We start from the raw sequence: 57,671 nt of genomic DNA, 5'->3' as shown, positions 1-57,671 counted from the left end.
GCACAGCAAAACGCGCAAGCTGCGTTAGCTGCTGAACTAAAAGGTGATAATGCGGGTGCCAAAAAGTATTTAGCCGCTGCCCAAGCTGCAGCACATAATGCTAGTGACTGGCGAAATAAAAATGCTGATTTAGCAGAAGCTGCAAATGATAATGCGAAGAGTGCCTTAGCTGTTGTCCCAACTAAACCAGTGACGCCAAGTATTCCAGGAACCAATACTGAGAAACCAGATGGTAATGGTGATACCAATCAATCAACTGGTGAAGGGCAAAAACCAGATACTAATGGCGGTAATGGTTCAGGTCAATCGACTGGCACTGGCGGTCAGGGGACTAATGCTGGTGATACAAATTCATCTGGTGGCTCGACCGAAGTTCCAGGTGGCACGACTACAGGAAACAACGGGAGTAACACGAATAAACCAGATGGTGGGACTAATCCGGAAACACCAGGAAGTACCGGCGATGGTAGCCACTCAACTGAAACGCCAGGTGGCACGACTACGGGTAATAATGGGAGTGACACAAATAAACCAGATGGTGGTACGAGTCCAGAAACACCAGGGAATACCAGCGATGGCAATCACTCAACCGAAACGCCAGGCGGTACGACTACAGGCAATAATGGTGGTAATACGAATAAACCAGACGGTGGGACTAATCCGGAAACACCAGGGAATACCGGCGGTGGCGACCACTCAACTGAAACGCCAGGTGGCACGACTACAGGAAACAATGGGAGTGACACGAATAAACCAGACGGTGGGATCAATCCGGAAACACCAGGAAATACCGGCGATGGTAACCACTCAACCGAAACGCCAGGTGGTACGACTACGGGAAATAACAGTGGTGATACCCACAATCCAGATGGTAATTCTAACTCAGAAAAACCAAGTGGCAATGGTGATCATGCCACTGGAACACCAGGTAGTACAACTACAGGAAATAACGGTAGTGACACGAATAAACCAAATGGTGGTACTAATACAGAAAGTCCAAACAATAACGGCAACTCAACTGGAACTTCTGGTGGTACAACTACAGGTAATAATACTGGAAATACCAATAATTCAGGCAATGGTACAACACCAGGTAGTACAGGCGATGGCAACCAATCGACCAGTAATCCAGATGGTGGCGCTAATCCAGAGAATCCAAGCGGTAATGATCACTCAACTGGCACTCCAGGTGGCACGACTACTGGCAATAATGGTGGTAACACGAATAAACCAGACGGTGGTACTAGTCCAGAAACGCCAGGTGGCACGACTGCTGGCAATAATGGCAGTGATACTGATAAACCGAATGGTGGTACCAACTCGGGAACGGCAAATGGGAACGGTAATAGTGACCATGCCACCGAAAAACCAGGTGGTGCAGCTACAGGAAACAATGGTGGAGATACTAATAATCCAGATGGTGGGAGCAATCCGGAAACACCAGGAAATACCAGCGATGGCAATCACTCGACTGAAACGCCAGGTAGTACGACTACAGGTAATAATGGGAGTGACACGAATAAACCAAACGGTGGGAGCAATCCGGAAATACCAGGAAATACCAGCGATGGCAATCACTCAACTGAAACGCCAGGCGGTACGACTACAGGTAATAATGGGAGTGACACGAATAAGCCAGATGGTGGTACTAACGTAGAAACACCAAACGGCAATGGCGATAATAGCCATTCAACCGGAAATTCTGGTGGTGCAACTACAGGTAATAATGCTGGAAACGCCAATAATTCAGGCGATGGCACAAAGCCAGGCAGTACCGGCAATAATGGTGGTGATCACTCAACGGGCACTCCTGGTGGTAATACCAATAATTCAAGTGGTACCCCGGGTGGCGTAACTACAGGTAACAATGGCAGTGACACGAATAATCCAAATGGTGGCACTAACCCAGAAGCGCCAAACGGTAACAATGGTAGTTCAACCGGTACCCCGGGTGGCACAGCTACAGGAAACAATGGTGGAGATACCGATAATCCAAACAGTGGTACTGATCCAGAACATCCAAGTGGCAATGGTGATAGTGATCACTCCACTGGCACGACTACCGGTAATAATGGGAGTGGCAACAATAACTCAAATGGTGGTACCACCCCAGAAACGCCAGGCAATACCGGCAATGGTGATCACGCTACCGAAACGCCAGGTGGTACGATTACGGGTAATAATGGTGGTAATACTAATACCTCGGATGGCGGTACTAATTCTGGAAGCTCAAGTGGTGATGGTCATTCTGCCGGCAATAATGGCGGTAATACCAATAAACCAGGCAGTAGTACTAATCCAGGAAATTCAAGCGGTAACGGTGAGGGTACTAACAAACCAAATGGTGGTACGAACTCAGAAAAGCCAGGTAGCACCGGTAATAATGGTCATTCCACCAACACCTCGGGTGGCACACCTTCGGGCAATAATGGGAGTGATACCAATAATCCAGATGGTAGTGTTAAACCAGAAGTACCGGGTAGCAATGGTGACAGTAATCATTCCACGGGTATCCCAGGTGGTACAACGTCAGGCAATAATGGGAATGACAGTAATAAACCAAATGGCGGTGACAGCCAATCGTCTGGGAATACGAGTGGCACGACTACTGGCAAACCTGATACGAATACTAATCACCCAGATGGCAATACCAATTCTGGAACCTCGCAAGGGAACGGTGATACTCATACCACTGGCTCAGTAGCGCCTGGTGATGGCGATCAGCATCACAATGGTGGAGACACATCAACTGGTAACCCTGGCACAACTGGAACTGTTGAAAAACCAGGTAAGCCAAACGGGTCTGCATCTGAAAACCATGGTGCTACGACAAATCCAAGTAAGCCTGTGGCACCTGGGCAAACGGTAGATATCAACGGTGGCAATCATCATCCTGGCTCGACCACCTCTAAGCCAGATATTAATAATGGGGCTAACGCAAACTTAGCTGGTTCGGGACAAGAAAATACGAGTCAAACCAGTAACAGCCATAATGGTAGTCAAACAGGACATGGCACAACATCCGAGATCAATAGTAGTCATCATCAATTGAGTCCTGATGCGACTGCTTCTGTGATGAGTCAAGCTGAGCCTGATGTTATTGATCAAGGGAGTGCAGTCACAAACAAGCCAACTCTAACTACAACGCAATCAAATCTTGCAACAGTTACTGGTTTAATAGATGGTAAATTGCTGACTGATTCTAGTCATACTGGTATTACCGGTACACTGAGTTTGCCGGTAACCGGTAAGCCGGATGCAGCGACTCTTGTAACGGTAGCAAATGGTAGTCTTAACCGTAGTCAAAGCGATGTACGACCAGTCGATTTGACCAGTGAAGTCACCGAAGCCGATGCTGGCATGACTAAAGCGACAACTACACAATCGGACACATTAGCAAAGACAGATAAAGCGGCTCGACATACCATCAAAGGTAAGTTGACACCAGCGACAACTGTCCAAGCTTCAGCCGCTGACCATTTAAAGGCAGCAGCAACCAGCAAAGCTACTGATGCTAAAACCAACATTTGGTTCCTATTGATGAGTCTGGTAGGTGCTGGTTTCATTTATGGCTGGTTCCGGAAACGCCGACAACATGATTAGTTTTAATAATTAATAGTTGTGTGGCAAGTAAGCTGTGATTAATTCGTTCAAGAAAGCTTAACAATGTTCAAAGCACGTTGCTGTCAATTATGATATAGATAGCAACGTGCTTTTGTGATAGGACTAACTGAAATGAACTTGGAGTCAGGGGAGCAGCCTATGTATTATTTTATTAACGAATATTTATTACCAAAAAATTCTAGTGTCGAACATGCCGCGATGCAACGTGTACAATTGTTTACGCATTATCGAGTGCCAGCTAAAGTCGTGACGAAGGCCTACGATCGGTTGTTGCATCAAACAATGCCGGATTTTGGGTTAACTGATAGCCAAGTCCTAAATATGTTTGATTACTTTCAACAAGCCACACCGCAAGTAGTTCATACGGAAGATTTGAATTTGCCTTGTGAGTATGCGATTGATGTGGGGGCTAATGTTAGTCAAGTGTTTAATGGCGATGATTTGGTGGCCAAGGTGGGCTTTATTCCTGGTTCGATTGGGCAAGTCTTTTATCAAGAACACTATGACAATCAGGGTAATTTAATGGCGACTGATTTATGGGATTATCGTGGCTTCAAATCAGCGACGCAATACTTTGGGCAGAATGGTGAACTAATCATGGAACGGGACTATACCCCGCAAGGCCAAGTCGTCTTGGAACAATATTTTGTCGCAGATACCCAAAATCAACCATTATTGTCGCGAGTGATTTTAAAGACCGGTTCAAATGACCATTTTTTTGCCAATTTAGATGAATTATTTGTATTTTTCCTGACGCAGCTTAGTCACGATAAAGTGGCATCAGTCACCTTTATTAGTGACCGCCCAGGAACGGGGATTTTACCATTACTACAGTTAGATAGTCATGTCCGCAAATATGTGATGGTGCCAATCTATCATGCGTTAGATATTCATGACCCACTACATGCACCATTGGATGGCTTCTTGCAACCAGCTTTTGATAACTTACAACGGTTTGACGGGTTTATCACGACGACATCGGCACAAGCACAACAGTTGCAGCAACGTTATCCAACCGCTAAAGTAACAGCCATTTCGCCGGTTGCGGTTTCGAAGCAAAATGTGCCGCCAGTGCAGTCGCGTCCACGTCAACTTTTGTATGTCGGTCGTTTGGCAGCTGATCGTCAGCTAGAACAACTGATTCGGGTCGTGGCACTAGTTAAAGCCCAATTACCCACAGTTCAATTTGATTTGCGTGGCTTTGGTGACGTGGATTATTGTCAGACATTGACACAATTGATTCAAACACTGGGACTGACAGAAAATGTTCACTTGATAGATTACCGACCTGACTTTGCGGACCAATATGAGTCGTATCAAGTATTATTGAATGCTGATTTAGCTAATGGTGGGCCGCTAGCGATGATGGAAGCCTTGGCACACGGACTCCCAGTTGTTAGCTATCGCTTTAATTATGGTCCCCAGGATTTTATTGAAAATGGACGAAATGGGTGGTTGATTGACCCTGGCGATCAATTAGCGATGAGCCAAAAAATCATTGGTTTGTTGACGCAGTCGCATCAATTAGCTGCATTTAGTCAAGCAGCCATGGCGTCGGCACAAACTAAGTGGGGCCGACTGAAAGTTTGGCATCAATGGCAGCAATTGCTTGGCTGTTAAGGGGGACACTAATGTATTATTTTTTAAATGATAATTTGCAGTATGGAAAATCTGGCATTGAACACGCTGAACTTAGTCGGTTATGGTTGTTTAAAAAACATCATGTGCCAGCTAGAATCGTGACGCGAATCTTTTCAATGGATTTACATGCCGTAATGGCAGCTGCCGGACTGGAAGATAACGATTTAGTCAATTTGTTTGATTTCTTTGTTGGTAGTCAAAAAGTGCCAACTAAACCTTTAATGTTGGCAGACTTCGATGTGCCTAACGATGCGATTAAAACGCGACATGACCGCCAAATTCAAGTGAATCGGCAAGACCAACTACTGATGATTATCTATTTGCGGGGCACGACTGGCGATGAAATTAGTAACGTCCAATACTTTGATACGACTGGCAAAACGGTGAAAATGACGTGGTGGGATACGCGTGGATTTAAATGCTTGGAACAGTTATTTGACTGGTCAGGCAAAATCACCCAAGAGGCCTATTTCGGTCCAGATGGCCAGATTCATTTGGAGAAGGATCACTTCCTCAATCATACTGGTCAAGAACATTTGACTTGGCGGGTGTTGGACTATCAAGGGCAAGATTGGACTTTTAATGGGTTCAACGCCTTAACGCGCTTTTTTTATGATGCGTTGAATGCAAATAATCAGGCAAATGTCTTTATTTGTGATCGTACGGTCGAATGCGCTTGGGGCTTATTCAACATGATGACGCCGGCTAAGAAGGTCTTGCATCTGCATAATGATCATGTGAGTGATGAGCATGATATGTTGCATGCAACGCTGAACAATAATTATGCCAATGCGCTTAACAACTGGTCAAAGTGGGATGCAGTGATTGCGGCGACGCCGGAGCAAACCGCGGATGTGCAAGCGCGGTTTGGCAAAACCATTCCGACGTTCACGATTCCAGTTGGGTTTGTATCGCAAGCCACCCTGGATCAGTCACCGGTACCATTTCAACAGCGTGAATCGCAATTAATCGTGCAAGTTGCACGGTTAGCCCCAGAAAAACAACCAGAACAAACGATTACTGCGTTTCAACAAGTTCACCAAGCTTTTCCTAAAGCTAAACTTGAGTTTTGGGGCTATGCCAATGGCGATATCTTGACGCAATTAAAACAACAAGTGGCGACAGCAAACCTAACTCAGGTTGTGAGTTTTAAAGGTTATACGACTGATGTTAACAAAGTCTATGAGCGGGCGCAGATTGGGTTACTGCCAAGTCGTGCGGAAGGCTTTTCATTAATGTTGTTAGAAGCACAAGCGCACGGGTTACCGATGATTGCGAATGATGTGAAATATGGGCCAAGTGACATCATTCAGGATGGTCAAAGTGGGGTGTTGACCGAAAATGGCAATGTAGATCAGTTAGCCAGCACAATGTTGACCTTACTACGACAACCGGATCGGTTAGCACGTTTCAGTCAGCAAGCCTATCAAAACGTACATCGATATTCGGAAGATGCAGTCTTTAAACAATGGCAAGCGCTGTTTGATTATTTTTCCGCATAACCTAAAAAAGCCGGCAAATTGCCGGCCTTTTTTGTTTAATCAAATGGGTATTTCATGCCCCAAGCGTTGCGAACATTGTTAAGGATGTGGGTGACATCATGGGAAGTTGCTAATTGACCGTCATCATGACCTTGTTCAATATAGCGTTGCATATCGGCAACTTCGTATTGTAGGGCTTTAGTATCGTCACCAGCGCTGATTGTTTCAGAGGTTTGTGTATGGGCATCTTCGGTGTAAGTGATTTTGGCACTAGTTGCACGTGGATAATTATCGATTTCAACGTAACCTTTAGTACCGGAAACCACGCCACGCTTGGGTTGCTTGGCCCGCATGGACAGTGCCATGACCGCTAGTTGTTCGTCATCGTTTTTCAAAATGATACCAGATTGTTCGTCGACGCCGGTTTCAAAGTATTTAGCCGTCGTTAAGGTGACATCTGGTTGTGAGTTTAAAAAGGTCCGCGCAAAGGCAGTTGCATAACCCCCGATATCGAGTAAAGCACCGCCGGCAAGGGCTTTATTAAAGAAGCGGTTCTTCGGATCATAATCCTTTAAGCTTCCAAAGTTAACTTGGACTAACTTGATGGTCCCCAGCTTGCCCGCAGCAATTAAGTCTTGAACTTTTTGGAAAATTGGCATGTGATAAAGTGTGAACCCCTCAGTCAAAATCAAATGGTTAGCTTGCGCGATTTTTTGGACTTCATCGAATTGGCGTGCGTTAACCGTAATCGCCTTTTCACAAAAGACGTGTTTACCGGCTAATAATGCTTTTTTTATATAGTCGTAGTGGAACGTGTGGGGGGTGGCGATATAGACGATATCAACGTTAGGGTCCGCGATTAAGTCGTCTGGATTTTGATAGCGGGTTTTAATGTGCTTATCATCCGCAAATTTGTTCAACATCGTTTCATTCACATCGGCAACGGCATAAATCTGGCCGTTAACGGTGTTCAAGGCATCCGCCATTTCGTGTGCAATCCAGCCAGTACCAATCATACCCCAGTTATAAGTTGTCATCATAAAGATCCTTTCTGTGTGTGGTTAATGTGATTATCAGCAGTAAAACTAATTAAATCCGTGACTTCATGGTCAAAATACGATGTGCCAATCACACCGGTCGCTGGTTGCAGTTGTGTGGCAGCCGCGATTAATTGGTCAGCTTGGTCGAAGTAAGCGTCAATTAACGGATTACCTAAAGGCGTGCGACTAAAGCCAGCAACCTGAGTGGCGGTTCGTTGTTCGGCGCGGCCACCTAGGTGCTCAAGTTGGGCGATGACGGGTTGGACCGCTGGCGCCACAACCTCTAAGCACAGCGGCAAGTCGGTATTTAAGGTCGACGTCGCGCGGCTAGCTGGTGCTAGAATCACGTAGCGTTTGGCTTGATGGGCATAGAGTTTTTCGAGTGTGTGGATACCGCCGTTACTCTTTAAAGCGTGCCAGTTGGCATCCAGACTATCACAACCGTCGAACATGATATCGATGGTCGTCGGTAACGTCGCCAGTGTTGGCAGACCTAAAGCCAGACAAGTTTGGCGCGTCAATTCAGAGGGCGTCGCAAATTGTAAATCAAGTTCTGGTTTGACAGCTAAGGCTTTGACCAGATTTTGAACGTTATGACCACCACCGAGTCCAACCGTGGTATGTGGTTGAATCAGTGTTAGGGCAGTTTCGATTAATGGGTTGATAACATCACCTTCAATGATTGATTGGTTGAAAATTTCTTAAATTAAGTTGTTGTGAAATTTAATTTCAAAGAAATCATAACGTTGAAATTTTCTTTTGTCAAGCGCAATCAATAAATTAATTGACTTTTATCGAGTTAACCGGTAACTTAAACACGTAAGCTTTCATCAGATGGTTAAATCAAGAAATTTTATTTCAGGAGTGGCATATGGCACAAAATATTATTGATAAACTCTATAGTCGTTTGCCGCAAATGACGACAACGGACCAAAAGATTGCCCAGGTTGTTTTAGATGATCCAGCGGCGGCAGTTAATTGGACGATTGCCGCGTTAGCGACTAAAGCAAGTGTAAGTGAAGCATCGGTCTCGCGATTTTGTAAGTCGTTAGGATTAGATGGATTTCACCAATTAAAAATTCTATTGGCACAAGTGGCTAGTGATACGGCGAACTATGAACAAGATGTTGATTTGGATCATCTCCAGCAATCCGTCCAACATATTCGTGATAATAAGATCGCTGAAATCACCAATAGCTTAGGTAATTTGGATACGACGTTATTGACGCAAACGTTAAAGGCGCTAAAACAAGCCCGATTGATTCAAGTCGTGGCGGAAGGCAATACTTATCCGGTTGCAAGCGATGCGATTTATAAGTTCAACCAGATTGGATTACTAGCGATTGGTTCGGAATCGTGGGCGACTGCGATGGCCCAGACGTTGAATCTAACAGCGGTCGATGTGTTGTTGGTTATTTCTAATTCGGGCGAATCTCGAGAACTACTCAGTCAAATTAAAACTGCGCACCAACAGCGGGTTACCGTTATTGCCATCACCAATCGACCAGACTCGCCGATTGCCCAACAAGCTGATATCCACCTCACCACGTCAGTCCGGCAACGCGTTTTTCAAGCGGAGTATTATTTCTCGCGGATTGCGGCGGGAACGGTGATTGAAGCCTTATTCTTATTGTTGATTGCTGATGACCAAGCGCGATTAGCCGCCATCAAGCGGCATGAAGCCTTGATTGCAAATACAAAAATCTAAATGAACCGCCGTTAGTTTAATTTGTTAAGCTAACGGCGGTTTTAGTATCAAGAAGTTTATTTTGAGCTATCACTAGTTCTCAACTAGATGGTTCGGTAAACTATTGGTTAGGGTAGGAGGCAATAGGGGGAATTTGATGCATCAGACTAACGTACCACCACATCTCAGTAAACGCGTTCGATTTCGCGGCACGTTTCAACGTTATGGTTGGCAGCCGGGAAAACGGGGCGATGAACCAATGTTACTTTTAGACGCTGTGACTGCTGGCAAAAAACAAACTGAGTTAACGGCAGTCTGGTGCCAGTTAACACGGAGTCTTTGGGAGTTAGGTGAATTGAAAACTGGGGATGTTATTCAATTTACGGGGCGCTTAGTAGCAGTTGATAAATATCAGCTGGCACAACACCCTGGACTACCCACGTGTTATCAGGTCCGGTTGCCATTGCAAGCGCAACTTGTTGCGCCAATCGATCAGCTTCGACGGCGCCCATTGCCGTTGGATAAGTTGGATATCGTGGCGTTGATTATTAGTCGCGGTGACGCTCCAAGTCGGGCAGCATTTTGGTGAGTTAAACAGCATGCACTAAAAGACCGGTTGATTGACAATTTAGTCAATCAACCGGTCTTTTAAGTTTAAGTGGACTGACGCCGGTGACGAATGAGCAGCCAAATGACTAATGCTAGTAAAAGCACAATGATACTGACTAGAAACGCGATTAAACGCCAATTTGTCGGTGGCATAGTATCTGGCAAGGTGGTTTGCTTGAGTTGTTTGGCTTTGGCAGCGGTGACCGTGAACTTTTTAGTGAAGCGCCACTGATAAGCGCCATTTTCAGCGCTGGATTTTAAATGTAATTGATAGTTACCAGCAGTTAATTCGGTCGTGCCATCGCCTAAAGCAAAGTTGAAGTGACTATTGGGTGCCATTTCGAGTTGTGATTTAGTGGTTTTTAGAAGTTGTTTAGTACTGCCGACTTTAGTCACGTAACTGGTCACTTTTAAACCATGTAGTAGATTGGCGTGCGGGTTTTGCAATTTAGCATTGACGTAATTACGATGATTAACTTGGCGTGGGCCGACTGTAAGCAGTTTTAAGTCTGGTTTTACTGTAACTTTTGTTTGTTCACGAAGTTGCAGACCAATCACATAACCAAACTTATTTTGTAAGCTGAGACCGCTTTTAGGTTGATCATCTTGATTGGTAGATTGTTGATAGATATTGATACCACCGAGTGCAACGCCTTTAAAGGGCGTTACAGGTAGTTCAAGCTTTATGCCGATGCGTTTAGTTGATTTGGCAGCGACTTGAACGGTCTGTTTACCAGCAACCGCGTCAGCAATATTGAATGTGAGTGAACTGTCTGGTTTTGACCTTAAATCATTGTAGATGATGACGCCATTGTCATTAGTAGTGGCAAGATTGGTAGCGACGGTGTAGGTATGAGCGATTTTATCGTGATTTTTGATTTTGATATAAATGGTTTGGTTTTGTTTAGGACTGACCTTTAAGTCAAAGTAGGAAACTTTTTTATTAACTTGGTTACTAGGCAGTTCGGTTTGTACGGAAAAGTGATTGGTTGAGGCTTGTGTTGGTTGTGAGAAGCCTAACCAGGCTAGGATGAGGGCGGTAAGAACGAGCCAGGGGGTATTTTTTAACATAGTGGCCTCCATACTTTATTGTGCCTTACGATCATCAGAGCTTGAATAGGGTGCATTAGCTAATGTCCAGGTTAATTGGGCAGTATAATTTCCGGCCGGACTCCATTGAGGAATGCTTAGTGTAACATCTTCAGCCGCTAAATTATGAGTGGCAGTGCCAGTCGCACCCTGAGTAGACCTTAAAATCGTTGTGGTGGCATCGGAATTAGTAAGGGCAGAACTAACAGGTGTTTTTTTACCATTGGTATTTTCAAAGGTTACGGTGCCGGCAGCGGCTTTTAAGCTGACATCAGCTAAAGAATTGTCGCTATTTTCGTTATTAACGAAGCTTGAGACGTCAAGCTTCACAGTCCAATTATAGTTTGGATCAGCATTAACAACTTTTAAATTATCCGTGATTTTTTCAGCGGTGCTATTAATTGCTTGACTGTTGCTAAATGACCCAAAACTAATATCTGGTGCGGCCATTATTCGTGGTAATGACTTGGTATCTTCGGTGATACTGACAGTAGCGGTAGACGAATTCACATCTTGATTACCATCAAAGGTGGCGGCATGTGTAGCGACCGGTATCATCAATAAGGTGAGCGCACTTAGCGTCGTTAAACTGAGCTGCTTTTTCATGGTGGTTATCCTCCTTAACGTTGTCAGCGTGTGACATTGCATTGTGATTAATTAGGCTATCTTAAGTGTTGGTGAGTAAATCGCCTACAAAGTCACGGAATTTAAGGTGCTAAAATCAGATGAAATAGACGTTGGTGAATAATTAAAGACTAATTAACTTTATAACTAACTTCAAAGATAAATTTAACAAATAGGAAAATCGCACGCAACAACTATGCTCATATATTTAAACTTATTACCGCAGAACAAACATGGCTTTTTGATGGATTTAACGACTAACAACGTAATTAAATATAGTGGCTAAGTTAGATAAAAAATGGGGAGGGTAACAGTGCTAGCTACAAATTAAACTAGGAGTGTATTTAGGATGAAGTTAGGACGATTAATGTTAATTACTGCTACAGCAGTGGGCTTGGGGCAATTGGTGACGATGACTGCCCAGGCTAAAGGCGGCTATCAACGTACGAAAACCACGGCGATTAAGTCGAAGCTCTTTTATAGTACGAGCAAGACCGGGAAGACTTATCAGGCGAATCGCTCGTTGATTAATTTTAAGTTTAAGGCGAATCATCATTTGAAAGATTATCGTGAGACCGCTTGGCTCGCAACTAGCAAAACGGTGATTAACGTTCACGGTAAGAATCGCTTGTATTACTATGTTCAGAATAGCGACCTTAAAGCTCAGGGCTGGGTTTGGCGTGGCTATTTAAAACCTGGTAAAAATGGGTTTCGTGTTTCTCGCGACATGCATCCCAAGACCCAAAACTTAGTGATGGCAAAGCCGGGCAAGATTTATCAATTCGGCAAGAATCCGTTTAATGTGCGCTTTAATCATAGTGTGGCACTTAACGACAAAATGACGTACAAATTGACGCAGGTTTGGACGGTGTATAAGCAGGCTAAAGCGTATCGCTATTATTATGTGGTTAGCTCGGATAATAAGGTGAAAGGCTGGGTTTGGCATGGCTATTTAAAGACCGGTCAGGTTACTGAACAAACTAATAAACCCGTTGTTAATACTGGTAATGCGTCAAAGCCAGTTACAAATAGTTCGGTGAATACGTCGGTTGGTGGGACGAACACTGGAACTAGCACTCAAAGTCAGAAACCTGGAGCAGGTAATGTAAAGCCTAGTGAAACTGTTCCTGCTTGGGCGACTGATGATGGGAAAAGAACACGATTAGTAATCAAATTCAAAGAACTAAGATCATTTATTCGAACTGGCGGTATTTATAAGCCGGGTTTGTATACCACTAATTTTAATAATGGTCCCAAGTTTTTTGTGATAAAGCATGAGAATATTAGCTATCGGGTGGATAAAACGAATTCATATAGGCATTTGTATTACTTCTATGGATTTGAAAATGGTGTCGAAAAAAAACTGGATTACTTTTTACAAACGCAATATGGTAGTGTGCCGGTTAATGGTGATATTTTAAGAAATTCTGGTGCGTTCATGAGTATTAATGCACCAGAAGCACAAAAGAAATATGACGAAACCAATAGTAATTATGATACTAATCCACCAAGGTGGTATCAGCTTAATGTAGATAATCGTGATTATACGTTATGGCAGTACAATTTAAATACAAAAACATGGAATAAAACTAAAGATCATTTAAACAGCGCTTACAGTGTTTAAAGATAGCGTGTGTCCTAGTTTGACGAATAAAAAGCGAACCGAGTATGTGCAAGGTGGCTAAATGATTGATAATCAATATTTAATTAGTTATTTCAGATGAAACGATTAATTTTAACGCGAAATTTAGTTTCTTTACGTAACTAATTGTGGTAGCCAAATATAGTGACCACGGAGGGGCTTAAACGTAAATGGCTATACAATTTAGGTAAAGGGGAATTAAAAATGAAATTAGGACGATCAATATTGGTTATAGCAGTGGTTTTTGGGGTATCTGGCAGTAGTGAGTTATCAGCAATACAGGCTAAAACGGGGTATCATCGGACTAAAACAGCAAAGATAAAACATAAAGCTTTTTATTCGAAGAGTAGAAAAGGTGTGACGTACCATGCCAATGGTTCATTGACGAATTTTAGATTCAAAAAGAATCATGCTTTGAAGAATTTTCGTGATGCAACTTGGATTGCTACGAATAAAACATTTATCAAAGTCCATGGTAAAAATCGTCTTTACTATTACGTGCACAGTAGTAAAAATAAGGCCCAAGGTTGGGTTTGGAGTGGTTATTTAAAGGCTGGAAGACACAACCAAATGGAAAAGGTACAAATCGATAAAATACCACAGAGATTTACCATGCTTAAGCCGGGAAATGTGTATCAACTAGGTGATAATTTAAGCGCTATCCATTTTAGAGATGGTGTAGCTCTAAACGACAAATTAACGTATCGGCGTACGAAAAGCGGCATTGTTTATAAGCATGGTAAAAAGTCTCACTATTATTTTGTTATCAGTTCAGATAATAAAGTGAAAGGTTGGGTCTGGCATGGCTACTTGAAAGATGATCAGGCTTCGGAAAAAGAGACTAAACCAGTAACTAGTGTAAATAATCAAAACCAGGCTAGTACTGGTGGTACGATTGGCATGGCGACTGGGAATAGTGCCGGTCCCTTGGCCAACTCAAAGCCATCGCAACCTGTTAAACCACATGTACCAACTTGGGCAACTGATGATGGTAAGCGTGGACGAATGATGATCAACTATAAGTATTTTGATGCTTATGTTAAGAGTGGCAATCTATATAGCGTGCCAGTTAGCATTAGATTTACAAGTCGTACGGGTGCTCCAGATGATTATCAAGGGCGATATACAGTTACTGACTTAATTAGTAGTCATGTATCTGATCCGTATCATATCTATAATCAAGTTTATGGGAATATTAACGGCAAAAGAGTTGTTGTCGATAATTTAACAAGTGCGATTCCCTTAAATGGTGACGTGCTTTCTTATGATGAGGATGGATTGGTTAGTGTGGAACGACCTGAACCACATACGAAATATAAAGTTGATGTTGCAGGTGAGTATGTCAAATGGGCCCCAACATGGTATCAATACCATGTTGAAAGTAGTGATTATTCTGTTTGGCGGTATAACTTGCAGACCAATCAATGGGATGAGGTTTCGACACATCAAATAGATACTATTATGGACTAATCTCCAAATAAAATTTGACAACCAAAATTATTTTGTGTTAAATTAACAATCGTTAAAAACAAATGAGAAATTAATTAAACGCAACGATTAGGACAGTAGTACTTAACCCGTTCCCTCAGCGAGTCGTCAATTGGTGAAAGACGATGCAACGATTAAGTGTGAACATCCCCTAATCACGGTAGGTACGAACAGTTGGGAGTACCTAATGGCGGCATCCATTATCTTGCTAGCGTATCGTAGGTCGCACCTACCGTACGTGAATTTAAGGCCATTTTTTTAATGGCAACGCATAGGTGGTACCGTGGCGACGCCCTATGGAAATCAAGTGTTGATTTCTGTAGGGCGTTTTTTAATTGCTCAATTTTTGGGAGGAATTATATGTCAACAGGAACCCGGTTATTACAATTAAAGAATGGGCATCGGTTATTTAGTCGTACTGTCGGCCATGGCCCCGTGAAGTTACTATGCTTACACGGTGGCCCCGGTGGCACGCACCAAGAATTTGAAAACTTTGCAGCCGGCTTGGGTGAAGATCAAGTCCAAGTCAGCATGTATGATCAGCTGGGCTCGTTTTACTCTGATCAACCAGATTACACGCAACCGGAAAATCAACACTATTTGACTTTAGACTATTATTTGGCGGAACTGGAAGAAGTTCGGCAACAGCTTGGGTTAGATCACTTTTATTTGCTTGGTCATTCTTGGGGTGGACTACTGGCACAAGAATATGCGTTGAAATATGGCGACCATCTCAAAGGGTTAGTTGTGATGAGCATGATTGATAACATTGCGGAATATACCGTCAACATCAATGCGTTGCGGGCACAAACGTTAACGGCGGACCAAGTCCACTACATGCAAGGAGTTGAACAGGCCGAAGCCTTTGATGATCCTGAGTATCAGGCCTTAGTCGATGTTTTGAATAAAAAGTTTGTCATGCGCCATCCTGAGAATGGGCCGAAAAACTTAGTCTCAACTACGGCCACTGCCGTTTATAATCACTTTCAAGGTAATAATGAATTTGTGATGGTGGGCACCTTAAACGGTTGGGACCGACGCCAAGATCTACATAAAATTACTGTCCCGACATTATTGACTTTTGGGGCATACGACACGATGCCTCTGAAGACGGCGCGGCGTATGCAGCAAACCTTGCCCCAAGCGCGGCTCGTTTTAACCCCGGATGGGGGCCATTGTCACAGCGTGGATAACCCAGCAGCATTTTTCCAAACGCTGGGTCAATACTTACAAGATGTTGAACATAATCAATTTACGGCTTATTAGGGGGACATACATATGAATTTTAAAAAGTTAGCGGTTGTTGGCAGTTTAGTCTTAATGTCAGGTGGGTTAGTGGCTTGCGGCAAAGCCAGTGCCAAGAGCAGTAGTACACAAAAGACGCTGCACTTGATGCAGGATACCGATTTAACGTCACTAGATACCTCGAACACGGCGACCTTGACCCAATGGAACGTCTTACAACAATCGATGGAAGGCTTGTATCGCGTTAATTCAAAGAACAAAGTTGTTGGTGCGATGGCGACCAAAGTCGTTAAGCCAACAAATAATGGAAAGACTTATACCTTCCATTTGCGAAAGAATGCCAAATGGAGCAACGGGGATAAAGTAACGGCGCAAGATTTTGTCACAGCCTGGCGTCGCTCAGTAAGTTCGACTTCAACTTCTGGGTATAGTTATATCTATGAAGGCATCAAGAATGCGACTCAAATTTCGGCTGGCAAGAAGTCAACAAAGACGTTGGGTGTTAAAGCGGTCAATCAAACGACCTTAAAAGTCACGCTATCGCGCGCGATGCCGTACTTGAGTAAGATGTTGACGATGCCTGCGTTCTTCCCACAAGACCATAAAGTGGTTGCAAAATATGGGAAAGACTACGGGACCAGTAGTACGAAGATGGCCTATAACGGGCCATTTACCGTCAGTGGTTGGAATGGGACGAATGATTCGTGGAATATGCTGAAAAATACGTATTATTACGACAAATCGGCTATCAAGTTGAACAAGATGACGATGCAAGTTGTCAAAGATTCTACGACTGCCCATAACCTATTTTCACAAGGTAAGTTGGATGACGCTACGGTTTCAGGAGTCACCGCGCAAGGCTTGCAAAGTGATAAACATATGAAACACGTCAGCAAAGCCGGGACCTATTACTTACGCCTGAATATGGCGAAGAATCATGCATTACATAATAAATATTTGCGGCAAGCGTTGAACTTGGTATTGAATAAATCGAGTCTAACCAAAAAAGTCTTAAGCGATGGGTCGACCCCAGCTTATAACTATGTCACCCCAAGCTTGGTGACTGATCCAACTACCGGCAAAGATTTTGGGACCGAAACGGCTAGCACGGCACGCTACAATGTCAAAAAGGCGCAACAACTTTGGAACAAAGGCTTGAAGCAACTCGGTAAAAAGTCAGTGACCTTAAAGTTAGTTAGTGATGACACGTCGATCTCTAAGACCATCGACCAATTCGTACAAGCAGCGGTCAAGCAACATTTGAGTGGTGCCAAAGTTAATGTATCCGCGGTGCCAGACAAGACGGGGAGTTCAGCAGTTTCTGAAGGGGACTATGACATGCAATATACGCTGTGGTTAGCCGACTATGCTGATCCAGTTTCCTTCTTTGATATCTTGACTAAGAATAACCCACAAAACTATGGTCACTATCGGGATACGGTCTTCAATACCCAAGTCAGTGAAGCCCATGGGAAGAATGCAACGAATACGAAAGCTTATTGGCAAAACATGCGGACCGCAGCCAAACGGTTGAATACCACGACGGCGGTCGTGCCGCTTTATAACATGACGGAAAGTCACTTGGTCAACAGCAAACTGCAAGGTGTGGTTTACCATTCTGTTGGTGAAAATGATTATACCCGGGCTTCCTTTAAATAAGCTCAGAACTTCAAACTCGCAATTTACCCACTAGCTCGCTAAAATATACTCACAAGTTTGAGGATAAGGGGTAAGCAATATGGTCATGCGCGATTTGAATATTGGCACCAAAGTTGGTTTAGCATTATTAACTGACAAATGGAATGCCTTGACGTTAAGCAACTTAACCACCACACCAGCTGGATTTATGGTTCTGCGGGAAAACGTGCGTGGTATTTCAACGTTAAAGCTCCTTACCGTATTGGCTAAGTTAACGCAACTGGATTTAGTCGTGTCAACGGATGACTATCAATATAGTTTGACACCAGCCGGTCAGCAGTTTCAGCAGAGTTTAGCGACGCTGGAGACTTGGGGCAATCAAGTGATTACGGAGATGCAATAAAATAACTGATCAACCATTCTAAAATAGTTGATCAGTTATTTTTGTGTTTAACCTGAATGATTTTTAGTGGATTATGAGTGAAATCACGTATATAAAGTATGTTGTATTAGTAAATTCTTTAGTTCTGCCCCAATAATTCACTATATTTAATGTTAGCTAAGTACTCAGACAACGTAACTGATATAATTATTAAAGGAGGATGTTTTAGATGATGGAGATGATAAAGTGAAAAATTTAGATTTATTAAAGTGGATATTAGCAGAAATGCCTCAAACAGTATATAAGAAATTACTAAATTCAATAAAAGGGGTAAACCCGCCACATAATTTTAATAATGTAACAATGCGTGAAGTGGTGAACAGACAATTAATGCTCCCGAGATATAAAAAGATTTTAGAATTTAAGCTTAAACAAATAGGAAAAGTGGATCATACAAAAATAGAAGGTGAAAACGATAAAGTATGGTTTAAGGTTTTAATGGCATATATCGATAATGACTTTGAACAAGCAAATAAGGAAATCGATAATTATGAAAATCTACGGATTGTTTCAAAAAAAGAAAGTCCAAGTCAATCAAAAGCGGACGAACTTGACTTGGAAAAAGAAAGAGTAAAAAGATTAGAGAAAAAGCTCAAAGAGTCAGAAAGAAATCAGAGAAAAATGATTTCGAATAGTGAAAAGAAGAATGATGAATATGAGAGTAAATTAAAATCGATTTCCTTAGAAAATAGCGACTTGAAAAAGAAAAATAGACTTGAAATAGCTGAAAAAAACAAGCTTATTAACACAGTAGAGCAATTAAATATAAAAGTTGAAGAAGAAAGAAAATATAGCAGAAAATTGATTAAAAAGATTGCGGCTAATGATGAGAAATTTAAAAAGAAGAATGAAGAGATTGAAAAACTTACAAAAAGAATAGATAAACTATCGTACGAGTATTTTAGCTATAAGAAGTTGATTGAACAGGAGAAAAATAAAATCAACGTAAAGTTAGTTCAAGAAAATGAAATAGTCAAAAGTAAATTTGAGCCAATTCCGGAAAAAATAGTAAATGGTAAATCGAACGAAAAAAATTTAACCAGCCAAGATAAATATAACCTTCAAATAGGTGTTCCAGAGAATGTTCAATATTCGACCAAGTTAGCTGGTATTGAAATTGTTTCCGTAAAAAGTGTAGAGAAAAAAAACAGCGGATTAAATATTGAAGTAATGAAAAATTTAGATTTTAGTGAAGATATTCTGCAGCATCGATTAGAAATGTACGATAAAGTATATATGTATACTCCAGAGTTAAACGGATATGAAAAGTATTTGGTTAATAAAACATTTCATTTTTTAAAAAGTAGTGTAATAGAATTAGAGACTATTAAGGAGTTTAAAAAGCAATGGAATCAAATGTAGTGAATAGTAGAGTATATGTGGGTGAATGGGATTCTCGAAATCAAGATAATGTGACAACCCCTACAGGTGGCATCATTATTGATAAACGTGGAGAGTTAATGTTTAAAGTTCGTGTCTTAAGTGCGAATAGTAAGTATACCCATGAAGTAATAAATGTTTTCGCTGGTGAAGTATCAAGGTTAGATTTTGAAGATGATGAAAGTGCGGCTTTCGAAGTTAGAAGACTCAACTTTGCACATTGGGCACAAGATAGAGTTTTTTTCTTTAACATTAGTGAAGAAACTAATTATGTTCGTGTAAGTAATGGGAGAGAATACACACCAAACTATGTGGCAAGGAATGTTGTTGTTCTCAGAAAGAGTAACGACTTCAGCTCGGAGTATTTATTCGAATCACTTCCCATAATTAGCCAAAATGAACAAATTCCAAATAAAGATAGATTTGAAGAGTATCTGTTAAATGGAAAAGCAATTAGGATGAAGAATGCAAACTACTTAAGTAAAAACGATGAGGATGTTAGTAGTTTTGCAATTTTTCATGAGGCAGCTGAAATAAATGTTGTGGATGATTTAGGATATCTTTATGAAGACTTAGAATCATTGGAATTAGGACCGGAATTTATTAGGTATGCTGTTCCTAGTGATAAAAGTACAATTGAAGTCAGAAAGATTGACACGGCTCAATGGATGAAAGCTATCTACTACAATATTCCTAATTACGAAGAAATTATATTTATTCCCCAAAAGTATTTAAAATTGGACTACTTGGAAAAGTTTACTTTCTTAGAGAAATCTCTAAATAAAAAGGGCGATTCTGAATTAAATGATGAACTAAATCAACAGCAAACTAGTATTAATGTTCCGGATAATATTCTGGATAGTAAGTCAATTGACGAAACATCAATTGTTACTCATTTCAAGGAAATGGTTCGATCCCCAAAGTATAATTTAGTTTTTAACGATGAAGACTTAGCTAACTTTTATATATCTATAAAAACTAATTTGTTAACCATACTGTCTGGATTAAGTGGCACAGGAAAGTCGAAAATAGTCACGGCCTTTGCAGATTCTATGGGATTAATAAGTAGTGGCCAATTTAAAATGATTTCCGTACGACCTTCTTGGCAAGATGATGCTGACTTGTTAGGATTTGCGGATACAATGCATAATGTTTATAGACCAGCTGATTCCGGCTTAGCAGATGTATTAGTCAAAGCTAGCACAGATCCAAATCATATGTATATAGTTGTCTTAGATGAAATGAACTTAGCTAGAGTTGAACACTACTTCTCACAGTTCTTATCAGTTTTGGAAAAGAATCCTAATGATAGAATTATACATCTTTACAATGAAAACATTGGTACTTTATATAATAAGGATCCTTATGCAAGTAGGGTAAAGGTAGGTGCTAATGTACGATTTGTTGGTACAGTGAATATAGATGAGTCCACTTTTAGTTTTTCAGATAAGTTATTGGACAGGGCTAATTTGATTGAATTACAAATGGTTCCATTTAATAAAAAAGAAACTGTAATGAAAAATGAGACTTCTGTTTTCTCATTGGATAAGCAACAAGCTGAAAATGCACAAATGCTCTTAATAAATGCTACTACAGGTACAAATACATTTTCAGCAAATGAAAAGATGAAATTAACCAATGATGAACGTAATTTTTTGTGGGAGTTGGATCAATTAATAATGGCTCATTTTCCAGACGGTGGTTTTGGATGGAGAACGCTAAAAAACATAGAAAAATTTTTGGCGGCTGTTTCAGAGTCTGCGGATCTATCTAGATCGAGTGCAATTGATTATCAAGTGGCACAAAGAATTTTGCCTAAACTAAGAGGAACACAAGATGTTTTTGACGGGTTGATAAATATGGATAAAAAAGAACTGACAGGAGAGTTAATAGAATTATTTGATAATTCTATTAATTTATCTTCATTCCAGTTATCACGTCAACTTCTTTTAAAAAAAGCAAGAGAATTACAGGTGACAGGATTTGTCAGTTAAAGGGTTTTATAAAAAGTTAGGTGAGTTTAAAGAGTTTAATTTTACAGTTGATGAGGTTGACATGTCTGACTATGAGACTCTAGAAAGTTTACCGTTTGTAATATCTACTAGTGAAAATAAAAATTTTTCTTTATACTTTACTGGAAATGTAAAAGCAAAAATTTTTATTGATAATGCAAAACCTGATGATGTTGATAAAGATTTTTCTAAATCAAGCAATCACATAAATAAGGATAATAACTCATTCTTTACTCCGGATTCTATTACTACTCCATTGGAACAATGTCATCCATTTTATGTATATTATAATGATGGATCATATGTAAAAAATGGTTACGGGCCTGGCATATATCGCATTAAGGTAGATGAGCCGGATATGACTCCACTGTATGCATATTTTAGAGTTACTCCTAAATTTTTAACGGACCAAGAATTACGGATTATGCGGGATGAGTTAGAAAGTACAACTTATGGACTTGCAAGGTCTTTTGAGGCAATTAATAATGGAATATTGTCGACTAAGGTGCATAACTTAGAAACAAAAATGTTAGAAAAACTAGAAATCTTACATCGTAGTGAACGTCAGTTTAGAATAGCAACTTATAATGTAATAAATAATCCCAGAGTGAATTTGAACAAGAGATATGGATGGAAAACAGAAAGTAATGGGAACATAGATGAACACACAACAAGGGTCATGGAAACTATCCCTAATGTCGAAGGTCGAATCTTTTCGTTTGAAAGATATATTCAATATAATAACTTGGACAATCGTGTTATTAAGTATGAATTAAATGCTTTAAATCGAATTGTTTCGAGGCTTATTCAAAATTTAACGTCTGAAATTCAGACAATTGAGACATATAGTAGTCAAAGTTTAAATTCTTTAAAAAGCGAAAAGAAAATGTTATTCAGATATAAATCTACCATTTCTAAAGCTTTGACATCTACCTTTTTTAAGGATATTCAATCTATAAATGGCAGTCTTTCGTACAGTGCAATGATGAATACAGACTACAAAAGCATAGATTTGATTTTTAAAAGTGTAGAAAAAAATAGTAATAATCATGATTACTTGGTACGACAATATGTGTATGATTGGTTACGGACTCAGGACCTGTACGAAATATGGGGTTTTACACATACAGTAAAAGTATTATTAGATATGGAATTGGTGCCTGTATCTGGTTGGATATTTGACGAGGGTTTTAAGGAAGACTATCTATTGAAACACGGGACGCATGTGAATCTTATTAAGAATAATGACAAAGGTGAACCGATATTAAAAATTCAAATCAAGTACAATGTTGCTTTAAGCAGATTTCCAAAGAATGATGAATTGTTGTGGACAACGTCTAATCACAATAAACCGGATATCATATTAACAGTACAAGATATGGAGGATACTTTATTAATAGCATTAGTAATGGATACTAAGTATAGAAACTTAAGTAGAATATATGGTGGAAATAAGGAGCAATTACTGGGGTACTTGGATGGAATTAAAAGTGAAAAATACTTAAATTCGCCTTCTTATAAGAGGCTGGCTCAAGCTACTCGTATAAATAAAAAAAGTCCAGTTGGCAGTACTGCTATTTTATTTCCAAAAATCATGAAACAAGATGAATATTTGAAAAACTATAATAATATTCAGCCTATCGAACTTAGACCAGGAATGGGAGATGACAATTTAATTAAGTTTATTGATGAAGCGTTGAAATCAGGGATTACTCTTGAAGAAAGTTACCATGGTAATCTTTAAAAAGCATTAGATTTATAAAAGGCACGAACTACTGACGCAGTATGCGTTAGCGGTTCGTGCCTTTGGCATTATTTCCCGTATTTAGCCATGACTTGGCCAACCGTTGAGGTGTATTCGCGTTCACCTAATGTATTGGGATGTAAGTTGTCATCGATAAACCAGTTTCGATTATCTTGGCTGACATACAACCAGTCCACTAAATGAACGTTGGTGTACTTCTTAGCGGCGGCTGCGATTAGTTGATTGTTGGTATCTTGCCAATCTTTACCTGGAACCCGCGTATTGACCCAGAAGATTTGGTGGTCACTCCCGATTTGATCGATAATGCCATCAATAGTCTGCGTGTCAGTTGGCCCGTTAGTACCTAAGTTGATCAAGACGTTTTTAGCGATCTTTTGATTGTTTTTCAAAGTGGTGATAATCGCTGGTGCAGCTGAAACTTGGCGGCCGACTTTGGCGTTAGCATTGAAGCTACCAAAAACTTCATTTAAATCTGGGGTCGTTCGGACCATGATCGAATCACCAACACCGGTGACCTTGAGCTTACTTAGTGCGGTCAGCTCATTGGTGGACAATTGATATTTTTGGCCCAACTTAGAGCTAGCCACGCTGCGACTCGCTGATTTAGTTTGAGCGTTACCAGTTAACATGTTACTTAATGTGACGACTTGTTTTTTGATCGTTGGCGTTGGGATAATAAAGGCCCCGCCAATGAACACGACGGCAAATAGCCCCAGTGCCCAGTTAATAATTTTTTTATGTTGCATCCCCGAATTCCTCCTCAATCGCTAATAGATTAGCGTAGTCGAGCGGGACTGTCAATTAGGAATTAATTGGTTAAATGTGGTTAACGCTGGTCTGAACGGAATTAATTGAGTTCGTTCGCTGACTGGTCAATTAGCGGTATACTGAATCCACGAAAGGAAGTGCGGTTGATGACAACTCGTGATCAAATCATTCAAGCACAATTAACAGCTTATTTAGCAAAACTGGCAAAATTGGTCGGCTTTAACACCGTCAGCCAGGCTGGTCAACACGACTTACCCGCTGGTGGGACTTATTTAGTCGACTTATTGCAACATGATCTAAAGGCCGACGTGACGGTCGTGCCCACTGATGGGGCACCTGCGATTGTGGCCCAATTAACTGGGACCAGTGACCAAACGGTATTGTTTTATGGTCACTATGATACGATGGCACCCGGTGATTTAGCGCAATGGCATACTGATCCATTTCAATTGACGCCACAAGCTGGTCGGTTATTTGGTCGGGGTGTGGGTGATAACAAGGGGCAATTAATGGCGCAAATATTGGGCGTTTATACATATTTACAGACACATGCGACTTTACCACTTAATATTGTCTTTTTGATTGAAGGCGAAGAAGAACAAGGGAGTCCTAACTTGGCGCCAACGGTCACTAAGCTGAAAACTTCATTATTAGCCGCCGTTGATTTGGCAGTGGTGATCGATGGGTCAATGAGTCAATCTGGGCAACATGTGTTGCGACTTGGTAATCGGGGCTTATTTGGCTTTGAACTGACGGCAATAACGGGTCAAGTGGACAATCACTCTGGGAACACCGGCAACGTGATGCCAAATGCTATCGTTAAACTCAACACCGTGTTAGCACGACTCGTCAAAAATGGCCGCGTACAGTTGCCTCACTTTTATGACGGCGTGCCGACGACGACTGAAATTCCGTGGGATTTAGTCGATGCGTTGCCGTTTGATGCCCTGGCGATTGCGCGTCAATTGGGACTGACGCACGTGCCGGCTCAACGGGACTATTATCGCCGTTTGATGTTTGAACCGACATTTAATCTCAATAGTTATCAAGCCGGCACGACTGGCCCAGACTTTAAAACGATTATTCCGCATCAAGCGACGGTTAAAGTTGACTGTCGCCTAGTTGGGCAGCAATCGATTCCAGCTATTGAAGCAGATCTACGCCAAGCGTTAGCGTCAGAGCTGGCGGCTGGGACGCTGAAGTTAACGATTCGTGGTCGCATTCCAGCTAGTGTTACGGCGTTGAGTATGCCGAAAGTGCAACAAATTGCGGGGATTATCAAGTCGGCGACGGGGGCCGTGGTCATTGAACCGATGATGCCAGGAACGGTGCCCAATTATGTGTGGACTGATATTTTAAAAGTTCCAGTCGTCACAATTCCGTATGCTAACTTTGATCAACATAATCATGCACCTAATGAGAATTTGACTGAAACCGCGTTTGTCGCTGGTATCAAGATCGGGTATGAATTAGTCGATCAACTGGCGACCGTCATTGGAAATTCCAACTAGGCTTGTTAGACTGGAAGGTAATGAAGATGACGAGGAGGAGGTAACATGCAAAAGAAAACCGTTGGCTTAATTCTAGCCAGCGTTGGACCGTTTTTATGGGGGAGTTCGGGGACGGTAGCTCAGCATTTATTTAATACCACGGCGATTGATCCGATGTGGCTCGTTTCAGTACGAATGCTAGTGTCGGGGATTTTGTTGATTGGGTATGGCCTGATCACCAAAGCACCAGTTTGGACCGTTTTTCACAGTGCTCGCGCAACCGGTAAACTAGTGGCATTTAGTTTATTGGGGATGGCATCGGTTCAACTGACTTACTTTATGGCAATTAGTACGGGTAATGCGGCGACGGCGGCTATTTTACAGTTCTTGTCGCCAGTTATTATCATTATTTATTTGGCCCTAATCCATTTCAAGTGGCCAAGCAAGATTGATGTGATTTCAGTGGTGTCAGCGATTCTGGGCACGATTTTAATCGTGACTGAAGGTCGGTTAGATTCCTTAGCGTTACCGGCCGTGGCAGTTGCTTGGGGCTTACTAGCCGCAGTTGGGGCGGCGGTCTATACGTTGATGCCAACGAAACTATTGCGTACTTATGGCTCAATTCCCATTGTTGGTTGGTCGATGCTGATCGGTGGGGGCATCGTCAGTGTCGTCACGCAAGCATGGCAACATTGGCCGCGATTAACTAGTGGTCAATGGGGTGAAGTGGGCTTTGTCATTATCTTTGGGACCATGCTGGCTTACTTGTTCTTCTTGCAAAGTTTAGAAGCCATCTTACCGACAACGGCGAGTGTCTTAGGTGCTATTGAACCGTTAGCGGCGACCGTTTTGAGTGTTTTATTTTTAAAGGTTAGTTTTAATGTTTTCGGTATTTTAGGTGCGGTGTTAATTGTTGGGGTAACGTTCCTGCAATTTATGGCGGCTAAAGATGCGATGATGTCTTCGTAAGGATACTGGTAGTTGGCCATCTGCTGACTACCAGTTTTATTATGCACAAAGTGAATAATGGTTTGCCAAAAACGAGTTGATAAGTTGCCTTTAAAACGCGTAAAGTGAAAGAAAAGTAACTATTTGGAGGCGTGTTGATAATGACATTGAAATTTGACGGCACCCGGTTTAACTTAAGAACGGCGCAGCTAGGTAATCAGACAATCAGCTATCAAGCTGCGATGGATATCCCCTATGTTGCTCATCCAGTTGATCCAATTCAAAAGCTGAATGTTTTCGTGCCCGCAGGTTATTTTGCTGGCGCAACGATCAATGGCTATCAACGAGATACTGCGCCAATCTTGATGCCGAATACTGTTGGTGGCTATTTGCCAGGACCAAGTGATGCCCCAGATAAAACAGCTTGGCCCACGAATGCCAAAACAATCATCGCAGCATTGGCACGTGGGTATGTTGTGATCTCGACTGGACTGCGTGGTCGTACACAGACGGCGGCCGGGCAAAATATTGGGAAGGCCCCTGCATTTATCGTTGATATGAAGGCCGCGGTCCGGTACGTCAAAGCGAATGCCAATGATATTCCCGGTGATGTGGATTGCATCATTACTAATGGGACGAGTGCTGGTGGTGCTACGTCAGCGTTAATGGGGGCATCGGGAAATGCCCCGTATTTTGAATCCGCGTTAAAAACGTTAGGCGCGGCCGAAGCTAGTGACAATATTTTTGCAGTGTCCGCATATTGTCCGATCCATAATCTCGAACATGCCGATATGGCTTATGAATGGGAATTCAATGGCCTCAATGACTGGTACCGCCAAAAGATGGCGATGATTGACGGTCGGATGCGCTTTACGCCTTGGCAAGGCACGTTAACCCCGACCCAACAACAGCTATCGACGACTTTAAAAGCTGACTTTATGACTTATCTTAATAAGTTACAATTGACTGATACACAAGGTCAGTCGTTGACTTTAGATGCACAAGGCAATGGTTCATTTAAAGACTTGATTGGTAAGTATTTGGTGGCTTCAGCACAACGGGCGTTAACAGCTGGGGTTGATATCCACAAGTATGCTGGGTTTACCGTCACCGATGACCGCGTCACCGGATTAGATTTGGATGCGTATCTCGCATCGATTACCCGCATGAAAGCGACACCGGCCTTTGATGATCTCGGCTTGACGAGTCCCGAAACCGACTTGTTTGGCGATGCAACTACGGCTGCCAAGCACTTTACCGCGTTTGCGCAAGCGCATACGACGACACCGGCAACGTTGGCACCAGCTGACTTAATTGCCGCGATTAACCCGGTCACGTATTTAACGGCTGCCGCTAAGCAAAGCACCGTGGCACCTCATTGGCGGATTCGCCACGGTGCGGCTGATCGTGATACGGCATTTGCGATTCCGGTGATTTTAGCCACGTTATTACAAAATCGTGGTTACGATGTGGATTTTGCCCTCCCATGGGATACCCCGCATAGTGGGGATTATGATTTAGGTGAACTGTTTAGTTGGATTGATGGATTGTGTCAACAATAGCTAGATATAGTGCGGCTGGGCAGTTGCCTGATCGCACTTTTTGTTGTGATTTTATAGTCAGTGTAGGCTTGGCAAAATTTACGGTATTAGTTTTAGATTGTTATCGAATTACTTAAAGTGGCTAATTATAAACAAAAGCGAATCTTTCCGTAACTATTATGGTAATGGCTATTGTGTTCGTGCAAGCGCTTAGCTATACTTTTCATGAGAATAGATTTATATGGAGGGGATTTCATGAAGCGCAAGCAACAAGTTTGGCGTTGGTTATTGGGGTTTGTTAGTTTAATCGGATTACTAATCATGACACAACTAGTGACACCAGTTAAGGCAGCTGCAGCTAATTTTGATGCCAGTAACTATATTACTAGTGCCCAGGTGACAAATGGACCGGACTTTAAACCGGCCGATACGGTCGATATCCAATATAAGCTAGATTTTGGTAGCCAAGAGTTGAAGTCTGGCGATACAGTGACGATTCCGTTACCAAGTAATTTAAAGGCCAAGACAGTCGGGGATACTTTTGATGTTGTTGATACTGATGGTACGGTCGTTGGTACGGCTGAAGTGTTCGATGGTGAAGTCGTGATTACCATGAATAGTGCACTTGAAGGCAAAACGAATGATAAGATGACGTTGAATCTGGCGACGAAATATCGTGGCGATGATTACGGCGAAAAAGATGTTGTCTTTAACGATAAGAACACATCACAAATCAATATTGTGGATAACGATGCAAACTTGTCGAAAAAGGGTACTATTCAAGATAACGGCACTATTAAATGGACAATTCTAGTTGATCGACGCGAACTTGAAATGAAAAATTTAAAGATTAGCGATACGATTGGCGATAATCAAGCAATGATTAAAGATATTACCGTTTACAACGGTGAATGGACTAGCAATTCTTCTTATAAACGGAAAAATGAAATCAGTAGTAGTGATTATTCAGTAACATATAATGATAAAGGGTTTGATTTAGCCTTTAACAATACCGTCAGCAATTTGGTTGTTATTGATTACTATACTGAAGTTACTGATAAAACGCTGATTGACTCAGGCTATAAGTTCAGAAACAAGGCTATTATGACTTGGGGTGGTGGGACTTCAGGTGGCCCTAATTCTGAGGAAGCCAACGGTAAGGTTTCTTCATCTAACGGTAATAGTGGTTCAGGTAGTGGTGACGAAAACGAAACGACTGAAGAACCTGACGATGGTGATACCGGGACAACGGATACCGATGATGGTTATGATCCAGAATACCCAGATGTTGATGAAAATACGGACTCAAGCTCCAGTTCCAGCTCCAGCTCCAGCTCAGAATCATCAACGTCAAGTAGTTCATCTTCATCATCCAGCAGCACGTCTTCAACGGATGACAAGAATCAAGCTGTTGAACCATCAACTAGCAGTTCATCTAGCATTGCTAACAGTTCATCGGCTGATAGTACGAGTGCCAAAAACGACAGCAACAAAGCAGTCAAACCCGCAACTAAGACCACGAGTGCTAAAGCCACTAAAGCGGCTAAGCCAGTTGCAACTAGTACGGATGCCGCGCGAGCTGTTGCCCATAATCGGCAATTACCACAAACTAATGAATCTAAGGTTAGTCATCAAACGTTAAGCTTGTTAGGCAGTGTCCTAGCAGTCTTTACATTGGGTGCGGGTGCGTTAGTTCGGCATTGGTTCTAAAGATTAAATGATGCTTGAAAAGTCTGCTATTTAGCAGGCTTTTTTATATCAACCTTGACCATTGAGTCTTATCGATCAGCTACGTTATACTAAACGTGAGGAAGCACGTAATGGGGGATAAACATGTCAATTTTAAAAGCAGCGATGCAAGCCGCCAGTCACTGGATCGGGTATTGTTTGGTGGCGGCACTCTTTAAGATCCCGATTGACTTGATCTTGAAACGGCCGGTACTTAATGGGTTGTGGCATGGTTTTGTCGTCGCTAGCTGGCTTGTGCGGGGACAAATGCTAGGACTTTTGCTAGTCATTTTATTAGGTGGCTGGTTAGTGTTTACGGTAGTGTCGGCGCTGGGGAAGTTGATCAGCGCCTGGCTTAAACGTCAAGATTCGAATGTCTAGTGATAAGGAAGTGGATGAGATGCATTTAAAACCATTTTTAAGAACGGTTATAACCGCGGGTTTGTTGATAACTGCTATTTTAAACTTGTTCAAAGCGGCAGATATGCTAGCTAACGCACGGAAAAATCGGTAATATCGAGAGCTATCTTAACAGGTAGCTCTTTTTATTTGGGGATAACTGGCTAAAAACGGGGATAAGTTGGGAGAAAACACTATTTTTAGGTCAAGCTTGTTGATAACTTTGGTTATAAAAGCTTTTTTTAATTGTTTGCCTGTGGATAACGCTACCATTACTGTGAATAAAGGAATGATAACGATGCATATGTGGGTGAAGTTGGGGATAAGTTGGTGAATTGGTCTAATTTTTGTGGTTTGGTGGTGGATAACTTTGTTGTTGGGGTTTTTAGTGGGCCGAAACGTGTTCGGCAAGCCTGGGGATTCCGCTTAGCTACACCAGGAGACCACTGCCAAGACCGCAGTAATCTCCTGGTTAGGCTAATGCTCATCCCCAACTCGGCTTACCTCACACTCTTATTATTCCATCCAAGAATAACAGACCCGCCGATTTCGAATTGATACCGTTTCCGTCTGGCTGTACGATAAACTTGTAAATTTTAAAGGAGATGACAGTTATGGCTGAACAACCATGGGATTTACGTCGTGTGCTCGATGAGATCAAAGATGATCCTAAGAACTATCATGAAACCGACGTCCCCGTTGATCCAAATGCTGAACTTTCAGGTGTTTATCGTTATATTGGTGCCGGTGGTACGGTACAACGTCCAACCCAAGAAGGTCCCGCAATGATGTTTAATAATGTGAAGGGCTTCCCTGATACACGGGTATTGACTGGCTTAATGGCAAGTCGGCAACGTGTTGGGAAAATGTTCCATCACGATTACAAGACTTTGGGCCAATTTTTAAATGATTCAGTTTCAAACCCAGTTGCACCAGTAACGGTTAAAGAAGCCGATGCGCCTGCTCATGAAGTGGTTTATAAAGCCACTGATGAAGGCTTTGATATCCGTAAATTAGTGGCCGCACCAACTAACACGCCACAAGATGCTGGTCCTTATATCACCGTTGGGGTGGTCTTTGGGTCAAGCATGGACAAGTCTAAGAGTGACGTCACGATTCACCGGATGGTCCTTGAAGATAAAGATAAATTAGGGATTTATATCATGCCTGGTGGCCGTCATATTGGGGCTTTCGCCGAAGAATACGAAGCGGCCAACAAGCCAATGCCAATCACGATCAACATTGGTTTGGATCCTGCTGTTACCATTGGGGCAACGTTTGAACCACCTACCACGCCATTTGGTTATAACGAACTAGGGGTTGCGGGTGCCATTCGGCATGAAGCCGTTCAATTAGTTGATGGGATTACGGTTGATGAAAAGGCGATTGCCCGTTCTGAATATACGTTGGAAGGCTACATCATGCCTAACGAACGGATTCAAGAAGATATCAACACCCACACTGGTAAAGCGATGCCTGAATTTCCTGGTTACGATGGCGATGCTAACCCAGCCTTACAAGTCATTAAAGTGACGGCTGTGACGCACCGGAAAGATGCCATCATGCAAAGTGTTATCGGACCCTCTGAAGAACATGTCAGCATGGCTGGGATTCCAACTGAAGCAAGTATTTTACAATTAGTTGACCGCGCCATTCCTGGCAAAGTTAAGAATGTCTACAATCCACCAGCTGGTGGTGGGAAGTTAATGACCATCATGCAAATCCACAAGGATAACGAAGCCGATGAAGGGATTCAACGGCAAGCCGCCTTGTTAGCGTTCTCTGCATTCAAGGAATTGAAGACCGTTATCTTAGTGGATGAAGATGTGGATATCTTCGACATGAACGATGTGATCTGGACGATGAATACGCGTTTCCAAGCTGATCAAGACTTGATGGTCTTATCTGGCATGCGGAATCATCCCTTGGATCCATCTGAACGGCCGCAATATGATCCAAAATCAATCCGCTTCCGTGGGATGAGCTCGAAATTGGTCATTGATGGTACCGTACCATTTGACATGAAGGATCAATTCGAACGGGCCCAATTCATGGATGTGCCTGATTGGCAAAAATATCTCAAATAATCACTTATTGAAGGCTTTGGTCTAATACCGCCAGTTACTAAAGTTACTTCAGTGAACGAACAATTAAAAATTAAGCTATTAACCTTTGAATCCGCCATCCCAACTGGCCTTAACCATTGCTGGAATGGCGGATTTACTGTGACTAATGAAAGGGGTATTCTCCTCATGAATAAAAAGTCGATTGGTTTTTTTAGTGGGATCGCGGTCTTTGCGATTATCTACCTACTGCCAATCCAAGGGCTTTCCGCTAAAGGTCAAATGGACCTGGCGTTAAGTCTGATGACGGTCGTCTGGTGGGCCATGCAAATTGCCCAACCAGCCTTCGTCGGTGGGATTTATTTAATGTTATTGATCATTTGCAACGTCGCCACACCTAGTCAGGTATTCTCGTCGGCGTGGACTGGGTCGATTATGTGGTTGGTTATCGGGGCTTACTTGATTGCCGGTGCCGTTAACGAATCTGGTTTAGGTCAACGGATCGCGTATGCGTTTATTATTAAGTTTGTGCGGAGTTGGAAAGGGATCGTCGTTTCAATCTTCGCGTTGACCTTTATCTTAGCGTTATTGATTCCGCATCCATGGCCACGGGCCTTTATGATTATGTCGGTTATTTCGGTGGTCGCAGAAACCGCCCATATGCCGAAACGCGATTTAGCTAAATTAGGGTTGGCCGTCTTTGCGGCATCGTGTCCATTATCCGGGGTCTTTTATACCGGGGATACGTCTTTGAACCCTTTAGCCGTTGCGGATTCTGGTGTGAATGTTAACTTCGTTTCTTACTTTGTATATATGGGTGTGCCGATGATTATTGCGGCCATCTTAACGATGTTTGTCTTCATGTTCATGTTCAAACCAAGCCAAGAAGTCCATATCGATGTTGACGCCTTAAAGGTTAAACAAGCCGAAATGGGTGGTATGACTGGTAAAGAAGTTCGGACCATTATTTGGTTGGTCATTGCGATCGCCTTATGGTTAACGAGCGGGATTACTGGGTTAGATGTTGGTTGGTTGACCTTGATCGTCGCATTGATGATGAGTTTACCAGTTGTTGGTGGTATTTTAACTGCCAAGTCATGGGAAGGGGTGCCCGTTAACGTGCTCGTCTTCTTAACATCTGCAATTGCGATTGGAGATGTTGGGACCGTAACTGGGATGAACAAGTGGATTGCCAAAACGGTGATCCCAACTAACTTGCCAACAAACATTTACTTGTTGGCTATCTTCATTACCGTCTTTGCCATGATTATCCACATGTTTATGGGGTCCGTGATTGCCGTGATGGGGATTACGATCCCAGCGTTCGTCACGGCCACAGCGCATATGGGTATTAGTCCATTAGCCGTTTCATTATTAGTTTTCACGGTCACTAACTTGCATTACATTTTGCCATTCCATAACTTAGCGGTCTTGGTTGGGAGTGATCCTGATACTGGTGGCGGCTATACGCAAGGTGATGTCATGCGATTAGGAATTCCAATGACTGGGGTTATCTTCATCATTGCCTTGATTGAAATGTTCTGGTTCCATTTAGTGGGCTTAGCTTAAAAATTGAATCGTGATCTAGTTGGTTTGAATTTGCTGCAACTAGATTGGAGAAGTCCGTTGACTGACAGGTGTGAACTGTTAGTTGGCGGGCTTTTTGTTTTGCGTGATTTTAAATGACGTTTAAACTTGAAAAATGGTTGTTTCTGTCAATTGGCTTACTGGTTAAACGCCAAGCGTTAGAATGGAACTGAATGTGTTGAAAGCGTTTTAATAAATGCTGTTCAAGCGGGGGGATATCGGATGAAGTTCAACAAGCAGTTTTATCGCAGTATAGATTTTTGGCTAGCGTTATTTATTTTTGCCATCAGTATTAAAGATACGTTACAGCCTAGCTTTAGTAGTTTGAATTGGTATGTGCAGACGGCCTTTGTGATTGTAAGCATTATTATTATGATCCAAGCCCTCTTTTTCAAGCGGCAGGCCTAGTTAGCTAAACTATTAAGCATAGTGATCAGCCAGTTATTCGCATAACGGATGCTGTGAGTTGTAAGCATTTGTTGCGTTAACGGTTGCACTGTAAGGATAGTGTAAAGATAATATTGTTTTTGTAAATAAGAACATACGTTTGTCAAATGCTGATATAATGCAAATAGTATTAATAGAAAACAGCAGATACGTAATTTACGTATTAACGTGATATACTATCAACAAGGATCGAAGGGGGTGCCACATGAATCAAATCACCAAAATTCGTGACCAGTATCAATTGAGTCGTGCTGAGTTGGCTAACTTATTAGCTGTTTCTGTGCGGACCTTAGAAGGTTGGGAGAGTGGGCGGTTTCAGCCGAGTGGTTCCGCCGCCAAATTAATCCAGCTACTTGGTGCTAGTCCACAGTCGTTTCAGTTACTCAAGGCATTTAAAGGAGACCAGTTGATGATTAATTTAGAACGAGATCCAGAAAAGTTAACAATTATGGGCGTGCCGTTTAGTTCGGCCAAGGCCTATCAGAGCGCTGTCAGTGCGCTGGCAAATAATATGTATGAAGGCTATGAGCCGACGGTTGTAGCAGTCCGTCATTTAGCTAACGATGATTTGTCACAGATTGATCCCCAAGCGATTTTAAAGCAAGTTGAAGCTGAACAAAATGTAAGTTTACATGGATAAAACGACTGCCTGGCAGGACTACTTACAACCCAATGGGACGTTAAAAAATTTATTATCAATTACTGACGCAGAGCTATTGGCACAAGTCGAATATCGAACGACCATGGCGCGTCAGACTTATTTAGCCGAGCGAGACTTTCAATTGGAAAATGGCTTAACGATAACGGGTCATGACTTTGAAGAAGTCTTGCAATTGCATGCGTACTTATTTGATGGCATTTATGAGTGGGCGGGGCAGTTTCGAACGGTTGACATGATGAAAGGTGGGTCGTCATTTTTGGAAGCCCAATTTTTGCCGACTGCCTTAGGTGAAATCAATCGTGATCTTGAACGTTATCAAATCGTGGCGGCTGGTGACTTAGTCACTACTGCTGAAGTGTTAGGAAAGCTAATCTCAGATTTTAATTTCATGCATCCATTTCGCGAAGGCAACGGTCGCACACAGCGTACCTGGGCCCAAGGATTGGCCTTTTACAAAGGATTCTGGTTTGAAATTACACCGGATCAACCCGCCTATGACGCCTAGTATTGAAGACAGTCCGGCACTAATGGCTGAAGTTTTTAAAACGTATTTAACACCACTAAAGTAAGTCAAAAAGCCACCGATAACGGTGGCTTTTGTGTCTAATTGGCATTGGTCTTTGTGGTTGCATTAGTCGTTAAAAAATCAATTAAATCGGTCATTAACTGACTACCGTCTCGCTGCGGATAAACAAATTGTAATTGGCTCAAGACTGGAATTGCCAAGGAACGCATGACGACGTTACTGGTCATAAACGGCGTCACCGATTGTTTGAACAACAAGGTGACGTTATGACTGTTCGGTAACATGCCTAACAAAGTTTCGATATGGGTACTTTCAAAGAAGATATGCGGTTCTAAACTTTGACGCGCAAAGAGTGACATGATCAGTTCATAGACACCGGAACCAGCTGGCAGGCTAACCAATTGTTCATTAGCTAAGTCGCGTAGGCGAATCGTTTTTTGATGGGCGAGGTGATGACCAACTGGCAAGATAATTTTTAGTTCATCGGCTAATAACGGTTGCTTTTGATACTCAGTTGGCTGCAGGCCACTGGTCTGCGTATCGCGAATAATAGCCGCTTGAAACTCACCATCTAATAACCGTTGGCGCACGTGGTTGCCTTCGTCTTCGATAATTTTGAGTTCGACTTCGGGATGCTCGCTATTAAAGCTGGCAATCTTTTGCGCGATATTATACTGACCGGAAACGGGAATCGACCCGATATTTAACTTGCTCGTTTTAGTCGGTCGATTCGGTGCCAAGTCATGCATCATCGCTTCATAGTCGGCAATCATGGTTTGCGCATGATGGTAAAAGGTTTCCCCAGCAGGAGTGATTTGTAAGCGTCGCTTGTTGTACGTGTCGAGTAACTTAATATTTAATTCCGTTTCGACGGCCCGCATTCGCTTGGAAAGTTCTGATTGCGACATATGGAGTTCGACGGCAGCATTAGAAATATGTCGCAGTTCGTAGACCATGATGAAGGCTTGAATATCGTTGATCGTCAAAGGACTCACCACTTTCATTGTTCACAATTAAGCTTATTTTCTATTCTAACACTGGATTTAAAATCCGTCCTGTTGGAGTCAGTTTGGTTAATAAAAAATCGCTAAGAACCGGGCTTTTTTGGCCGAAAAAACTTGCTTGCAATCGGTCGCTGGTCCACAATAAACGTGGCTTAAGAAACCGCTTCAAAATAGATATTTTTAAGGAGTTGAGTTTGATGATGACGACTGGTTTAGCATTTTTAGTTATCTTGGTAATTGGTATTTTATTAAGTGGGATTTTCTTCCGATACATGGATGCCACAGCTGGTGTTTCGTTCGGCTCGATTAAACTCACGGGTCTACGGACTGAATTTTTAAACATCGCATTGATGATCGGACTACTTGTCTGGGCCTTAATGTGGATTCATTAGAACAGCTATTATTGTGATGAGCGTGGCCCAAAGTGGTCACGCTTTTTTGTTAGCTAGCGGCTTAATGCTTGCGTTTCACGGTAAAAACTCGCTATAGTTAAGGGATGATATTTTTTTAGAGGAGATGAACGAAGTGACCCAATCAGCATACTGGCAGCGCATTGCCACTAAAGCCCAACAGGAACAGCGGCCATTTTTTAGTTTAGCACCAATGGAGGCCGTGACCGGTTCGGTCTTTCGGCGTGTCGTGATGCGAGCGGCCGCTCCCGATGTGTTTTATACGGAATTTACTAATGCGTTAAGTATCACGCATCCTAAAGCCAAGTTTACGACGCGTGGGCGACTTTATATTGATCCAAGTGAGCAACCTAAGCCAATCGTACAACTTTGGGGCAATAGCGGTGCCGATTTCACTAAGGCCGCTAAAGAAGTCCAACAGCAAGGTTATCAAGCAATTGATTTGAATATGGGATGTCCCGATATGGCCGTTATCAAAAATCATAGTGGTAGTGATTTGATTCGGCATTTCGATACGGCTAAAGCAGTTATCGAAGGTGCTCGTCAATCAGACTTGCCGGTAACCGTGAAGACCCGGTTAGGGTTTAATGACCTCAATGAATACGAAACTTGGATTCCGTTTTTACTAAAGCAACAAGTACCGGTCTTAACCGTCCATGTGCGGACGCGCGCCGAGATGAGTAAAGTGCCCGCCCATTATGAATTGATTGATAACTTGGTGCAAATGCGTGATACGCTAGCGCCAGATACGTTATTACAAATTAATGGTGATATTGCGGATCATCAAGCTGGAATTAAGCTCGCTAATGACCATCCGGGCGTCGACGGCATTATGATTGGCCGTGGGATTTTTACTAATCCGTATGCCTTTGAAGCGGATGCAAAACCCCATTCGTCACACGAGTTATTAGAACTCTTGCGTTACCAACTTGACCTATACGATCAATTCGTTGCGATGGGAATCCAAGGCCACTTTGCACCATTACAACGGTTCTTTAAAATCTATGTGCGCGGTATGCGACATGCGGCTGAGATTCGCAATGATCTCATGCAGACTAAAACCACTGATGAAGTACGCGCCATCATTGATCAGTTGGAACAAGCTGAGTAACTGAAAACGATTACTTGATGATTTCAGGTAAATAGGGTATTCTTTAATATGTAATAACAAATTAAATTAAAGAAGGTTATCCAAATGGAAACAATTACCTTAAATAACGGGGTTAAGATCCCACAATTAGGCCTCGGCGTCTTCAAAGTCGCTGATGATGATAGCTTAAAAAATTCAATCAATGACGCGTTAGCAGCTGGCTACCGGCATTTTGATACGGCTAAAATCTACCATAATGAAGATGGGGTTGGCCAAGCTTTAGCGGCTGCTGATGTGGCGCGTGAAGACTTGTTTGTGACGTCAAAGTTATGGGATAACGTTAAGACGTATGATGACACGAAGCGTGCCTTTGAAGCTAGCTTGAAGCGTCTGCAAATGGATTACTTGGATATGTATTTGATCCATTGGCCAAGTGAAGGCTATACCGAAAAGTGGCGTGCCAGTGGCGTGCCATGGAAGACTTGTACCAAGATGGGTTAATTAAGGCCATTGGGGTCTCGAACTTTGAACAACCCCAATTGGAAAAATTATTGGCGAGTGCCAAAGTCTTGCCAGTGGTTGACCAAATCGAAACCCACCCTTATTTCCAACAAGGTACGATGCATGCTTTATTACACGACTTAAATATCCGGCACGAAGCTTGGGGCCCACTGGGTCAAGGCAAGAGTGATGTTTTGACGAACCCAGTCTTAGCTGAAATCGCGCAAGCCCACCACAAATCGACGGCTCAAGTCATCTTGCGTTGGCACTTACAACGTGGTGAAATTGTGATTCCAAAGTCGATTCATCAAGACCGGATCGAACAAAATATCGATGTCTTTGACTTTGCGTTGACGGCGGCTGATATGGCCAAAATTGCTGGCTTAGATAAGAACCAACGTGGCTCAGCTGATCCACAAGATAACGCTTGGCTGGAAAAATCAACGACAATGGCATAGATGATTTTGGTAACGCTGCGATCGCAGCGTTATTTTTTTGACTAAATTTCTCATTTATATGGATAAGTGGCAATTATTTGTTAGCGATAAGCCAGCCAAGGATACAACCAAACTCGCGGCTATCTATATCTATCCAAGTTTAAAGACATGAAACCAATCTAGTCACAAAACTAAAGCATTTTGCTTTAGCTTTGTGACTAGTGGTGATAAAATTTTCACCAAAGGACACAGGAGGTGTGATTATGGAAAATTCAGAAAAAACACGGGTGACGATTCGCATGGATCTTGATCGTAAGCAACAGGCTGAAGAAGTCGCCAAAGGGTTAGGAATTGATCTCACTGCAGCTGTTAACCTGTTTATTTCACAGATGATTAAGGAAAACGGATTACCGTTCAAACCAACTAATGATCCATTGGCGGTGAACTTGGACCAAGCACTAAAAGATGTTGAAAACGGTGATACGACTGACTATACGTTAGACGGCTTTATTCAACATTTAAGAAACTCTGAGAATTAGACATATGATTAATCATATTAGAACCACTAAAATGTTTGAACGTCATCTCAAGCAACTTCGAAGAAAACATTACGATACATCAAAGCTTGAAGCTGCCATTCGCGTCATTGCTACTGAAGATCATGATACGTTAGTTAGACAATATCGATGGCATATTTTAAAGGGTAACAAAGCTGGCATTAACGAAATTCATTTGGAAGCGGATTGGTTATTGCTGTATGAAATCACTCGTAATAATGAAATGACGTTGCTACTATTGGATACTGGCTCACATGCTATTTTGTAAATTAAAGACTAGCTGTCATGGCTAGTTTTTTTGTGACCCAATATATGCAAGCAACCAACCAAGGAGATAATGATGATGTCATTGAATATGACGCTTTATGATTGAAACAATATGGATTTTAGCGTTGACTTACGAGACGTCGGTTAACTCGTCAATGCGATGTTTCACAACTCTGATTACCACCAAGAATCCTTTCGCAATAAGGCTAGGTGAACTTGATGGTGTGATTGGCATCATCGCGCGTTGTTTTTTTCGACAAATTGCAAACTTTCGCCTTGACCTGGAGCTGACTCCAGGTTGTAAGCTGTTAACAATCAATAAAACAACTGACATTCTAGGAGGAATTAGTTATGCAACAAATTAATTGGCCAAGTCGGTATTTACCAGGAACAACGGATAATTTTGTCTCAAATGAAGTCATTGTGACCGATCTAACGGTCTCACAAGTGTGGGCTTACTTAGTCGATACGAGCAAGTGGGAAGGGTATTACGATAATGCTGCTAACATTCAATTGAGTGATACGCGGACGTCAAAACTACAACAAGGTGAAACGTTCCGGTTTGATACGTTTGGCTTTCCCATCGATGCCCAAGTGATGGAATTAGTTGAACCGCAAGATGATCAAATCGCACGGATTAGTTGGCATGGCTGGCAAGACGGCGATGCTGAAACCGCGCTAGATGTCTACCATGCTTTCTTGATCGAAGCATTGCCAGGTCACCGGGTGCGGGTCTTAACACAAGAATCACAACTCGGCAAACCGGCGGCAGATATGGCGGGACAAACGCCTAATCCAATGCTTAATGGCCATCAAGCTTGGCTAGATGGACTCGTTAAAGCAGCTAAAAAGGCTTAAAACTGGTATTCTTAGTCAGAGGTGACGATGAATGACGTATAGTATTGGGCAAGTGGCTGAAAAATTAAGTGTTACCGTTGATACCTTGCGTTATTATGACAAAGCGGGATTATTACCCTTTGTTAAACGCAATGCAGCGGGGCGCCGCGAATTCACTGACAATGATCTGCATTTGATGCGCACGATCATGTGTTTAAAAAATGCCGGCGTCCCGGTTAATGAAATCGCAACGTTTGTGCAATTGCGGCTACAAGGTGATACTAGTTTGGATGAACGGTATCAGTTGTTATTAGCCCATGAGCAAAACTTAAAGACTAAGATTTTAGACTTACAAGAAACGTTAGCGTATTTGCAATATAAGAAGTGGTACTACGAAACCGCAGTGGCTGCGGGGACGGAAGCTATTCATTTTCTGCCCGGCAGTAATGAGGTGGACCCTCAATTAGCCCGACAATATCAAGCACATCTAAAGGAAATTGGTGATTTGACGACTTTGGCATTATTTAATGAAGTTATTGAACTACCAAAATAATACGGAACCAGTGACATAGCGACCGGATGAAGTTAAGCTTCATTAGGTCGCTATTTTGAGTTAGTTCGATTAGCTAGATGAAAGATTGACATTCAACCGAGAAATCGCTATCATTCAATATGTAATAACTTATTAAATGGAGACGATAATTATGCCAGCTTATACAATTGATGATTTTTCCCGGATGATTGACCATACCAATTTAAAGGCCGATGCTTCAGCAGCGGATATGAAAGTCCTTTGTGATGAAGCCAAACAATACCACTTCAAAATGGTGGCAATCAACCAAGTCCAGTCACAAGTTTGTTCAGATTTATTAGCCGGTACCGATATTGATACTGGGGCTGCAATCAGCTTTCCACTCGGGCAGACCAGTATTGAATCTAAAGAATTCGATACCCAAGATGCTATTAAGCACGGCGCTAATGAAATTGATTATGTCATTAACATCACCGAATTAAAGAATGGCAATTATGCTTATATTCAAGACGAGATGACCCGCATTGTAGCGATTTGTCATCACAACGGCGTGCCATGCAAAGTGATTTTTGAAAATTGTTATTTGACCAGTGATGAAATCCGCAAGGTCGCTGAGATTGCTAAAGAAGTCAAACCAGACTTTATTAAGACCGCCACTGGCTTTGGCACTGGTGGTGCCACGGTTGAAGATGTGGCGTTAATGAAGTCTGTAGTCGGTGACACGGTTAAGGTCAAAGCCGCTGGCGGTATTCGCAATTCAGATGATTTTTTGGCCATGATCAAGGCTGGTGCGGACCGTATCGGGTGTAGTGCTGGCATTAAGATTATTGAAGCTTTGAAAGAACGGATGACCGTTGACCATGTTGATCATATCGATATCGACCGTCCTTATCCGAAACTTGCCCAATAAGCTGTCACGTCCATCAGTAACGATGGACGTTTTTTTATGCTATGATTAAGCTAATATATCATGACAAAAGGGGCGGTCACATGTCAGCAGTAGCCAAACATATCCAAATCGAACAAGATTTACGTGCCAAGATTCAAGATGGCACATATCCGCCACATACGTTGATTCCACGCGAAGTGGATTTAATGGCGACATATCAAGTCAGTCGGCCCACAGTGCGCCAAGCTATTCAGACGCTGGTTGAACAAGGCTTACTTGAAAAGCGTAAACGGCGGGGCACGATGGTTAAACAAGCGAAGATTGCGCAAGCCTTTACCCAGGTGATTGAGGGCTATAATGCGGAAATGGCGGATAAAGGCTTACAGCCACAAACCAAAGTCTTGTTATTTCAGACTGAAGCTGCAACTGATGAAGTTGCGACCAACTTGCAGCTCGCAACGGGAGACAGCGTCTACAAATTAGTCCGACTACGGTACGCTAATGGCCAACCAGTAGTCTTGTTAACGAGTTATTTGCCGACCAAGTCGTTAACCAAGTTAGCGATGGTTGATTTTACGCAAGTATCGTTGTACGACACGCTCGCGCAACATCATTTAGCCGTTGACCGCGTTCGGCGGCGGTTAGATGTACTCACGGCCGATGAAACTACGGCGGATTTATTGAATGTGACCCAAGGTGATCCGTTGTTTTATTTCCACACGCAAGGGTTTACGAGCCAAGATGTTCCCGTTGAATACTCAATTGCCAAGTATCGTGGCGATGTGAATTACTTTATGATGGATCTCAAACGTTAATTTTGACAAGCAAAAAAATCGGGTGTATATTTAAAAATGACTGATAGTCAGTTTACGATTGAACTGACTATTTATTTTGAATTTAAAACTGACCAATAGTCAAAAAAGGAGCTTTGCACATGGTGAATAGTCTGACGAAAGAACAAAAAACTGATCGGGCCCAACAAATTGCGGCGGCGGCGTTAACCCTATTTGAGCAACAGTCATTTAGTCAATTAACGATGGCCGCGATTGCTAAGCAAGCTGGCGTTTCTAAAGGGACGTTATTCAATTATTATGAGAGCAAAGAAAGTCTTTTTATGACGTTACTTTTAGATGGGTATCACCAATATTTTGATGACTTAACGAGGCGTATTGAACAATGCACCACGTTTACGTTAGCAGATTTCTTACAGCTCTTGTTGACGGAAACCGCGAACTTGATTACGACGCATGGGTTATTAGTCCGTTTGAATGCCTTGCGCGGCCCAATCTTAGAGCAGGGTGCGAATATGGCGCAGACGATTAGTCATCGCCAAGCATTATATGCCAGTAACGAACGCTTGGCGCAAACGATTCAAACCCGGGTTCCAACGTTAACGGTGGCTGAAATCAGCCAGTTATTATTAGTTCAAAGTGCCATGATCAGCGGCATGATGAACTTAGCCGGTTTAGATGAATTTAATCGCCAGCCATTATATGACCAAGATTTTGAACATTTTAAAGTAAACTTAGGACCCGATACGGTGACGACTTTTCGATATTACTTACAAGGTAAGTATCCAACCGTTGTTTTAACAAAGGAGTAAAGATTTGAAAGCAACTAACATTCGCAATTTTGCGATTATCGCGCATATCGACCATGGTAAGTCCACGTTGGCCGATCGCATTATGAGCCAAACTCAGACGGTCAGTGACCGTGACAGCCAAGCCCAATTACTAGATGATATGGCGGTTGAACAAGCGCATGGCGTGACCGTCAAGTCGCGGACAGTCCGTAACTTTTATCAAGCTGGTGATGGGCAGGAATATGAATATAATTTAATTGATACACCAGGACACGTCGACTTTTCTTATGAAGTATCCAAGAGCTTAGCGGCTAGTGATGGGGCGATCTTGTTAGTCGATGCCACACAAGGCGTACAAGCTCAAACGGTGGCTAACTGGCGCTTGGCCCAACAAAATGGTCTCGCGATTTTACCGGTCGTGAATAAGATTGACAGTGCCGCGGCGGATGTTGCACGGACGGTGGCCCAGATTCAAGCATTAGACGCGAGTCTGGCAACGGTATCGCCATTACTGATTTCAGCCAAGACCGGCCAAGGGGTGCATGCGGTTTTAGAAGCCATCAAGACAGTTTTTCCAGCACCGACTGGTTCAGCGACTGCACCGTTAAAAGCGTTGGTTTTTGATTCGTTGTATGATCCGTTTAAAGGCATTATTGCGTATGTTCGGATTGCGGACGGGCAACTCAAGTCCGGCATGGCCAATCAGTTAATGGCGGCACAAACCACGTTAACGAATAAGGAAATCGGCACGTTTACCCCACAGATGACCCCGGTGCAAACCCTTGGCGTGGGCGAGGTTGGGTATGTTGTGACGGGGTTAAAAGACCCACAATTGTTGCGGGTCGGTGATACGTTAACGAGTCAAGCTCAGCCCACTGCTAACCCGTTTCCAGGCTACCAACCAGCCCAAGCGATGGTTTTTGCTGGGTTTTATCCCAAAGATCAAGCTTATCATGACTTACAATTGGCGATTGAAAAATTGGCCTTAAATGATTCGTCGTTTCAATATCAAGCCGAAGTTTCCGAAGCCTTAGGGCCAGGCTTTCGGTGCGGCTTTTTAGGGATTTTTCATCTGCAAATCATCCGTGAGCGGTTGCAAGATGAGTATGGGTTATCAGTGTTAACGACTGCGCCAAATGTCACGTACCGAGTGCATTTAAAAGGACAAGATGCACCGGTACTCGTTAATAATCCGATTAACTTTCCGGATTTTGCCGCGGTGGACTTTGTGGAAGAACCATTTGCCAAAGCGACGATCACGACGCCTAGTGAGACGTTGGGTGCGGTGATGCAGTTGGCCGATAATCATAAGGGCCAGTTAGTGGATATGGCGAACCAAGGGGAGTTAGTGGTGATACATTACCGCTTGCCGTTTGCCGAAATTGCGTATGACTTCTTCAATGCGCTAAAGTCGATCACCCATGGGTATGCCACGCTTGAAACGCGTTTTGATGATTATGATTTGGCCGATGTGGTTAAAGTTGAAGTGCATATTAATTACGCTAAAGTTGATGCCTTGTCATTTGTTGTTCATCGTGAAGATGCGCCCGCAATGACGCAAAAGTTAGTTCATCAATTGAAATACACAGTGCCACGTAAGCTTTACCCGATGCCAGCCCAAGCAGTGGTTGAAGGCAAACCATTAGCCAGAGTGGATATTCCACCGTTGCGCAAGAACGCCGCGGTCAATGGCGAAAAGCGCAGTCTCTCAAAGAAACAAGCCTTATTACGGCGGCAAAGTGTCAATAAACGTCAAGCGGCGTATAGCGACATTACGTTATCGCAAGATGTTTTCAATGCAATTTTAGAGCTGTCATTATAGCAAAAAAGACGTAACCATTGAAGGTTGCGTCTTTTTTGCTTTCGATTTAGCTAAACTAATTCAAATGCCGGATCCAACAACTTAATCGTTGCGTCTTTTAACCCGACTGCTTGAATCTTTTTATCTTTAGTCACAAAAATCGCGCCATACAAATCATCACGATCTTCGCCCCAACCGGCTTCTGGTTCGCCGGCGAAGAAAAGGCGGGTCGTTTCGATTTCGCCATCGATCGATTGCTTCGATAAAATCGTGACACTTAATAAGTCGTTTTGACGTGGGTAGCCGGTTTTTGAATCTAGGATATGGTGATAAGACTTACCGTTAATATCCAAATGCCGTTCATAAATCCCACTTGTTACGGCTGAACACGGGCCGATTGTGACACTGGCAATGGCATTGCCACGTGGTGTAAGTGGGTTTTGAATCCCGACCCGCCATTGCTTATCGGCATGTAGCGGCGAATCGCCCACCATTAACAAGTTACCACCAAGATTGATCATTCCAGCGCGTTGACCGAAAGCTTCCCAGTAATCCTGAATTCGATCAGCGATGTAACCTTTAGCAATCCCACCTAAGTCCAGTTCCATCCCGGCGTGTTGCAAGTACACACTAAAGTTTTGGTCATTTAAGTCAACGCTGAATGGGTCAACTAAAGCCAAACGTGCCTTGATTTCAGCTTGATTAGGTAAGTGCGCGTCGTCAAAGCCGATGCGCCATAGTTTTACTAGGGGACCGATCAAGGCGTTAAAGCCAAAGTGTTGTTGGCTCAATAAGATGGCTTGTTTAACTAACGAATAAGTGGCAGCGGAAACTTGAACGGGATGGTCACCAGCCGCATGGTTAATGGCCATCACTTCAGATTGCTGCCGATTGACTGTTAAGCGGTCTTCATATTGGTCGATCAATTGATTGGCTTGGGTCAAATAGTCATTGGTATCGCTACCAAAAAGCGTTAAGTCAATGTCAGTGCCTAGCGCATAGTGTGAAGCGTGCCGACGTTGTTGCGCCAATTGGGGCGTCATTGGTTGGCCTTGGTCATTTAAAGTTGTCATGTTATCAGTCCTAAATATGAGTGTTGGGACATCAATCGTATCGATGTCAAAAAGTTAAATCAAAATGCCGTGGCAATGATCGATTTCATGTTGAATAATTTGAGCCGTGAAATCCGTGAATGCTTGGGTTTGCCAGTTAAACTGCCGGTCTTGAAATTGTACGGTGATTTGGTGATAGCGGGTGGTTGGCCGTTCGCCGGCTAGTGAGAGACAGCCTTCTTGGGTCTGGTAAGCACCTGCTTTTTTAGTGATTTTTGGATTGAACATTGGAATCGCGAACGGGCCCATTTGGACTACGATGACGGCTTTGTTACTGCCAATCATATTGGCACCCATCCCGACACAACGATCGGCATTGGCTTTGAGTGTATCCAATAAATCAGTTGCAACTGCTAAATCTTGTTTGGTCGCAGGCGCCGCTGGTTGGGTCAAGGCGGCCGGGTCGTGCACGACGTTTTTTATCATGATGGTTACCTCATTTTATTTGCTTTACGTTCTATTATAGTGGTGTGCGAAACGAGTCCGCAAGTCACAGTCGTCAAATCAAAGAATAAATCGATAACGATGCTTACTGAAATCGGATTCGCCTTTAGTTCAGTTACTTAGTCAAGCATGATAAAATTTTAAGTAAGTGAATGTCGGTTAGTGTCAAGTTTCTCGAAAAAGGAGCAAATTATGCAAGCCTGTCAACGACGATTTAAACGGTTCTATCGCATGTACAGTCCGGCAAAAATAGCGTTAATGATGTTGATTACGCTAGTTGTAAGTATAGGGGGTTATACGGTTAGTCAAGCTGCAAGTTTAGAACAAACTTTAGCACAACAGCCGGTAACGACAACCGTTAAATCAGCGCCACCTGCTGATTTAACAACGACTGCCAAATATGTTGGTCAACAGTTACGACAGTCGTTGCTCAAGCTAAAACCACGTCAGTTCAAGGTGCCGAAACCAACGGCAACTAAGGCAATTCCGTATGCCGGCTTAAATACGGCGATGGTCCAAGTTACCAAAAATGAGGTGTTACATGATCATAATTATTTTTGGCCCGCACAAATTTGGTTGCCGTTTGCAACCGCTACTGATCCGGACTTTTGGGCTAATCTGACAAATGATGATGACCTGATTGTTGACGAAGAGATCCAAGCGCGTATGATCGCGTATTTAAAAGATTCAAGTTTAATTGCTGATCAGTATGGGCACCAAACTTATGGTGAAAGCTATTATCAATTGTTCCTTGAAGCTAGCGGTGAAACCATCGATCCGACTTTGTTTAAACAGTACAGCAATACGATGAACGGGTTTCAGGCTTGGCTTTTACGAGATTTTGCTCAATTAGAACTAGGCTTGATTACCCATGATGAAGTTCGTGCCCATTATGAGGACCAATATCGGGCTTATGCCGTTTTAATGGATGACTTTATGGCGGCGATTGGGAGTGATGAGGGTATCTTAGCTCAACTGGACCAAGTCATGGCGTATTTAGAGAGTGATATGATCCATCAATACGTGATCAAACCGATGCTAGATAATGCCAGTATGACACTGGGGGCGACTTATTCGATCGATGATTTGGCGAGCTTAGACCCAGAAAAGACCGTTGCGGTTAATACGGCGCAGTATGAACAACCAGCTTTAGACGTGATGCAACGGTCGCGCCAAGGCCAAACGTGGCTGACGACGGCGGTACTAACTTACGTCCAAAGATTTGTCATGACCAACCCAGCTGCTATAGCTGCACCGGTCACCGTCACCTACGTCGATCAAACTGGGACAAAAATTGCTGCGGATAAAAAAATTACGGGTAACTTAGGTGACGCGTATGATGCGACGACTACGGACTATCAACTCGAGCTACCTGATTATGAATTAGATACTAGTCAGTTGCCCACAAATGGCAAGGGACAACTGACAGCGGAAGCGCAAACGGTGACTTACGTTTATACGAAAAAAGTCGTCGCTGGCGCCCCCGTCACGGTTCATTATCAAGAGGCTAGTGGTCAAAAACTGGCGCCTACCGAGACGTTAACGGGTAATGTTGGTGATACCTATCAAACGCAACAAAAGTCGTTCACCGACTATACGTTTGCGAGCGTGACCGGTCAAACGAGCGGCGAATTTACGACCAAAGCGCAAACGGTCGTCTATACGTATACCAAGAATCCAGTTAAAGGTGCCCCAGTCACCGTTCGTCATCAAAGTGAAACCGGCACGCCTTTAGCTGAAGCTGAAACGATTCAGGGCAATATTGGTGACCAACATCAGACCAAAGCTAAAATGATTGCGGGCTATAATTTATTACGCGTAGAAGGTGAGCCACTTGTAACGATTAGTGCCGATCCGCAGACCGTGACCTATATTTATACCCCCAAAGCAGTTGCAATGGGGACCGTGACGATCATGTATCTTGATGAAGCTGGCCGTGAGTTAGCACCAGCAACTGAATTGACTGGCAAGGTTGGCGATGACTTTAACGCTGAAGCCTTAACGTTAACTGGCTATCAACTACAAACGACGCCAAGTACGATTGCTGGTCAGTTCAAGGCTGATCCGCAAACGTTTAAGTTTACGTATCAACCGGTAGTGCCACCAGTAACGACTGGTCAAGTTTTAGTACGCTATGTGGATGAAAAAGCGCACGACTTAGTGCCAGCGACAACGATGACCGGCAAACTGACCACAGCGTATACGACAAAAGCTAAGGCTATCAAGGGCTATCATTTAGTAAAGACAACGGGCCCCACAACCGGAACTTATATGGAACAGCTACAAGTTGTGACGTACCAGTATGCGGCCGACCAACCAGCGGTGGCAACGGGCCAAGTGACGGTGCATTATCAAGATGAGACGGGCCAGGCCTTGGCGATAAGCGAAACGTTAACTGGGGACGTTGGGACGGCTTATCAAACGACACTAAAGGCCATCAAAGGCTACACCTATGCTAAAACACTGGGGGCGCCGACGACTGGGACGTTTAAGGCGACTGCTCAGACCGTCACGTATCGGTATCGTGCCGATGCACAACCAATCGCAACTGGGAAGGTCATGGTACATTATCAAGATTTAGCCGGCAAAAAATTGGCAGCAACTAAGACTTTGACTGGGTCAGTCGGGAGCGCTTATGCGACAACCGCGCCGCATATCAAAGGTTATACGGCCCATGGTGTGACTGGCAAACCAGCCGGACACTATACGGCAGCCACGCAAACGGTCATTTATCGCTATCAAGTAAAAACGACGGCTAATCAAACTGACAGTACGACAACTAGTGCTGGCGATACGGTGAATACTGGCACTAAACCCACAACTACCCCAACTAAGCCGACCCAGGCAACTGCCGCGCCGACAACCAAGTTGCCAACGGCGACAGCTAACCAAGCGTTACAACGGGCGGGCACCGGTAAGTTACCGCAAGCCAATGAACGAACCACGCGTTGGCCAGTTGTCCTTGGCGCGAGTGCGCTAGTCTTAATTGGCCTGGGTTATTGGTGGTATCGCCGCCAAACTCGGTAATTGATTTACCCAGTTGAAGCATGATTTGCGTTAAACTTATACTATAAGGAGGCCGTGTCAATGGCAGTATTTAGTGAGACAGATAAAATTAAAATTTTAGCAGATTTGGTTAAAATTAAATCAGTGAATGATGATGAAACAGAAGTGGCCCAGTATTTACAACGGCTGTTTGCTGACCATGGTATTCAAGCAACGTTGATGCCACTGAGCGATACTCGGAGTAATTTGGTTGCTGAAATTGGGACGACGGGTCCCGTACTTGGCATTTCTGGACATATGGATGTGGTGACTGCAGGCGATACTAGTAAATGGACCAGTGATCCATTTACCTTAACAGAACGTGCTGGTAAACTTTATGGTCGGGGTGCGACTGATATGAAGTCTGGACTGGCTGCGATGGTCATTGCCATGATTGAAATTGATGCCGCTAAGACGTTGAAAAATGGTCGGATCCGATTGATGGCTACCGTTGCTGAAGAAGTCGGCGAGACGGGTTCACAAAAGTTCTATGAAGCTGGAACGATGGCAGATGTGTCGGCACTACTCATTGGTGAACCATCTGGCTACAATATTGCGTATGCCCATAAAGGCTCCATTGATGTTGAGTTGACGTCTAAAGGTAAGACGGCCCATAGCTCCATGCCAGAAGCCGGCTACAACGCCTTAGACCCGTTGATCGAAATCTTAGCGCAGGCCAATCATGTTTTCCGTGACAGTGATCGCGAGAGTGACTTACTCGGCAAATTGATCTTTAACAGTACGGTGTTACAGGGTGGCAACCAAGTGAACTCGATTCCAGGGGCAGCAAAAGCCGAATTAAATATTCGCTCGATTCCAGAATTCGATAACGACACTGCTATTGCAGCTTTGCAACAACTTGTGGATCAACAAAACGCTGCGGGCGCTCAAGTTGACTTACGTGTCTTCATGTCACAAAATCCAGTTGCGGCCCCTAAAGACACTGAATTGAGTGATTTAGCGGCTAAGTTGGGTCAACCTTATGCGGGCACGTCGATTCCTAAAGTGGCGATTCCAGCGGTAACGGATGCGTCTAACTTACTGAAAGGCAAAGACCGTGATTTTCCATTTATCATGTTTGGCCCTGGGAATATGACACCGCATCAAGTGGATGAAAATGTTGATCGGCAGATGTATTTAGACTTCATTCAGCTGTATCAACAACTGTTTGTCGACTATTTAAATTAAAGCAAATAACTGGAACGAATCTGACTGTTAGTTAGGTTCGTTTTTTAATTGGTCTAGGTAATCCTTAAATGAGAATTCTATGTAAACTTATCGAAACAGTTTGATAAATGAAGATTAATAAGTTAGACTATAGGCGAACTTAAGAATCAATGTAAATGATTTAAATCAGTTGAAATTACAATTAAATGGTCTATAATTCAGTTGTTCATGTAAGAAGTTCTAACATCAATCTAACAAAGAGGGTTTTGGGCATGCGAATTGAAGAAGATTGTATTGGTAAATTAGCCGTCGAAGATCAGGCGCTATATGGGATTCATAGTTTACGCGCCGTACACAACTTTCCAATTAGTACCGAACGGCTTCATCCATTAATCATCATGAGTTTAGTACAGATCAAACAAGCCGCCGCTACGGTTAATCAAGCGGCGGGGACGTTGTCAACGACCAAAGCACACGCTATTAAAGCGGCATGTGATGAGTTGTTACAAGGGCAATATGCGGATAGCTTTATTGTACCGGCAATTCAAGGTGGAGCTGGCACGTCAGCTAATATGAATGTGAATGAAGTGGTCGCTAACTTAGCCAATCGGTTAACCGCTGATGCTGATGTGCAGCCAAACGATGACGTGAACCAATCACAATCGACTAATGATACGTTTCCAACTGCTGGTAAGATGGCGTTATTACAACAATTGCCAGGCTTACTCAGTGCCTTACGCGACTTATTACAAGTGCTAGGCGAACAAGGAGAAGCGTACGCTAATACGATCAAAGTTGGCCGGACGCAGTTACAAGATGCGGTGCCAACCACTTATGGTCGTAGTTTCCATGCTTATCAACACTTATTCAAACGTGATTTAGACCGGGTCCAAGCGGCTGGTGAACATTTGCAGACCGTTAACTTAGGTGGCACCGCCATTGGGACCGGAGTTAACGCAACCCCATACTATCAACAGCACGTTATTCCAACTTTAAATGACCAAACTGGGTTGGATTTAAAAGTGGCGACTGATTTGATTGATGCCACGCAAAACTGTGATTTACTTGTGGAATTCTCAGGTGCTTTAAAGACGTTGGCGGTCGATTTATCGAAATTCAGTAACGATTTACGATTATTGGCTAGTGGCCCCCAAGCGGGATTGGCCGAGTTACACTTGCCAGCGCAACAAGCAGGGTCATCCATTATGCCGGGCAAAGTTAACCCAGTGATCCCCGAAGTGGTTAACCAAGTTTGCTTTGAAGTTATCGGTCACGACACGACGGTGACAATGGCCGCTGAAGCAGGACAACTTGAATTAAACGCGTTTGAGCCCATCATGTTCCGCGATTTATTAGCCAGCGAACATGAGTTACAACAAGCTGTTCAGACCTTGATTCAAAATTGCTTACGGCACTTGACGGTCAAACAAGACCAGTGTGCCGATGAAGTTGACCAATCGGCAATTACGGCCACTGTTTTAACCCCATACTTGGGCTATATGGCTACAACCAAGCTGATCAAACGGGCACTGAGCCAACACCAGTCCGTCCGGCGGTTACTCGTTGCTGAACATCGTTTGCCAACTGAATTAGTGACGAAATTGTTTGCGCCAACGAATTTAACGCAACCACGCCAACCACAAAAACAACAAGCTTAATGACAGTAACTTAAAAACGTCCGGTCACAATTAATGTGATCGGACGCTTTTTTTAGTAGGCCGGTTTTAATGGCGTTGGTGTCGCTAATGTCGACGCTTTTAAAGCCGTTTTAGCATCGGTGGGGATTTCCCCATGCTCAGGACTCCAGCCAGTGTCTTTGGTTAATTTAAACGTGGTTTGACCACGTTTTAAGGTCATCGTTGTGGCGTTACTCAAAGTCAATTGGGCGGTCCCTAATTTGGCTTGATTGAGTGTAGCTTGGTAATTGTCACCAAGTTTTAACGTATAGTGACCCTTGATTGTGGCGTGATTGGTTTGAAATAAGGCTAAGTTCTGGTTAGTATCTAAATAGATCGCAACCCCTTGGGCCTGATTGACCCAGCGACCTAAGTAATCGGTCGTGCGTATTTTGCTGACTGCCGTTACCCCCGGCGCTGCAGACTGTACGTTTTGGACTGTGTCGGTCGTTTTAAATGAATCGTTGGCGACGGCCTGACAACCCGCAAGACCTAATGTTAGTAGCGCTAAGGCGCCTAACATTCCCCGTAATTTTTTCATGATAATCTCCTCCGAAGCGTTAGCCCCGTTAGCTAACAACTCACTCTCTCATGGTTCATTATAGAGGAAGCTGGGAATGAGTGAAACCGATATGACTGACTTTATTCGGAAAAGTTGTGTTTTTTAATGACATGACCAAAGAATCGTTAATATTATGATATTTATATAGGCGATATCAATCACTAAATATTGGCATCATAATGACTTTAGTCCCATTAATTACGGCAAAACTTAGTTTGTAAAAAGTGGTCAAAAGGCAATGATGACACGTAATTGGCCTAGCCATCAAACCCCTGAATTAAATATTCCGTTTATATAATTTCGTTAATATAGCAAATAAATTTAAAGTATTTTTGGCCGGATGTAAGCTTGACCGGTCGGCTTTTAGGTCACCTTGTGGCCGGCAAGGGGGCTAAAACCAGATAGGCAACGCTAGCAAAATGAGCTACTATATATAGTATCCGGTTTAGCTAGTAGTACCATTGATTGTAGGCGTGTACCATTGCTAGTGCGACCTAACGAACGATTTTGAAAAGTGGGGATCTTATGATAACAACAACGACAACAACTGAATTAGACCAATTACGGGCCCTGCCAGTCATCAAGCGCGATGGCACCCAGACCAAATTTCATCCTTATAAAATTGATTTTGTGCTCGATCAACTCATCACCGACGCTGACCAACGTCAAGCTGTGCGGCAAGCTATCGTGGCACATTATCAAGACGCATCGCAAGTCGAAACACGCGAATTACGGCCCGCGTTGATCACGATTTTTAATGATCTCGGGTTAACGACGGTTGCGAAGCAGTATCAAGATTACTTCATCAAAGAACAAGACCATTTTTCAGCGGCGACCAATGTCAAAGCGCGCATTGAAAAGTTGTTTGCGCGTGATGCGAGTGTCGTTCATGAAAACGCCAATAAAGATAGTAATGTTTTTAATACCCAACGTGATCTTGAAGCTGGCGCGGCTAGTCGTGCTTTAGGATTGAAGATGCTACCAGATATGGTGGCCAAGGCCCATTTGCGGGGCGACTTACATTGGCATGATTTGGATTATTCACCAGTTACGCCAGAAACGAATTGTTGCTTGATCGATTTTGATGGCATGTTTAAGAATGGTTATAAGATTGGAAATGCGGAGGTGGCCTCCCCACGGTCAATCCAAACAGCGACGGCCCAAATGGCGCAAATCATCGCTAACGTGGCGTCGTTACAGTATGGTGGTTGTTCGGCTAACCGCGTTGATCAATTATTGGCGCCCTATGCTGAAATCAACTTCCAAAAGCATTTAGCTGATGCTGAAAAGTGGGTAGCCGCTGACAAACGCGAAGCTTTTGCTAAAGCGAAAACAAAAAAAGATATTTACGATGCCATGCAGGCCCTGGAATACGAAATCAACACCTTGTATTCTTCACAAGGCCAAACGCCTTTTACCACGGTTAACTTTGGCTTAGGAACGAGCTGGATTGAACGTGAGATTCAAAAGTCTATCTTGCAAATTCGGATTAAGGGACTAGGTAAAGAACACCGGACGGCCATCTTCCCTAAGTTGATTTTTACGGTTAAACGGGGGTTGAATCTTGGCCCCAATGACCCTAATTATGACATTAAAGAATTAGCGATTGAATGTTCTACGAAGCGGATGTACCCCGATCTTTTAATGTACGATAAAATCAAAGAAATTACTGGGAGCTTCAAAACACCAATGGGCTGTCGCTCGTTTTTACAAGGCTGGCGTGATGAAAATGGGGTTGAAGTCAACTCTGGACGGATGAACTTAGGCGTGGTAACAGTTAACTTACCACGGATTGCGTTATCCGCCCATGGTGATCCTGATTTATTCTGGGAAATTTTTGAAGAACGGTTGACCTTGTGTCATACCGCTTTAGCTTACCGGATTGAACGGACGAAGCAAGCTAAGCCGGAAAATGCCCCCTTACTTTATATGCATGGCGCCTTTGGTAAGCGGCTAAAAGCTGGCGATTCTGTTGATGAGCTGTTTAAGAATCAACGGGCGACGATTTCGCTGGGCTATATTGGTATTTATGAAGTTTGTACCACGTTCTTTGGCCCAGATTGGGAACAAAATGACACGGCCCGGGCCTTTGCCGAAAAAGTGGTTAAAGCCTTACGTGACAAATGTGCAGTATGGGCTGAAGAAAGTGGTTATCACTATAGCCTATACTCGACACCAGCCGAATCATTAACAGATACGTTTTGTCGGGATGATATTCAAAAATTTGGTCGCATTCCTGATGTGACGGATAAGGAATATTACACCAATAGTTTCCATTATGATGTCCGCAAGCATCCGTCACCATTTGACAAGTTATCTTTGGAAGAAGTCTTTCCTAAGTATGCTTCGGGTGGCTTTATCCATTATTGCGAATACCCGAACTTAACGCAAAATCCCAAAGCTTTAGAAGCTGTCTGGGATTGGGCTTATGATCATGTTGGTTATTTGGGAACGAATACCTCGATTGACCAATGCTTCAAGTGTGGGTTTAAAGGTGAATTTAAGGCTACTGCGCGTGGGTTCGTGTGCCCACAATGTGGCAACCATGACCCTAAATATTGTGATGTTGTTAAACGGACGTGTGGTTATTTAGGTAACCCCCAACAACGGCCGATGGTTCATGGTCGGCATGTTGAAATTGCGTCACGTGAAAAAAATATGTCTCCGGAGATGATTAAGAATGCCGCGCGCTATGAAAGGACCAAACAATCCGATGCCGAAAGAATGGCTGGCAGAGGAGTTAAGTGAACAATACGTCGCTGATTATAAGGCGTTTAACTTTGTTGATGGGGAAGGGGTACGGTGCAGCCTATATTTGAGTGGTTGTCCGTTCCGTTGTCCAGGTTGTTACAATGTGGCCGCGCAAAACTTCCATTATGGCCAACCGTATACCCAAGAATTAGAAGACCAGATTATTGCTGATTTGAGTCAAGACTATGTGCAAGGGTTGACTTTGCTTGGCGGAGAACCATTTTTAAACACCCAAGTTGGGATTCGGATTTGTGAGCGGGTGCGCCAAGAATTCGGTCATGATAAGGATATTTGGTCATGGTCGGGCTACACTTGGGATGAATTGTTAAAGGATTCTGATGACAAGTTAAAAATGTTGTCATTGATCGATATTTTAGTCGACGGTCGTTTCTTACAAGATAAGATGGATTTGACGTTGCAATTCCGTGGTAGTTCGAACCAACGGATTATCGATGTCCCCAAGTCGTTAGCGGCTAATGATGTTGTCATCTGGGACAAGTTAAAACACTAGTTATTTAGTATCAGTATCAAGAAAAATTTTTGACAGCATAGCTGGCGTGGACCTGCGCTATGCTGTTTTTATTAGCGCCAAATTTGGGATTTATGAGAGGAAGAATGATGATGTTAAGTATGATTAAACAATGGCAAACACGGTATTTACACTTTTGGGATCGCTTGAATGTGCTACGGGCCGGTATTTTAGGGGCCAACGATGGGATTATTTCTGTTTCTGGGATCGTGTTGGGCGCAGTTGGCGCGGATCTCAGCAATACCACATTATTTATTAGCGGTATCTCTGGGATGTTAGCTGGGGCTTGTTCGATGGCCGGTGGCGAATATGTGTCAGTCAGTGCCCAAAAAGATGTCCAAATTCAAAAACTGAATGCGCAAATGCAACCAGGCGAGCGCATCACGAGCTTGTATCAGACGAAAATTCGTGAAATTGACCTTTTAAATCCATTACATGCAGCGGCGACTTCGTTTGTGTCATTTTTGTTAGGGGCGTTGATTCCATTATTGGCCATTAGCTTATCAGCACCAAGCTGGCGGTTAGTCAATACGGTCGTAGCAATGATGGTTGCCCTCAGCTTGAATGCGACCGTCAGTGCGAAGAATGGCGCGGTACCATTACATAAAGTAATCTTTCGTAACATCTTAGTTGGGGTGGCGACCGCTTTGATTACGTATGTCATGGGGACCTTGCTAGGTGGTAACGTTGCCGGATAGGTTGACTACAAATTAATTGCAGATTTAATACAAAAATAGATATTTGCGGTCGAAATTTTCTATATAAGAGTCTATACTTATAGTGTGTTAATCTTCATTGACACTTAGCAATTGATGAAATGAGGTCTTTTATAAGATTGAAGTGAACCCACAAGTTTGGACAACTAAATTAAGCTGCTAACTGATTGGCAAGTTCTCGGTATTGTACCGGTGAC

Annotated in this window: 48 protein-coding genes and 1 pseudogene (1 of these 49 running past the window's edge); 40 read left to right on the top strand and 9 right to left on the bottom strand. The window is 43.0% G+C overall.

Going from position 1 to position 57,671, the window contains the following annotated elements; genetic code table 11:
- The 3 genes from FFM75_RS07705 to FFM75_RS07695 all read left to right on the top strand — a co-directional run.
- A protein-coding gene (locus FFM75_RS07705) for a KxYKxGKxW signal peptide domain-containing protein (RefSeq protein ID WP_137628595.1) crosses the window boundary here: on the top strand, positions 1-3,603 show its final stretch. 4,338 nt of this gene lie to the left of the window's left edge; the window shows 3,603 of its 7,941 coding nt (coding positions 4,339-7,941); the start codon falls outside the window, past its left edge; its stop codon occupies positions 3,601-3,603.
- 159 nt (positions 3,604-3,762) lie between these two features.
- Positions 3,763-5,244 (top strand): glycosyltransferase, encoded by a 1,482-nt coding sequence (locus tag FFM75_RS07700; RefSeq protein WP_137628594.1) that lies wholly within the window; start codon positions 3,763-3,765, stop codon positions 5,242-5,244.
- Between the two features lie 11 nt (positions 5,245-5,255).
- Positions 5,256-6,767, top strand: coding sequence for a glycosyltransferase (locus tag FFM75_RS07695; RefSeq protein WP_137628593.1), 1,512 nt, complete (start codon positions 5,256-5,258; stop codon positions 6,765-6,767).
- 35 nt (positions 6,768-6,802) lie between these two features.
- On the opposite strand, the gene FFM75_RS07690 is transcribed toward FFM75_RS07695, so the two are convergent.
- Both FFM75_RS07690 and FFM75_RS07685 read right to left on the bottom strand, forming a co-directional pair.
- Positions 6,803-7,783: a Gfo/Idh/MocA family protein gene (locus FFM75_RS07690; protein ID WP_137628630.1), complete on the bottom strand. Its 981-nt coding sequence runs from the start codon at positions 7,781-7,783 to the stop codon at positions 6,803-6,805.
- On the bottom strand, positions 7,783-8,307 hold the full coding sequence (locus FFM75_RS07685; protein WP_171001457.1) for a ribose-5-phosphate isomerase A: 525 nt from the start codon (positions 8,305-8,307) through the stop codon (positions 7,783-7,785). Before FFM75_RS07685 ends, FFM75_RS07690 begins: the two co-directional genes overlap by 1 nt.
- Positions 8,308-8,657: 350 nt before the next feature.
- On the opposite strand from FFM75_RS07685, the gene FFM75_RS07680 reads away from it, so the two are divergent.
- Together FFM75_RS07680 and FFM75_RS07675 are read left to right on the top strand one after the other, a co-directional pair.
- Entirely contained in the window at positions 8,658-9,494 is an 837-nt protein-coding gene (locus tag FFM75_RS07680; protein WP_137628591.1) for a MurR/RpiR family transcriptional regulator, read from the top strand.
- A 136-nt stretch (positions 9,495-9,630) separates the two neighbouring features.
- Positions 9,631-10,062: a hypothetical protein gene (locus FFM75_RS07675; protein WP_137628590.1), complete on the top strand. Its 432-nt coding sequence runs from the start codon at positions 9,631-9,633 to the stop codon at positions 10,060-10,062.
- 65 nt (positions 10,063-10,127) lie between these two features.
- On the opposite strand, the gene FFM75_RS07670 is transcribed toward FFM75_RS07675, so the two are convergent.
- Both FFM75_RS07670 and FFM75_RS07665 read right to left on the bottom strand, forming a co-directional pair.
- Complete coding sequence (locus tag FFM75_RS07670) at positions 10,128-11,153, bottom strand: WxLIP family cell surface protein (RefSeq protein ID WP_171001456.1); 1,026 nt, start codon at positions 11,151-11,153, stop codon at positions 10,128-10,130.
- Between the two features lie 15 nt (positions 11,154-11,168).
- Positions 11,169-11,777, bottom strand: coding sequence for a WxL domain-containing protein (locus tag FFM75_RS07665; RefSeq protein ID WP_137628588.1), 609 nt, complete (start codon positions 11,775-11,777; stop codon positions 11,169-11,171).
- 367 nt (positions 11,778-12,144) lie between these two features.
- Here FFM75_RS07665 and FFM75_RS07660 point away from each other — a divergent pair, with 367 nt between their 5' ends.
- From FFM75_RS07660 to FFM75_RS07625, 8 genes are all read left to right on the top strand, one after another.
- The gene (locus tag FFM75_RS07660; protein ID WP_137628587.1) at positions 12,145-13,419 is read left to right on the top strand and encodes a hypothetical protein; all 1,275 of its coding nucleotides are present in this window, start codon (positions 12,145-12,147) and stop codon (positions 13,417-13,419) included.
- Positions 13,420-13,641: 222 nt separating this feature from the next.
- Positions 13,642-14,907, top strand: coding sequence for a hypothetical protein (locus FFM75_RS07655; protein ID WP_137628586.1), 1,266 nt, complete (start codon positions 13,642-13,644; stop codon positions 14,905-14,907).
- A gap of 378 nt (positions 14,908-15,285) precedes the next feature.
- The gene (locus FFM75_RS07650; RefSeq protein ID WP_137628585.1) at positions 15,286-16,191 is read left to right on the top strand and encodes a proline iminopeptidase-family hydrolase; all 906 of its coding nucleotides are present in this window, start codon (positions 15,286-15,288) and stop codon (positions 16,189-16,191) included.
- A 12-nt stretch (positions 16,192-16,203) separates the two neighbouring features.
- Positions 16,204-17,829: a peptide ABC transporter substrate-binding protein gene (locus FFM75_RS07645; protein WP_137628584.1), complete on the top strand. Its 1,626-nt coding sequence runs from the start codon at positions 16,204-16,206 to the stop codon at positions 17,827-17,829.
- 79 nt (positions 17,830-17,908) lie between these two features.
- Positions 17,909-18,211 carry a winged helix-turn-helix transcriptional regulator gene (locus tag FFM75_RS07640; protein WP_137628583.1) on the top strand — a complete coding sequence of 101 codons (303 nt, stop codon included), beginning with the start codon at positions 17,909-17,911 and terminating at the stop codon, positions 18,209-18,211.
- Positions 18,212-18,436: 225 nt separating this feature from the next.
- The gene (locus tag FFM75_RS07635) at positions 18,437-19,612 is read left to right on the top strand and encodes a hypothetical protein (protein ID WP_137628582.1); all 1,176 of its coding nucleotides are present in this window, start codon (positions 18,437-18,439) and stop codon (positions 19,610-19,612) included.
- Positions 19,597-21,624: an McrB family protein gene (locus FFM75_RS07630; protein WP_137628581.1), complete on the top strand. Its 2,028-nt coding sequence runs from the start codon at positions 19,597-19,599 to the stop codon at positions 21,622-21,624. Before FFM75_RS07635 ends, FFM75_RS07630 begins: the two co-directional genes overlap by 16 nt.
- The gene (locus tag FFM75_RS07625) at positions 21,614-23,386 is read left to right on the top strand and encodes a nuclease domain-containing protein (protein ID WP_137628580.1); all 1,773 of its coding nucleotides are present in this window, start codon (positions 21,614-21,616) and stop codon (positions 23,384-23,386) included. Before FFM75_RS07630 ends, FFM75_RS07625 begins: the two co-directional genes overlap by 11 nt.
- A 68-nt stretch (positions 23,387-23,454) precedes the next feature.
- On the opposite strand, the gene FFM75_RS07620 is transcribed toward FFM75_RS07625, so the two are convergent.
- A complete protein-coding gene (locus FFM75_RS07620; RefSeq protein WP_137628579.1) occupies positions 23,455-24,153 on the bottom strand; it encodes an SGNH/GDSL hydrolase family protein in 699 nt (232 codons plus the stop codon).
- Positions 24,154-24,321: 168 nt separating this feature from the next.
- On the opposite strand from FFM75_RS07620, the gene FFM75_RS07615 reads away from it, so the two are divergent.
- The 10 genes from FFM75_RS07615 (at position 24,322) to FFM75_RS07570 (ending at position 35,544) form a co-directional block, all read left to right on the top strand.
- On the top strand, positions 24,322-25,686 hold the full coding sequence (locus FFM75_RS07615; protein ID WP_137628578.1) for a M20/M25/M40 family metallo-hydrolase: 1,365 nt from the start codon (positions 24,322-24,324) through the stop codon (positions 25,684-25,686).
- Positions 25,687-25,731: 45 nt separating this feature from the next.
- Positions 25,732-26,634, top strand: coding sequence for a DMT family transporter (locus FFM75_RS07610; RefSeq protein WP_137628577.1), 903 nt, complete (start codon positions 25,732-25,734; stop codon positions 26,632-26,634).
- Positions 26,635-26,768: 134 nt separating this feature from the next.
- The gene (locus tag FFM75_RS07605) at positions 26,769-28,175 is read left to right on the top strand and encodes a subtype B tannase (protein WP_379832239.1); all 1,407 of its coding nucleotides are present in this window, start codon (positions 26,769-26,771) and stop codon (positions 28,173-28,175) included.
- A 234-nt stretch (positions 28,176-28,409) separates the two neighbouring features.
- On the top strand, positions 28,410-29,864 hold the full coding sequence (locus FFM75_RS07600; protein WP_137628575.1) for an Ig-like domain-containing protein: 1,455 nt from the start codon (positions 28,410-28,412) through the stop codon (positions 29,862-29,864).
- A 123-nt stretch (positions 29,865-29,987) separates the two neighbouring features.
- On the top strand, positions 29,988-30,263 hold the full coding sequence (locus FFM75_RS07595) for a hypothetical protein (RefSeq protein ID WP_137628574.1): 276 nt from the start codon (positions 29,988-29,990) through the stop codon (positions 30,261-30,263).
- Between the two features lie 632 nt (positions 30,264-30,895).
- Complete coding sequence (locus tag FFM75_RS07590) at positions 30,896-32,368, top strand: UbiD family decarboxylase (protein ID WP_137628573.1); 1,473 nt, start codon at positions 30,896-30,898, stop codon at positions 32,366-32,368.
- Between the two features lie 165 nt (positions 32,369-32,533).
- Positions 32,534-33,913 (top strand): SLC13 family permease, encoded by a 1,380-nt coding sequence (locus FFM75_RS07585; RefSeq protein ID WP_137628572.1) that lies wholly within the window; start codon positions 32,534-32,536, stop codon positions 33,911-33,913.
- 240 nt (positions 33,914-34,153) lie between these two features.
- Complete coding sequence (locus FFM75_RS07580; protein WP_137628571.1) at positions 34,154-34,339, top strand: hypothetical protein; 186 nt, start codon at positions 34,154-34,156, stop codon at positions 34,337-34,339.
- 244 nt (positions 34,340-34,583) lie between these two features.
- The gene (locus tag FFM75_RS07575; RefSeq protein WP_137628570.1) at positions 34,584-35,018 is read left to right on the top strand and encodes a helix-turn-helix domain-containing protein; all 435 of its coding nucleotides are present in this window, start codon (positions 34,584-34,586) and stop codon (positions 35,016-35,018) included.
- A complete protein-coding gene (locus FFM75_RS07570; RefSeq protein ID WP_137628569.1) occupies positions 35,011-35,544 on the top strand; it encodes a Fic/DOC family protein in 534 nt (177 codons plus the stop codon). Before FFM75_RS07575 ends, FFM75_RS07570 begins: the two co-directional genes overlap by 8 nt.
- Before the next feature lie 98 nt (positions 35,545-35,642).
- On the opposite strand, the gene FFM75_RS07565 is transcribed toward FFM75_RS07570, so the two are convergent.
- Positions 35,643-36,560, bottom strand: a complete 918-nt coding sequence (locus FFM75_RS07565; RefSeq protein WP_223876634.1) for a LysR family transcriptional regulator — start codon at positions 36,558-36,560, stop codon at positions 35,643-35,645.
- Between the two features lie 206 nt (positions 36,561-36,766).
- Here FFM75_RS07565 and FFM75_RS07560 point away from each other — a divergent pair, with 206 nt between their 5' ends.
- The 11 genes and pseudogenes from FFM75_RS07560 (at position 36,767) to lepA (ending at position 45,493) form a co-directional block, all read left to right on the top strand.
- The gene (locus FFM75_RS07560; protein ID WP_137628567.1) at positions 36,767-36,961 is read left to right on the top strand and encodes a hypothetical protein; all 195 of its coding nucleotides are present in this window, start codon (positions 36,767-36,769) and stop codon (positions 36,959-36,961) included.
- Positions 36,962-37,094: 133 nt separating this feature from the next.
- A complete protein-coding gene (locus tag FFM75_RS07555) occupies positions 37,095-38,090 on the top strand; it encodes a tRNA dihydrouridine synthase (RefSeq protein ID WP_137628566.1) in 996 nt (331 codons plus the stop codon).
- Between the two features lie 84 nt (positions 38,091-38,174).
- Positions 38,175-39,028 (top strand): annotated as a pseudogene (locus FFM75_RS07550) (aldo/keto reductase).
- Positions 39,029-39,270: 242 nt separating this feature from the next.
- Entirely contained in the window at positions 39,271-39,546 is a 276-nt protein-coding gene (locus FFM75_RS07545) for a type II toxin-antitoxin system RelB/DinJ family antitoxin (protein WP_137628565.1), read from the top strand.
- Positions 39,547-39,550: 4 nt separating this feature from the next.
- The gene (locus tag FFM75_RS07540) at positions 39,551-39,832 is read left to right on the top strand and encodes a type II toxin-antitoxin system YafQ family toxin (protein WP_137628564.1); all 282 of its coding nucleotides are present in this window, start codon (positions 39,551-39,553) and stop codon (positions 39,830-39,832) included.
- Between the two features lie 350 nt (positions 39,833-40,182).
- Positions 40,183-40,689 (top strand): SRPBCC family protein, encoded by a 507-nt coding sequence (locus FFM75_RS07535; RefSeq protein ID WP_137628563.1) that lies wholly within the window; start codon positions 40,183-40,185, stop codon positions 40,687-40,689.
- A gap of 31 nt (positions 40,690-40,720) precedes the next feature.
- Positions 40,721-41,221, top strand: a complete 501-nt coding sequence (locus tag FFM75_RS07530; protein WP_137628562.1) for a MerR family transcriptional regulator — start codon at positions 40,721-40,723, stop codon at positions 41,219-41,221.
- 151 nt (positions 41,222-41,372) lie between these two features.
- Complete coding sequence (deoC, locus tag FFM75_RS07525; RefSeq protein WP_137628561.1) at positions 41,373-42,110, top strand: deoxyribose-phosphate aldolase; 738 nt, start codon at positions 41,373-41,375, stop codon at positions 42,108-42,110.
- A gap of 80 nt (positions 42,111-42,190) precedes the next feature.
- On the top strand, positions 42,191-42,904 hold the full coding sequence (locus tag FFM75_RS07520; protein ID WP_137628560.1) for a GntR family transcriptional regulator: 714 nt from the start codon (positions 42,191-42,193) through the stop codon (positions 42,902-42,904).
- 119 nt (positions 42,905-43,023) lie between these two features.
- On the top strand, positions 43,024-43,692 hold the full coding sequence (locus tag FFM75_RS07515) for a TetR/AcrR family transcriptional regulator (RefSeq protein ID WP_137628559.1): 669 nt from the start codon (positions 43,024-43,026) through the stop codon (positions 43,690-43,692).
- Between the two features lie 4 nt (positions 43,693-43,696).
- A complete protein-coding gene (lepA, locus tag FFM75_RS07510; RefSeq protein WP_137628558.1) occupies positions 43,697-45,493 on the top strand; it encodes a translation elongation factor 4 in 1,797 nt (598 codons plus the stop codon).
- Positions 45,494-45,543: 50 nt separating this feature from the next.
- Here lepA and FFM75_RS07505 read toward each other — a convergent pair whose 3' ends face one another.
- Positions 45,544-46,545: an FAD:protein FMN transferase gene (locus FFM75_RS07505; protein WP_137628557.1), complete on the bottom strand. Its 1,002-nt coding sequence runs from the start codon at positions 46,543-46,545 to the stop codon at positions 45,544-45,546.
- 54 nt (positions 46,546-46,599) lie between these two features.
- Positions 46,600-47,010, bottom strand: a complete 411-nt coding sequence (locus FFM75_RS07500) for a peptide deformylase (RefSeq protein ID WP_137628556.1) — start codon at positions 47,008-47,010, stop codon at positions 46,600-46,602.
- Between the two features lie 210 nt (positions 47,011-47,220).
- Between FFM75_RS07500 and FFM75_RS07495 the strand changes: the two genes are divergently transcribed.
- The 3 genes from FFM75_RS07495 (at position 47,221) to FFM75_RS07485 (ending at position 52,898) form a co-directional block, all read left to right on the top strand.
- Entirely contained in the window at positions 47,221-50,055 is a 2,835-nt protein-coding gene (locus tag FFM75_RS07495; RefSeq protein WP_137628555.1) for a MucBP domain-containing protein, read from the top strand.
- 60 nt (positions 50,056-50,115) lie between these two features.
- Positions 50,116-51,261: an ArgE/DapE family deacylase gene (locus FFM75_RS07490; RefSeq protein WP_137628554.1), complete on the top strand. Its 1,146-nt coding sequence runs from the start codon at positions 50,116-50,118 to the stop codon at positions 51,259-51,261.
- A 251-nt stretch (positions 51,262-51,512) separates the two neighbouring features.
- Positions 51,513-52,898 (top strand): aspartate ammonia-lyase, encoded by a 1,386-nt coding sequence (locus FFM75_RS07485; RefSeq protein WP_137628553.1) that lies wholly within the window; start codon positions 51,513-51,515, stop codon positions 52,896-52,898.
- 52 nt (positions 52,899-52,950) lie between these two features.
- Here FFM75_RS07485 and FFM75_RS07480 read toward each other — a convergent pair whose 3' ends face one another.
- Positions 52,951-53,457: a hypothetical protein gene (locus tag FFM75_RS07480; protein ID WP_137628552.1), complete on the bottom strand. Its 507-nt coding sequence runs from the start codon at positions 53,455-53,457 to the stop codon at positions 52,951-52,953.
- Positions 53,458-54,003: 546 nt separating this feature from the next.
- Here FFM75_RS07480 and nrdD point away from each other — a divergent pair.
- The 3 genes from nrdD (at position 54,004) to FFM75_RS07465 (ending at position 57,456) form a co-directional block, all read left to right on the top strand.
- Complete coding sequence (gene nrdD, locus FFM75_RS07475) at positions 54,004-56,226, top strand: anaerobic ribonucleoside-triphosphate reductase (RefSeq protein ID WP_137628551.1); 2,223 nt, start codon at positions 54,004-54,006, stop codon at positions 56,224-56,226.
- Positions 56,192-56,740: an anaerobic ribonucleoside-triphosphate reductase activating protein gene (gene nrdG / locus FFM75_RS07470; protein ID WP_414672087.1), complete on the top strand. Its 549-nt coding sequence runs from the start codon at positions 56,192-56,194 to the stop codon at positions 56,738-56,740. Before nrdD ends, nrdG begins: the two co-directional genes overlap by 35 nt.
- A 110-nt stretch (positions 56,741-56,850) precedes the next feature.
- On the top strand, positions 56,851-57,456 hold the full coding sequence (locus FFM75_RS07465; RefSeq protein WP_379832228.1) for a VIT1/CCC1 transporter family protein: 606 nt from the start codon (positions 56,851-56,853) through the stop codon (positions 57,454-57,456).
- Positions 57,457-57,671: the final 215 nt, after the last annotated feature.

The sequence above is a fragment of the Lactiplantibacillus daowaiensis genome (assembly GCF_005405085.1).
Classification (GTDB): domain Bacteria; phylum Bacillota; class Bacilli; order Lactobacillales; family Lactobacillaceae; genus Lactiplantibacillus; species Lactiplantibacillus daowaiensis.
Note: the sequence above shows the minus strand (reverse complement) of the source record. Positions and strands in the feature narration are given on the sequence as shown.

What these genes read in the sequence shown, in the direction of transcription:
- FFM75_RS07505 (WP_137628557.1), bottom strand. Translation starts at nt 46,545, where the DNA reads ATGACAACTTTAAATGACCAAGGCCAACCAATGACGCCCCAATTGGCG.
- FFM75_RS07615 (WP_137628578.1), top strand. Translation starts at nt 24,322, where the DNA reads ATGACAACTCGTGATCAAATCATTCAAGCACAATTAACAGCTTATTTA.
- FFM75_RS07610 (WP_137628577.1), top strand. Translation starts at nt 25,732, where the DNA reads ATGCAAAAGAAAACCGTTGGCTTAATTCTAGCCAGCGTTGGACCGTTT.
- FFM75_RS07690 (WP_137628630.1), bottom strand. Translation starts at nt 7,783, where the DNA reads ATGACAACTTATAACTGGGGTATGATTGGTACTGGCTGGATTGCACAC.
- nrdD (WP_137628551.1), top strand. Translation starts at nt 54,004, where the DNA reads ATGATAACAACAACGACAACAACTGAATTAGACCAATTACGGGCCCTG.
- FFM75_RS07490 (WP_137628554.1), top strand. Translation starts at nt 50,116, where the DNA reads ATGGCAGTATTTAGTGAGACAGATAAAATTAAAATTTTAGCAGATTTG.
- FFM75_RS07545 (WP_137628565.1), top strand. Translation starts at nt 39,271, where the DNA reads ATGGAAAATTCAGAAAAAACACGGGTGACGATTCGCATGGATCTTGAT.
- FFM75_RS07495 (WP_137628555.1), top strand. Translation starts at nt 47,221, where the DNA reads ATGCAAGCCTGTCAACGACGATTTAAACGGTTCTATCGCATGTACAGT.
- FFM75_RS07680 (WP_137628591.1), top strand. Translation starts at nt 8,658, where the DNA reads ATGGCACAAAATATTATTGATAAACTCTATAGTCGTTTGCCGCAAATG.
- FFM75_RS07515 (WP_137628559.1), top strand. Translation starts at nt 43,024, where the DNA reads ATGGTGAATAGTCTGACGAAAGAACAAAAAACTGATCGGGCCCAACAA.
- FFM75_RS07465 (WP_379832228.1), top strand. Translation starts at nt 56,851, where the DNA reads ATGTTAAGTATGATTAAACAATGGCAAACACGGTATTTACACTTTTGG.
- FFM75_RS07500 (WP_137628556.1), bottom strand. Translation starts at nt 47,010, where the DNA reads ATGATAAAAAACGTCGTGCACGACCCGGCCGCCTTGACCCAACCAGCG.
- FFM75_RS07480 (WP_137628552.1), bottom strand. Translation starts at nt 53,457, where the DNA reads ATGAAAAAATTACGGGGAATGTTAGGCGCCTTAGCGCTACTAACATTA.
- FFM75_RS07560 (WP_137628567.1), top strand. Translation starts at nt 36,767, where the DNA reads ATGATGACGACTGGTTTAGCATTTTTAGTTATCTTGGTAATTGGTATT.
- FFM75_RS07575 (WP_137628570.1), top strand. Translation starts at nt 34,584, where the DNA reads ATGAATCAAATCACCAAAATTCGTGACCAGTATCAATTGAGTCGTGCT.
- FFM75_RS07530 (WP_137628562.1), top strand. Translation starts at nt 40,721, where the DNA reads ATGACGTATAGTATTGGGCAAGTGGCTGAAAAATTAAGTGTTACCGTT.
- FFM75_RS07595 (WP_137628574.1), top strand. Translation starts at nt 29,988, where the DNA reads ATGTCAATTTTAAAAGCAGCGATGCAAGCCGCCAGTCACTGGATCGGG.
- deoC (WP_137628561.1), top strand. Translation starts at nt 41,373, where the DNA reads ATGCCAGCTTATACAATTGATGATTTTTCCCGGATGATTGACCATACC.
- FFM75_RS07640 (WP_137628583.1), top strand. Translation starts at nt 17,909, where the DNA reads ATGGTCATGCGCGATTTGAATATTGGCACCAAAGTTGGTTTAGCATTA.
- FFM75_RS07645 (WP_137628584.1), top strand. Translation starts at nt 16,204, where the DNA reads ATGAATTTTAAAAAGTTAGCGGTTGTTGGCAGTTTAGTCTTAATGTCA.
- FFM75_RS07675 (WP_137628590.1), top strand. Translation starts at nt 9,631, where the DNA reads ATGCATCAGACTAACGTACCACCACATCTCAGTAAACGCGTTCGATTT.
- FFM75_RS07600 (WP_137628575.1), top strand. Translation starts at nt 28,410, where the DNA reads ATGAAGCGCAAGCAACAAGTTTGGCGTTGGTTATTGGGGTTTGTTAGT.
- FFM75_RS07665 (WP_137628588.1), bottom strand. Translation starts at nt 11,777, where the DNA reads ATGAAAAAGCAGCTCAGTTTAACGACGCTAAGTGCGCTCACCTTATTG.
- nrdG (WP_414672087.1), top strand. Translation starts at nt 56,192, where the DNA reads ATGCCGAAAGAATGGCTGGCAGAGGAGTTAAGTGAACAATACGTCGCT.
- FFM75_RS07660 (WP_137628587.1), top strand. Translation starts at nt 12,145, where the DNA reads ATGAAGTTAGGACGATTAATGTTAATTACTGCTACAGCAGTGGGCTTG.
- FFM75_RS07570 (WP_137628569.1), top strand. Translation starts at nt 35,011, where the DNA reads ATGGATAAAACGACTGCCTGGCAGGACTACTTACAACCCAATGGGACG.
- FFM75_RS07520 (WP_137628560.1), top strand. Translation starts at nt 42,191, where the DNA reads ATGTCAGCAGTAGCCAAACATATCCAAATCGAACAAGATTTACGTGCC.
- FFM75_RS07695 (WP_137628593.1), top strand. Translation starts at nt 5,256, where the DNA reads ATGTATTATTTTTTAAATGATAATTTGCAGTATGGAAAATCTGGCATT.
- FFM75_RS07700 (WP_137628594.1), top strand. Translation starts at nt 3,763, where the DNA reads ATGTATTATTTTATTAACGAATATTTATTACCAAAAAATTCTAGTGTC.
- FFM75_RS07630 (WP_137628581.1), top strand. Translation starts at nt 19,597, where the DNA reads ATGGAATCAAATGTAGTGAATAGTAGAGTATATGTGGGTGAATGGGAT.
- FFM75_RS07655 (WP_137628586.1), top strand. Translation starts at nt 13,642, where the DNA reads ATGAAATTAGGACGATCAATATTGGTTATAGCAGTGGTTTTTGGGGTA.
- FFM75_RS07670 (WP_171001456.1), bottom strand. Translation starts at nt 11,153, where the DNA reads ATGTTAAAAAATACCCCCTGGCTCGTTCTTACCGCCCTCATCCTAGCC.
- FFM75_RS07580 (WP_137628571.1), top strand. Translation starts at nt 34,154, where the DNA reads ATGAAGTTCAACAAGCAGTTTTATCGCAGTATAGATTTTTGGCTAGCG.
- FFM75_RS07540 (WP_137628564.1), top strand. Translation starts at nt 39,551, where the DNA reads ATGATTAATCATATTAGAACCACTAAAATGTTTGAACGTCATCTCAAG.
- FFM75_RS07650 (WP_137628585.1), top strand. Translation starts at nt 15,286, where the DNA reads ATGTCAACAGGAACCCGGTTATTACAATTAAAGAATGGGCATCGGTTA.
- FFM75_RS07590 (WP_137628573.1), top strand. Translation starts at nt 30,896, where the DNA reads ATGGCTGAACAACCATGGGATTTACGTCGTGTGCTCGATGAGATCAAA.
- FFM75_RS07585 (WP_137628572.1), top strand. Translation starts at nt 32,534, where the DNA reads ATGAATAAAAAGTCGATTGGTTTTTTTAGTGGGATCGCGGTCTTTGCG.
- FFM75_RS07535 (WP_137628563.1), top strand. Translation starts at nt 40,183, where the DNA reads ATGCAACAAATTAATTGGCCAAGTCGGTATTTACCAGGAACAACGGAT.
- FFM75_RS07620 (WP_137628579.1), bottom strand. Translation starts at nt 24,153, where the DNA reads ATGCAACATAAAAAAATTATTAACTGGGCACTGGGGCTATTTGCCGTC.
- FFM75_RS07485 (WP_137628553.1), top strand. Translation starts at nt 51,513, where the DNA reads ATGCGAATTGAAGAAGATTGTATTGGTAAATTAGCCGTCGAAGATCAG.